At 68.5% G+C, this 54,937-nt stretch carries 60 protein-coding genes (1 of these 60 cut by a window edge); 21 read left to right on the top strand and 39 right to left on the bottom strand.

Translation table 11 applies throughout. The features are described 5' to 3' along the window. The 11 genes from ACWGE0_RS13735 to ACWGE0_RS13685 form a co-directional block, all read right to left on the bottom strand. Window positions 1-376 carry the 5' end (the start) of an aldehyde dehydrogenase family protein gene (locus tag ACWGE0_RS13735; RefSeq protein ID WP_452261239.1) on the bottom strand. 1,052 nt of this gene lie to the left of the window's left edge, so 376 of the gene's 1,428 nt are visible here — the first part of the coding sequence; its start codon is at window positions 374-376; its stop codon lies beyond the left edge, outside the window. A 6-nt stretch (window positions 377-382) separates the two neighbouring features. Then, window positions 383-1,339 (bottom strand): deoxyribose-phosphate aldolase, encoded by a 957-nt coding sequence (gene deoC / locus ACWGE0_RS13730; RefSeq protein WP_452261238.1) that lies wholly within the window; start codon window positions 1,337-1,339, stop codon window positions 383-385. Between the two features lie 10 nt (window positions 1,340-1,349). Continuing rightward, entirely contained in the window at window positions 1,350-3,512 is a 2,163-nt protein-coding gene (locus tag ACWGE0_RS13725) for a bifunctional polysaccharide deacetylase/glycosyltransferase family 2 protein (RefSeq protein WP_452261237.1), read from the bottom strand. Next, window positions 3,509-3,847 carry a hypothetical protein gene (locus tag ACWGE0_RS13720; protein ID WP_452261236.1) on the bottom strand — a complete coding sequence of 113 codons (339 nt, stop codon included), beginning with the start codon at window positions 3,845-3,847 and terminating at the stop codon, window positions 3,509-3,511. The genes ACWGE0_RS13725 and ACWGE0_RS13720 overlap by 4 nt, the downstream gene beginning before the upstream one ends. A gap of 127 nt (window positions 3,848-3,974) precedes the next feature. Further along, complete coding sequence (locus tag ACWGE0_RS13715) at window positions 3,975-4,241, bottom strand: hypothetical protein (RefSeq protein WP_452261235.1); 267 nt, start codon at window positions 4,239-4,241, stop codon at window positions 3,975-3,977. A 141-nt stretch (window positions 4,242-4,382) separates the two neighbouring features. Continuing rightward, window positions 4,383-5,027 carry a DUF1707 SHOCT-like domain-containing protein gene (locus ACWGE0_RS13710; protein ID WP_452261234.1) on the bottom strand — a complete coding sequence of 215 codons (645 nt, stop codon included), beginning with the start codon at window positions 5,025-5,027 and terminating at the stop codon, window positions 4,383-4,385. A gap of 19 nt (window positions 5,028-5,046) precedes the next feature. Further along, entirely contained in the window at window positions 5,047-5,244 is a 198-nt protein-coding gene (locus tag ACWGE0_RS13705; RefSeq protein WP_452261233.1) for a hypothetical protein, read from the bottom strand. A gap of 100 nt (window positions 5,245-5,344) precedes the next feature. Then, window positions 5,345-6,109, bottom strand: coding sequence for a hypothetical protein (locus ACWGE0_RS13700; RefSeq protein ID WP_452261232.1), 765 nt, complete (start codon window positions 6,107-6,109; stop codon window positions 5,345-5,347). Continuing rightward, entirely contained in the window at window positions 6,109-6,615 is a 507-nt protein-coding gene (locus ACWGE0_RS13695) for a SigE family RNA polymerase sigma factor (RefSeq protein ID WP_452261231.1), read from the bottom strand. Before ACWGE0_RS13695 ends, ACWGE0_RS13700 begins: the two co-directional genes overlap by 1 nt. A gap of 47 nt (window positions 6,616-6,662) precedes the next feature. After that, window positions 6,663-7,655 carry a Gfo/Idh/MocA family protein gene (locus ACWGE0_RS13690; RefSeq protein ID WP_452261230.1) on the bottom strand — a complete coding sequence of 331 codons (993 nt, stop codon included), beginning with the start codon at window positions 7,653-7,655 and terminating at the stop codon, window positions 6,663-6,665. 32 nt (window positions 7,656-7,687) lie between these two features. Next, the gene (locus ACWGE0_RS13685; RefSeq protein WP_452261229.1) at window positions 7,688-8,299 is read right to left on the bottom strand and encodes a maleylpyruvate isomerase N-terminal domain-containing protein; all 612 of its coding nucleotides are present in this window, start codon (window positions 8,297-8,299) and stop codon (window positions 7,688-7,690) included. Between the two features lie 33 nt (window positions 8,300-8,332). On the opposite strand from ACWGE0_RS13685, the gene upp reads away from it, so the two are divergent. Next, window positions 8,333-8,956, top strand: coding sequence for a uracil phosphoribosyltransferase (gene upp / locus ACWGE0_RS13680; RefSeq protein ID WP_452261228.1), 624 nt, complete (start codon window positions 8,333-8,335; stop codon window positions 8,954-8,956). A 97-nt stretch (window positions 8,957-9,053) separates the two neighbouring features. After that, window positions 9,054-10,352, top strand: a complete 1,299-nt coding sequence (locus tag ACWGE0_RS13675; RefSeq protein WP_452261227.1) for a glycoside hydrolase family 18 protein — start codon at window positions 9,054-9,056, stop codon at window positions 10,350-10,352. An 85-nt stretch (window positions 10,353-10,437) separates the two neighbouring features. Here the strand turns inward: ACWGE0_RS13675 and ACWGE0_RS13670 are convergent, their stop codons facing one another. Further along, entirely contained in the window at window positions 10,438-11,061 is a 624-nt protein-coding gene (locus tag ACWGE0_RS13670; RefSeq protein WP_452261226.1) for a TetR/AcrR family transcriptional regulator, read from the bottom strand. Window positions 11,062-11,117: 56 nt separating this feature from the next. On the opposite strand from ACWGE0_RS13670, the gene ACWGE0_RS13665 reads away from it, so the two are divergent. The 4 genes from ACWGE0_RS13665 to ACWGE0_RS13650 are packed head-to-tail and all read left to right on the top strand — an operon-like array spanning window position 11,118 to window position 13,120. Then, a complete protein-coding gene (locus ACWGE0_RS13665) occupies window positions 11,118-11,324 on the top strand; it encodes a CopG family transcriptional regulator (RefSeq protein ID WP_452261225.1) in 207 nt (68 codons plus the stop codon). A 32-nt stretch (window positions 11,325-11,356) separates the two neighbouring features. Beyond that, on the top strand, window positions 11,357-11,743 hold the full coding sequence (locus tag ACWGE0_RS13660; protein WP_045315410.1) for a type II toxin-antitoxin system death-on-curing family toxin: 387 nt from the start codon (window positions 11,357-11,359) through the stop codon (window positions 11,741-11,743). Window positions 11,744-11,777: 34 nt separating this feature from the next. Next, a complete protein-coding gene (locus ACWGE0_RS13655; protein WP_319967563.1) occupies window positions 11,778-12,155 on the top strand; it encodes a MerR family transcriptional regulator in 378 nt (125 codons plus the stop codon). Window positions 12,156-12,202: 47 nt separating this feature from the next. Continuing rightward, window positions 12,203-13,120, top strand: coding sequence for an aldo/keto reductase (locus ACWGE0_RS13650; RefSeq protein WP_452261395.1), 918 nt, complete (start codon window positions 12,203-12,205; stop codon window positions 13,118-13,120). An 84-nt stretch (window positions 13,121-13,204) separates the two neighbouring features. Here ACWGE0_RS13650 and ACWGE0_RS13645 read toward each other — a convergent pair whose 3' ends face one another. The 3 genes from ACWGE0_RS13645 to ACWGE0_RS13635 all read right to left on the bottom strand — a co-directional run bounded on the left by ACWGE0_RS13645 (window position 13,205) and on the right by ACWGE0_RS13635 (window position 15,031). Beyond that, on the bottom strand, window positions 13,205-14,047 hold the full coding sequence (locus tag ACWGE0_RS13645) for a trypsin-like serine peptidase (protein WP_452261224.1): 843 nt from the start codon (window positions 14,045-14,047) through the stop codon (window positions 13,205-13,207). 64 nt (window positions 14,048-14,111) lie between these two features. Continuing rightward, a complete protein-coding gene (locus tag ACWGE0_RS13640) occupies window positions 14,112-14,564 on the bottom strand; it encodes a flavodoxin family protein (protein ID WP_452261223.1) in 453 nt (150 codons plus the stop codon). Then, on the bottom strand, window positions 14,564-15,031 hold the full coding sequence (locus ACWGE0_RS13635; protein WP_452261222.1) for a hypothetical protein: 468 nt from the start codon (window positions 15,029-15,031) through the stop codon (window positions 14,564-14,566). Before ACWGE0_RS13635 ends, ACWGE0_RS13640 begins: the two co-directional genes overlap by 1 nt. Before the next feature lie 110 nt (window positions 15,032-15,141). Between ACWGE0_RS13635 and ACWGE0_RS13630 the strand changes: the two genes are divergently transcribed. Further along, the gene (locus ACWGE0_RS13630; protein WP_452261221.1) at window positions 15,142-15,477 is read left to right on the top strand and encodes a hypothetical protein; all 336 of its coding nucleotides are present in this window, start codon (window positions 15,142-15,144) and stop codon (window positions 15,475-15,477) included. A gap of 1 nt (window position 15,478) precedes the next feature. Here the strand turns inward: ACWGE0_RS13630 and ACWGE0_RS13625 are convergent, their stop codons facing one another. The 3 genes from ACWGE0_RS13625 to ACWGE0_RS13615 all read right to left on the bottom strand — a co-directional run bounded on the left by ACWGE0_RS13625 (window position 15,479) and on the right by ACWGE0_RS13615 (window position 19,607). Continuing rightward, complete coding sequence (locus tag ACWGE0_RS13625) at window positions 15,479-17,080, bottom strand: phospho-sugar mutase (RefSeq protein ID WP_452261220.1); 1,602 nt, start codon at window positions 17,078-17,080, stop codon at window positions 15,479-15,481. Continuing rightward, on the bottom strand, window positions 17,077-17,868 hold the full coding sequence (locus tag ACWGE0_RS13620; RefSeq protein ID WP_452261219.1) for a purine-nucleoside phosphorylase: 792 nt from the start codon (window positions 17,866-17,868) through the stop codon (window positions 17,077-17,079). Before ACWGE0_RS13620 ends, ACWGE0_RS13625 begins: the two co-directional genes overlap by 4 nt. Before the next feature lie 173 nt (window positions 17,869-18,041). Next, entirely contained in the window at window positions 18,042-19,607 is a 1,566-nt protein-coding gene (locus tag ACWGE0_RS13615; RefSeq protein WP_452261218.1) for a serine/threonine-protein kinase, read from the bottom strand. Between the two features lie 162 nt (window positions 19,608-19,769). On the opposite strand from ACWGE0_RS13615, the gene ACWGE0_RS13610 reads away from it, so the two are divergent. The 6 genes from ACWGE0_RS13610 (at window position 19,770) to ACWGE0_RS13585 (ending at window position 27,768) form a co-directional block, all read left to right on the top strand. Then, window positions 19,770-21,482 (top strand): methylmalonyl-CoA mutase family protein, encoded by a 1,713-nt coding sequence (locus ACWGE0_RS13610; RefSeq protein ID WP_452261217.1) that lies wholly within the window; start codon window positions 19,770-19,772, stop codon window positions 21,480-21,482. Then, a complete protein-coding gene (gene scpA / locus ACWGE0_RS13605; RefSeq protein WP_452261216.1) occupies window positions 21,479-23,614 on the top strand; it encodes a methylmalonyl-CoA mutase in 2,136 nt (711 codons plus the stop codon). The genes ACWGE0_RS13610 and scpA overlap by 4 nt, the downstream gene beginning before the upstream one ends. Window positions 23,615-23,725: 111 nt before the next feature. Beyond that, the gene (gene meaB / locus ACWGE0_RS13600; RefSeq protein ID WP_452261215.1) at window positions 23,726-24,766 is read left to right on the top strand and encodes a methylmalonyl Co-A mutase-associated GTPase MeaB; all 1,041 of its coding nucleotides are present in this window, start codon (window positions 23,726-23,728) and stop codon (window positions 24,764-24,766) included. A 56-nt stretch (window positions 24,767-24,822) separates the two neighbouring features. Then, window positions 24,823-25,116, top strand: a complete 294-nt coding sequence (locus tag ACWGE0_RS13595; protein ID WP_452261214.1) for a hypothetical protein — start codon at window positions 24,823-24,825, stop codon at window positions 25,114-25,116. Window positions 25,117-25,321: 205 nt separating this feature from the next. Then, window positions 25,322-26,494, top strand: coding sequence for a M20 family metallopeptidase (locus tag ACWGE0_RS13590; protein WP_452261213.1), 1,173 nt, complete (start codon window positions 25,322-25,324; stop codon window positions 26,492-26,494). Continuing rightward, entirely contained in the window at window positions 26,491-27,768 is a 1,278-nt protein-coding gene (locus ACWGE0_RS13585) for a M20 family metallopeptidase (protein ID WP_452261212.1), read from the top strand. The genes ACWGE0_RS13590 and ACWGE0_RS13585 overlap by 4 nt, the downstream gene beginning before the upstream one ends. A gap of 21 nt (window positions 27,769-27,789) precedes the next feature. Here ACWGE0_RS13585 and ACWGE0_RS13580 read toward each other — a convergent pair whose 3' ends face one another. Together ACWGE0_RS13580 and ACWGE0_RS13575 are read right to left on the bottom strand one after the other, a co-directional pair. Then, window positions 27,790-29,226: an alkaline phosphatase D family protein gene (locus tag ACWGE0_RS13580; RefSeq protein WP_452261211.1), complete on the bottom strand. Its 1,437-nt coding sequence runs from the start codon at window positions 29,224-29,226 to the stop codon at window positions 27,790-27,792. Between the two features lie 29 nt (window positions 29,227-29,255). After that, window positions 29,256-30,965: a glycerol-3-phosphate dehydrogenase/oxidase gene (locus tag ACWGE0_RS13575; protein ID WP_452261394.1), complete on the bottom strand. Its 1,710-nt coding sequence runs from the start codon at window positions 30,963-30,965 to the stop codon at window positions 29,256-29,258. Between the two features lie 284 nt (window positions 30,966-31,249). On the opposite strand from ACWGE0_RS13575, the gene ACWGE0_RS13570 reads away from it, so the two are divergent. Both ACWGE0_RS13570 and glpK read left to right on the top strand, forming a co-directional pair. Beyond that, on the top strand, window positions 31,250-31,993 hold the full coding sequence (locus tag ACWGE0_RS13570) for an MIP/aquaporin family protein (RefSeq protein WP_319967577.1): 744 nt from the start codon (window positions 31,250-31,252) through the stop codon (window positions 31,991-31,993). A 14-nt stretch (window positions 31,994-32,007) separates the two neighbouring features. After that, window positions 32,008-33,516, top strand: coding sequence for a glycerol kinase GlpK (gene glpK / locus ACWGE0_RS13565; RefSeq protein ID WP_452261210.1), 1,509 nt, complete (start codon window positions 32,008-32,010; stop codon window positions 33,514-33,516). A 34-nt stretch (window positions 33,517-33,550) separates the two neighbouring features. Here glpK and ACWGE0_RS13560 read toward each other — a convergent pair whose 3' ends face one another. The 6 genes from ACWGE0_RS13560 to ACWGE0_RS13535 form a co-directional block, all read right to left on the bottom strand. Then, window positions 33,551-34,087 carry a sortase domain-containing protein gene (locus ACWGE0_RS13560; protein WP_452261209.1) on the bottom strand — a complete coding sequence of 179 codons (537 nt, stop codon included), beginning with the start codon at window positions 34,085-34,087 and terminating at the stop codon, window positions 33,551-33,553. A 73-nt stretch (window positions 34,088-34,160) separates the two neighbouring features. Continuing rightward, complete coding sequence (locus ACWGE0_RS13555; RefSeq protein ID WP_452261208.1) at window positions 34,161-34,859, bottom strand: hypothetical protein; 699 nt, start codon at window positions 34,857-34,859, stop codon at window positions 34,161-34,163. 49 nt (window positions 34,860-34,908) lie between these two features. After that, complete coding sequence (locus ACWGE0_RS13550; protein ID WP_452261207.1) at window positions 34,909-35,601, bottom strand: hypothetical protein; 693 nt, start codon at window positions 35,599-35,601, stop codon at window positions 34,909-34,911. Window positions 35,602-35,636: 35 nt separating this feature from the next. After that, window positions 35,637-36,215, bottom strand: coding sequence for a class F sortase (locus tag ACWGE0_RS13545; protein ID WP_452261206.1), 579 nt, complete (start codon window positions 36,213-36,215; stop codon window positions 35,637-35,639). After that, the gene (locus ACWGE0_RS13540; RefSeq protein ID WP_452261205.1) at window positions 36,212-36,562 is read right to left on the bottom strand and encodes a hypothetical protein; all 351 of its coding nucleotides are present in this window, start codon (window positions 36,560-36,562) and stop codon (window positions 36,212-36,214) included. Before ACWGE0_RS13540 ends, ACWGE0_RS13545 begins: the two co-directional genes overlap by 4 nt. 80 nt (window positions 36,563-36,642) lie before the next feature. After that, on the bottom strand, window positions 36,643-38,046 hold the full coding sequence (locus ACWGE0_RS13535) for an NAD(P)H-quinone dehydrogenase (protein WP_452261204.1): 1,404 nt from the start codon (window positions 38,044-38,046) through the stop codon (window positions 36,643-36,645). Between the two features lie 109 nt (window positions 38,047-38,155). On the opposite strand from ACWGE0_RS13535, the gene ACWGE0_RS13530 reads away from it, so the two are divergent. After that, entirely contained in the window at window positions 38,156-38,605 is a 450-nt protein-coding gene (locus tag ACWGE0_RS13530; protein WP_319967584.1) for a gamma-glutamylcyclotransferase family protein, read from the top strand. Window positions 38,606-38,986: 381 nt separating this feature from the next. On the opposite strand, the gene ACWGE0_RS13525 is transcribed toward ACWGE0_RS13530, so the two are convergent. The 8 genes from ACWGE0_RS13525 to ACWGE0_RS13490 all read right to left on the bottom strand — a co-directional run bounded on the left by ACWGE0_RS13525 (window position 38,987) and on the right by ACWGE0_RS13490 (window position 45,733). Then, window positions 38,987-39,796 carry an ESX secretion-associated protein EspG gene (locus ACWGE0_RS13525; protein WP_452261203.1) on the bottom strand — a complete coding sequence of 270 codons (810 nt, stop codon included), beginning with the start codon at window positions 39,794-39,796 and terminating at the stop codon, window positions 38,987-38,989. Further along, window positions 39,796-41,004 (bottom strand): PPE domain-containing protein, encoded by a 1,209-nt coding sequence (locus ACWGE0_RS13520; protein WP_452261202.1) that lies wholly within the window; start codon window positions 41,002-41,004, stop codon window positions 39,796-39,798. Before ACWGE0_RS13520 ends, ACWGE0_RS13525 begins: the two co-directional genes overlap by 1 nt. Window positions 41,005-41,006: 2 nt before the next feature. Next, window positions 41,007-41,372, bottom strand: a complete 366-nt coding sequence (locus ACWGE0_RS13515; protein WP_452261201.1) for a transcriptional regulator — start codon at window positions 41,370-41,372, stop codon at window positions 41,007-41,009. A 97-nt stretch (window positions 41,373-41,469) separates the two neighbouring features. Continuing rightward, on the bottom strand, window positions 41,470-42,051 hold the full coding sequence (locus ACWGE0_RS13510; protein ID WP_452261200.1) for a DUF3558 domain-containing protein: 582 nt from the start codon (window positions 42,049-42,051) through the stop codon (window positions 41,470-41,472). 6 nt (window positions 42,052-42,057) lie between these two features. After that, window positions 42,058-42,624 (bottom strand): GNAT family N-acetyltransferase, encoded by a 567-nt coding sequence (locus tag ACWGE0_RS13505; RefSeq protein ID WP_452261199.1) that lies wholly within the window; start codon window positions 42,622-42,624, stop codon window positions 42,058-42,060. Window positions 42,625-42,634: 10 nt separating this feature from the next. Continuing rightward, window positions 42,635-43,432, bottom strand: a complete 798-nt coding sequence (locus tag ACWGE0_RS13500; protein WP_452261198.1) for an HAD-IA family hydrolase — start codon at window positions 43,430-43,432, stop codon at window positions 42,635-42,637. Beyond that, window positions 43,411-43,797, bottom strand: a complete 387-nt coding sequence (locus ACWGE0_RS13495; RefSeq protein ID WP_452261197.1) for a DUF1707 SHOCT-like domain-containing protein — start codon at window positions 43,795-43,797, stop codon at window positions 43,411-43,413. Before ACWGE0_RS13495 ends, ACWGE0_RS13500 begins: the two co-directional genes overlap by 22 nt. Before the next feature lie 166 nt (window positions 43,798-43,963). Further along, on the bottom strand, window positions 43,964-45,733 hold the full coding sequence (locus ACWGE0_RS13490; protein ID WP_452261196.1) for an acetyl/propionyl/methylcrotonyl-CoA carboxylase subunit alpha: 1,770 nt from the start codon (window positions 45,731-45,733) through the stop codon (window positions 43,964-43,966). 133 nt (window positions 45,734-45,866) lie between these two features. Here ACWGE0_RS13490 and ACWGE0_RS13485 point away from each other — a divergent pair, with 133 nt between their 5' ends. Further along, a complete protein-coding gene (locus tag ACWGE0_RS13485; protein WP_452261195.1) occupies window positions 45,867-46,523 on the top strand; it encodes a hypothetical protein in 657 nt (218 codons plus the stop codon). Here the strand turns inward: ACWGE0_RS13485 and ACWGE0_RS13480 are convergent. The 3 genes from ACWGE0_RS13480 to ACWGE0_RS13470 form a co-directional block, all read right to left on the bottom strand. Further along, complete coding sequence (locus ACWGE0_RS13480) at window positions 46,520-47,806, bottom strand: dicarboxylate/amino acid:cation symporter (protein WP_452261194.1); 1,287 nt, start codon at window positions 47,804-47,806, stop codon at window positions 46,520-46,522. The two genes, ACWGE0_RS13485 and ACWGE0_RS13480, sit on opposite strands and share 4 nt — an antisense overlap. Before the next feature lie 180 nt (window positions 47,807-47,986). After that, entirely contained in the window at window positions 47,987-48,586 is a 600-nt protein-coding gene (locus ACWGE0_RS13475) for a Maf family protein (protein ID WP_452261193.1), read from the bottom strand. Further along, window positions 48,546-49,955 carry an MFS transporter gene (locus ACWGE0_RS13470; RefSeq protein ID WP_452261192.1) on the bottom strand — a complete coding sequence of 470 codons (1,410 nt, stop codon included), beginning with the start codon at window positions 49,953-49,955 and terminating at the stop codon, window positions 48,546-48,548. Before ACWGE0_RS13470 ends, ACWGE0_RS13475 begins: the two co-directional genes overlap by 41 nt. Window positions 49,956-50,032: 77 nt before the next feature. Here ACWGE0_RS13470 and ACWGE0_RS13465 point away from each other — a divergent pair, with 77 nt between their 5' ends. Beyond that, a complete protein-coding gene (locus ACWGE0_RS13465) occupies window positions 50,033-50,422 on the top strand; it encodes a hypothetical protein (protein ID WP_452261191.1) in 390 nt (129 codons plus the stop codon). Here ACWGE0_RS13465 and ACWGE0_RS13460 read toward each other — a convergent pair. Both ACWGE0_RS13460 and ACWGE0_RS13455 read right to left on the bottom strand, forming a co-directional pair. After that, window positions 50,419-50,652, bottom strand: a complete 234-nt coding sequence (locus ACWGE0_RS13460; protein ID WP_452261190.1) for an acyl-CoA carboxylase subunit epsilon — start codon at window positions 50,650-50,652, stop codon at window positions 50,419-50,421. The genes ACWGE0_RS13465 and ACWGE0_RS13460 overlap by 4 nt on opposite strands. Continuing rightward, the gene (locus tag ACWGE0_RS13455; RefSeq protein ID WP_452261189.1) at window positions 50,649-52,295 is read right to left on the bottom strand and encodes an acyl-CoA carboxylase subunit beta; all 1,647 of its coding nucleotides are present in this window, start codon (window positions 52,293-52,295) and stop codon (window positions 50,649-50,651) included. The genes ACWGE0_RS13460 and ACWGE0_RS13455 overlap by 4 nt, the downstream gene beginning before the upstream one ends. Before the next feature lie 117 nt (window positions 52,296-52,412). Here ACWGE0_RS13455 and ACWGE0_RS13450 point away from each other — a divergent pair, with 117 nt between their 5' ends. Genes ACWGE0_RS13450 through ACWGE0_RS13440 form a run of 3 tightly spaced genes read left to right on the top strand, consistent with a single transcriptional unit; the run spans window position 52,413 to window position 54,685 of the window. After that, a complete protein-coding gene (locus ACWGE0_RS13450) occupies window positions 52,413-53,231 on the top strand; it encodes a biotin--[acetyl-CoA-carboxylase] ligase (protein WP_452261188.1) in 819 nt (272 codons plus the stop codon). 13 nt (window positions 53,232-53,244) lie between these two features. Then, window positions 53,245-53,769, top strand: a complete 525-nt coding sequence (locus ACWGE0_RS13445) for a PH domain-containing protein (RefSeq protein ID WP_452261187.1) — start codon at window positions 53,245-53,247, stop codon at window positions 53,767-53,769. Continuing rightward, window positions 53,756-54,685 carry a hydroxymethylglutaryl-CoA lyase gene (locus tag ACWGE0_RS13440; RefSeq protein WP_452261186.1) on the top strand — a complete coding sequence of 310 codons (930 nt, stop codon included), beginning with the start codon at window positions 53,756-53,758 and terminating at the stop codon, window positions 54,683-54,685. The genes ACWGE0_RS13445 and ACWGE0_RS13440 overlap by 14 nt, the downstream gene beginning before the upstream one ends. Window positions 54,686-54,937 lie beyond the last annotated feature (252 nt).

The following is a 54,937-nucleotide window of genomic DNA, read 5'->3' as shown; positions in this document are numbered from 1 at the left end:
AGTGCGCCGCGGCCGTCGGCACGTCGACGTCGCGCGACTCCTTGATCGGCTTGCCGTTGTCGAGCGACTCCAGCACCGCGAGCTCACGCCCGCGCTCCTGGATCTGCCGCGCGATCCGGTAGATGTACTTGGCCCGCTCGCTGCCGGGCATCTTCGACCAGACGCGGTCGTAGGCCTTGCGGGCAGCCTTGACCGCGGTGTCCACATCGGACTGCGACGCGGTCGAGACCTCCGCCAGCACCTCCTCGGTGGCCGGGTTGATGGTCTTGAGCGGTTCTCCGGTGCCCTCGACGAACTTGCCGTCGACGAACATCCGGTAGTTCGGCTTGAGGTTCGCGATGTCCCGCGACTCGGGCGCGGGGGCGTATTCCCACATGTCTTCTCAGTCCACCGTCACGTAGTCCGGGCCGCTGTAGTGGCCGTCCAACTGGGTCCGCCGCTGCATGAGCAGGTCGTTCAGCAACGTCGACGCGCCGAACCGGAAGAGGTGCGGGTCGAGCCATTCCGGCCCGGCCACCTCGTGCACGGCCACCAGGTACTTGATCGCGTCCTTGGTGGCGCGGATGCCACCAGCGGGCTTGACCCCGCGCAGCTCACCGGTCTGGTTCTTCCAGTCCCGCACCGCCTGCAACATCACGTGCGTGACCGGCAACGTCGCGGCGGGCTGCACCTTGCCGGTCGAGGTCTTGATGAAGTCGCCACCGGCCAGCAGTGCGAGCCACGACGCGCGGCGCACGTTGTCGTACGTCACGAGCTCGCCGGTCTCGAGGATCACCTTGAGGTGCGTGTCCCCGCAGGCTTCCTTGATCTTGACGATCTCCTCGAACACCTGCCCGTACCGCCCGCTGAGGAACGCGCCGCGGTCGATCACCATGTCGACCTCGGTCGCACCCTGCTCGATGGCGAACCGCGTGTCCGCGATCTTGATGTCCATCGTGCTGCGGCCACTGGGAAACGCGGTCGCGACGCTGGCGACGTTGATCCCGGTGCCCTCGAGCTCGTCGGCCGCGGTCTTGACCATGTCCGGGTAGACGCAGACCGCCGCGACCTTCGGCACCTCTGGCCGATCGGGGTCGGGCCGGCGCGCCTTGGCGGCCAGGCTGCGCACCTTGCCGGGGGTGTCGGCGCCCTCCAGCGTGGTCAGGTCGACCATGCTGATCGCCAGGTCGATGGCGTGCAGCTTGGAGGCCTTCTTGATGCTCCGCGTGCCGAGGCCCGCGGCTCGTTGCTCGACGCCGACCTGGTCGACGCCGGGGAGCCCGTGCAGGAAACGCCGCAGCGACGATTCGTCGCGCGTGGCGTCAGCCAGGGCCGACGGCAGTGTCGTTGGAGCAGCCATGCTTGCGAGTCTAAGCGGAATGGGACGCCCGTCCTAAGTGAGGCGATTTGTGCAGGTCAGCCCTGCTGAGCGGCACGGTCCGCTCGTCGATCTCCGGTGCGTCCTGCGCGGCGCTGCCCGTGCGCTTGAGCTTCTGCCACGGCAGCACGGCACCGGCCAGCGCCGTGATCACGGACTGGATGACGACCAGGTACATGAGCTGCCGGTAGACGACCGGTTGCAACGCGACCGCCCACAGCGGCCGCAACCGCTCGCCGTCGAGGCGGAACGCGATCACCGCCGGGATCAGCTGCAGCACGAGGAAGCCGAGCCACGCGAGCGCGCCGGCCACCGGATCGGTCCACAGGCTCAGCACCGCGAACACGTCGATCGCGGGGGCGAGCATCGGCAACGCCACCTGGTAGAGGAAGAGGTACGGCAGCGCGCGGCGGCCGAGCTTGCCGCCCAGGCCGCGGTCGAAGATCGCGCCGCGATGCTTCCACATCGCCTGCAACGTCCCGTAGCACCAGCGATAACGCTGCCGCCACAGCTGGCCGAGGCTCGCCGGCGCCTCCGTCCACGCCCGCGCGGACTCTTCGTAGACCGCCGACCACCCGGCCCGTTCCAGAGCCATCGTCAGGTCGGTGTCCTCGGCCAGCGTGTCCTCCGGGACGCCACCGACCTCGCGCAACGCCTCCACCCGGAAGCCACCGACCGCTCCCGGCACCGTCGGCATGCACTCCATGACGTCGTACATCCGCCGGTCGAGGTTGAAGCCGATCACGTACTCGATGTGCTGCCAGCGGCCGAGAAGCCCGGACCTGTTGCCCACCTTGGCGTTGCCCGACACCGCTCCCACCGCCGGGTCGGCGAAGGGCTGCACGAGGTTCGCCACGGTCTGCGGTTCGAGCACGGTGTCGCCGTCGACCATCACGACCAGCTCGGTCCGGGTGTGCCGCAGTCCGGTGTTCAGCGCCGCCGCCTTGCCCGCGTTCCGCTGGCGGACCAGGGAGACGTTGGGCAGGCGCAGGCTCTTGACCACCTCGGACGTGCGGTCGGTCGAGCCGTCGTCGATCACGATCACGTGCACGGGGTTGGTGCTCGAGAGGATCGTGCGGACGGTCGCCTCGATGCCTGCTTCCTCGTTGTACGCGGGCACGAGCACCGTCACCATCTGCGGGCGCAACTTGGGTGCGTGCTTGCCGGGCTTGCGCCGTGCGTGGATCGCCGTCGTCACCAGCAACACCGCGGCGCGGGCCAGCGCGAGGACGCTGGAGATCACGACGAGCCACGTCAGCAGCTCGGTGACGAACCGCGAGAACCGCACGGCCAGTGACACTGCAGTGCCCTCGGCACGCTGTGCGGTCGTCGCGGGCGCGGTGGCCTGTTGCACGCCGAACGCCTCACCGGCGGTCTGGAACGCGAAACCGCGCTCCTTCAGGCTCGGGATCAACTTCTCCAGCGCCGCAACGGTTTGCGACCGGTCGCCACCGCCGTCGTGCATCAGCACCACGGCGCCCTTGGTGTCCTTCGGCGTGGCGTTGGCGACGACGGCCTCGGTGCCGGGCCTGCGCCAGTCCTCGCTGTCGAGATCGGAGAGCAGCACGAGGTTGCCCGCCGCGGTGATCCGCTCGATGCCGACCAGGTCCTCGTCGTCGACGGCGTCCGGCCGGTTCGAGTACGGCGGCCGCACGAGCCGGCTGGACTTCCCGGTGCCGCTCGCCACGACCAGCCCCGTCTGCCCGAGCTCGATCCTGGCACGGGTCTCACCGACTTTGCCCAGGTCGACGTGGGTGAAGGTGTGCAGCCCCACCTCGTGCCCCTCGGCGTCGACGCGTTCCAGCACGTCCTGGTGCTGCGCCGCGTTCGCGCCGGTGACGAAGAAGGTGGCCCTGACCTCGTTGCGCCGCAGCACGTCGAGGATCTTCGGCGTCCACTCGGGGTCCGGTCCGTCGTCGAACGTCAGCACCACCGTGCGGTCCGGCGTCGTGCGCGAGCTGAGCCCCGGCCCGGTGTCGCCGACCAGCGGCCCGCCCTGGTGCAGGCTCTCCGGCACGGTGTTCGCGGGCCCTGCGGTGGGCGCGGCGCCCTGGCCGACACGTCCGACCACGAAGGTGTCCAGCAGCAACGCGCACAGCAGCACCACCATGCCCAATCCCAGCAACACCCAGTGGGCGCGGGGCTGCGGTCTCACGGCTTGCCCTGACCGGGCGCGCTCGGCCGGTTCGACGCCCCCGGCGGATCGGTGCGCTTGTTGCCGTTCTCGGGTGTCGTGGTCGTCGTGGTGACGCTCGCCACCGGAGGCGTCGTGGTGGTCGACGGTGGCGTGGTGGTGGTTTCGTTGCGTGGCAACGATGTTGCTTCGGGTGACGAAGCCGGGATGGTCGTCGTCGTGACGATCGTGGGTACGGCTACCTCGGGGATCGGCAACAGCGACGTCGGGCTCACCGGTCCACCGGCGAGTGCGACGACGAGAAGTACCAGGTAGGCCAGCACAGCGGCGGCGGCTGTGCCCATGGCGATGCGCATCACCTTGCGGCGGCGGCCACTCGGATCAACGAACACGGGTCTGTCAGAGGGAGTCGTCATGGCCTTCGCGGGGGGAGGGCGTGCGGACGCCGGAGGTTAACCGGCTACGCCGTCCAGCGGAAGTCCTTCACCAGCCCAGCTTCGCGAGCCCGTCCAGGACGCACTCGTCGAGGCTCGGGTATCCCTCCTGCTTGTGCCCGGCGGCGAACAGCACCCACCGCGACCCGAGGCTGTACTGGACGATCAACAACTCGCCTGTTTCGCCGACCGCTTCGAACAGCTCCGCGTACGCGTCGGCGTCGCTGACCGGTTCGTCGAGCCACGACCAGTCGCCCGACAGCTCTGCCAACGCCTTCCGCGCTGACCAGGCCTTGGTCGAGGGTGGCGAAGTCACCGCCGGACATCCAGTACTCGCCGACGTGGGGAGGCTTGTTGAGGCGGACGGTCCATTTGTTGCGGGGCCGCGGGCCGTCCATCTTGATCATCGAGACGACGCCGGCCTGTCCCGCCCGTTCGACGAAGTCCGCCAGCAGCATCAGTCGAGGAGCTCGCGCAGGATGCTGGACTTCTTCCGCTTCGGCCCCTTGACCTCCACGCCGCCCATGAGCGCGAGCCCGGTGATCCGCACCGTCGGCGCGCCAGGGATGTGCCGGCGCCCCGGCGCGTGGTCCTCGAAGGCGCCCATGAAGCCGAACCCGTCGACGTGGATGTTGATGTCGTCGGGCACCCGGATCTCGACGCCGCCCCAGAACGCGAAGCAGCTGATGGTGACCTCGGCCTCGGCGAACCGGGCGTGGGTCAGGTCGATCTCGATGCCGCCCATGACCGCCACGGCGTTGTGTACGCGCGGGACGACCCACTGCCCCTTGCGGTTGACGCCGGACCAAAAGGCGACGGATGTCGCGCTGCCGGGCTGGCCGCCGATGCGGTCGCTCACCACCGGCTGGTACTGCGGGCCGACCGCGGGCTGCGGCAGGCCGCTCAGCACCAGGTCGGCGGTGATGGGGATGAGCTCGCCGTAGGTCTTCGCCGCGTAGACGGCCACCAGCCGCTCATCCAGCTCGTGGATGTCCAGGCGGCCCTCGGCGGTCGCCTTGTGCAGCACTTGCGCGATCCGTTCCCGGTCTGCGTCCGAGGCGCGCATGTGGTTCTGGTCAGCGGGTACCAGCTCGTCGCTCACCCGATCGAGTCTAGAACTCCTACTTGCGGTTCGGGGCGTACTTCACCGTGATCGCAAAGGCCATCACCAGGAGCGCGGCGAGGCCGGCGGCGAGCGTCGGGCTGTGGCCCCAGAGCACGGGGAGCACGCCGATCAACACCGCCAGCGACGCCGACACACCCAGGATGACCAGCGGGGATTCACACAACTGCTGGACGGGCTTCTGTTCGATCGTCACCGTTCGCACCTCCGCGTCTCAACTGGCTACGAGACACTTCGGAGTCGTTTTGCCGGTTCTTTACTCCCGGATCGGGTTGTGCGGGCACCGAATCGGGTGGTCATCGGAACGGATTCGTCACCGGAGGGTCAGCCGGCCGCACCGACTTCTCCAGTGCTTCCAGCTCCGCCTGCGGCGCGTCGCCCACGGCGTAGCCGACCCCGGCGCGCAGGGCGAGGCGCACGCCGTTGGTGAACACCAGCTCGACGTCGTCGATAGTTTCGCGGACACCGTCCAACGTCCACGAGGTCTGCACGGTGAACGGGACGAGCATGGTGATGTATTCGTCGAACCGCACGCTCCGCGCCACCTGGAGCGCCCTGTCCCTGTTGTCGGGGAAACCTCCGACGGTCACGGTCGCCCACGCTCCCGGCGCCCACTCGAAGACCAGGAACGATCCCGTCCACAGCGCGCGCTTGCCGTTGACGTCCGGCATCCTCTCGCCCTGCGGCCCGCGGATGATCCCGGCCGCGTGCACGGTGACGCCGCCGGTCTGGTCGCCGTTCTTCTCCGGCCGCAGCACGATCATCTGGCGATCGCGCCCGGTGATGTACATGTCCGGCTTGAGCCCGGCCGCCGCCTCCATGCTGATCGTGCGCACCAACGGGTCGAACGACCCGGCGGCCACGTGCGGTTGTTCGGAAGGCCGGATCAGCAACGGCAGCACGCCCGCGATGATCAGCACGAACACCCCGGCCGCCGCCACCCGCAACGCCTTGGTGCGCTTGCCCGACCGGATCGCCCGCTGGACGCAGACACCCTCGGAAGCGGGAACGTCCATGGTGCGCAACGGTCCGAGCAGCCGTGCACCGTCCTCTTCGGACATCACTGAGTCACTCCCAACTGGGTGCGCAGGGCCGAGAGTCCGGCCGAAGTCTGGCTTTTCACGGTGCCTTCCGAGCACTGCAGAGCGCGTGCCACCTCGGCCACCGGCAGGTCGAACAGGAACCGCAGCACGAGAACCGCGCGCTGCCCCGGTGGCACGCGCATCAGGGCGACCCGGACTTCTTCGCGGGTCTCGAAGCTGTTCTCGAAGTCCGGGTTCGCGACCGCGGGAAACTCGTCCACGCGGTCGAACAGGCGCACGCGGCTCCACGGCCGCCTGCGTTCGTTGAGGAACGTGCGGACGAGGATCGCCCGCACGTACGCGTCGAGGTTGTCGGCGGCCCTGGCCTTGCGCCAGCTCGTGTACAGCCGCGTGATCGCGACCTGCACGACGTCATCGGCGCTGTGCACGTCACCGCAGAGCAGATACGCGGTGCGCCGCAACCAGGGCAGCGCCGCCGTGACGTACTCGGTGTACTCGTTGTCAGCCAACCCTCCCCCTTCCATCCGCACTCAAGACACGGCGCAGGGGGAGTGTGGTTGGGTGACCTGGGTCACCCGGTCGGCTGGCGCAGCGGCAGTCCGGCGGTCCGGTAGATCGAGTCGATCACCGTCATGTTCTTCACCGCGTCGTCCGCGGTCGTCGGGAACGGCTTGCCGTGCAGCACCGCGTCGGTGAACGCGTCCAGCTGGTAGGCGTAGGTGGCGCGCCGCCCGAACTTCTCGGACGAGCTGTGGTTCTTGAGCTTCAACGACAACTTGTGGAACGTCTGCGGGCCGAGCGGGTTGAACACGCTCAGCGTGCCGTTCTCGCCGATGGCCTTCATCGACAACTTGAACACCGTCGACGACCACAGCGACGCGTGCACGGAACCCGTGTGACCGGAGGGGAAACGCAGCGAGGCGCGCATCGCCCGGTCGATGGAGGGCCCGCGCAGCAACGCCCGTGCCGACCGCACCTCGGGTTCCTCGTTGCCCAGCAGGCGCGCCATGTGCACGGCGTAGCAGCCGGCGTCCATCATCGCGCCGCCCGCGAGCGAGTAGTCGTAGCGGATGTTCGAGAACACCGGCAACGGGAAGCAGACCGAGGCCTCGACGTGCCGCAACGGGCCGAGCACGCCGGACTGGATGATCTCGGCGACGCGCATCGCCAGCGGGTGGTAGCGGTAGTGGAAGGCCTCCATCACCACGAGCCCGGACGCTTCGGCGGCCTTGGCCACCACGGCGGCTTCGGCGGCGTTGGCGGTGAACGGCTTCTCGCACAGCACGTGCTTGCCCGCCTCGAGCGCCGCCAGCGTCCACTTGCCGTGCAGGCCGTTCGGCAGTGGGTTGTAGACGGCGTCCACCGCCGAGTCCGCGAGCAGGTCCTCGTAAGAACTGTGCACACGCGCGATGCCGTGCTTGTCCGCGAAAGCCTTGGCTCGCTCGGCGGACCGCGCGGCGACCGCCACGACCTCGGCGACGGTGGAGGAGCGGGCCGGCCGGATGACAGCGGGCGGCGCGATCATGGCCGCGCCGAGCACTCCGATGCGCACGTGGTCTGTCACGGGGCCGACCCTACACCTTCAGTAAACGGCGTTCACTCCGTCAGATCCGTTTCGCGCGTGGGGAAGAACGAGATCTTCTCGATCGGCGCCGGGTCGGACCAGTTCCACGACTCCATCTGGCGGCGTGACCTTCTGCCGAAGAACGCGCGCCACAGTTCGTAGCCGTCGACCTCCAGCGTGATCGGGCCGTCGCCGAGGGCGCCGAACTCGGTCTTCACCGTCACCTCGGTCAGCACGCGCGGGGCCATCCACACCAGGGTCGGCTGCCACACGGCGTCCGGCAGGCGTTCGCGGCCGAGCGCGGCGCGCAGGTCGGCCTCGTGCGTGATCGCGTCCAGCGCGAGCTGGAACGGGAGGCGCTCCATCCTGTCGATCTGCTCGGCGAAGACGTTCCACTGCTCCAGCAGGTCGTCCACTGGGACGCCTTCGCGTTCGGCGACGTGGCGCGCGGTCCACTCGTCCGACGGCGCGCCCTCCATGCGGCCGCTCACGAGATCTGACGCTTCGCCGGACAGGTGCGCGATCACCTGGTGCACGGTCCACTCAGGACAGGCGGGCACGGTGCGGGCGAGCTCGTCGGCGGTCAGGCCCATCGTCAGCCCGACGATGCGCTGACGTGCCTCGCGGTAGATCTCTTCGAACACCCCTAGCTCCTCCCAGCGGTTACGGTGTCGAGCATGGACGTCCTCGTCGTCGATCATCCACTCGCCAAGGCGAGACTCACAACAATGCGTGACGCGCGCACGGACAACGCCGCTTTCCGCGCGGCGTTGCAGGAACTCACCGTCATGCTGGTCTACGAAGCGATGCGCGAGGCGCCGCTGAAGGAAGACCGCACGCACACGCCGGTTGCTCGTACCACCGGCTACAAGCTCGCAAACCCGCCGCTGCTGGTGCCGGTGCTGCGGGCCGGGCTGGGCATGGCGGACCAGGCGCACAAGCTGATCCCGGACGCGCAGATGGGGTTCGTCGGGCTCGCCCGCGACGAGGAGACGCTGCAGCCGACGCCGTACATGGAGTCGCTGCCGGAGAACCTCGCCGGACGTCCGGTGCTCGTGCTCGACCCGATGCTCGCGACGGGCGGCTCGATGGCGTACACGATCCGCCTGCTGACCCAGCGCGGCGCGACCGACGTGACGGCCGTGTGCGTGCTCGCCGCACCCGAGGGAATCAACCATCTCGAGGACTCGAAGCTGCCAGTTCGTCTCATTACGGCCTCGGTGGACGAGAGGTTGAACGATTCCGGCTTCATCGTGCCTGGTCTGGGCGATGCCGGTGACCGTCTGTACGGGGCGGTTTAGGACATACCTCCGATCGGACGTAGCAGTGGTCTAGACCTCAGGCCTATCGTGCTCTGGACCACACATCGCCGCTGCCGCGATCCGAATTAGGAGACTCATGTCCAGACGGAGATGGGGTGTCGCCGCTCTTGCGGTTGGCGCCCTGTCAGCGTCGCTGGCCGTTGCGCCCGCGAACGCCGATGTCGAGACCAATGGGCACCACGGTTACTCGAAGACCCGCACCGTTGGGTACTTCATCCAGTGGGGCGTGTACGACCGGAACTTCCGCGTCAAGAACCTCGTGGACAGCGGGGCCGCCGCGCGGCTCACGCACCTGAACTACGCCTTCGGTTTCCTCGACGAGACCGGCAAGTGCGTCAGCGCCGACCCGTGGGCCGACTGGCAGATGCCGCACACCGCGGAGCAGTCCGTGAGCGGCAAGGCCGACGAGGCCGGCCAGGCCCTGATGGGCAACCTGAACCAGCTCAAGCAGCTCAAGGCCAAGTACCCCAAGCTGAGGATCAACATCTCGCTGGGCGGCTGGACGGGCTCGCGCTACTTCTCCAACGCCGCGCTGACGCCAGAGTCGCGCGCCGCGCACGTCAAGTCGTGCACCGACATGTGGATCAAGGGCGACCTGCCCGGTCTGCCGGCGGGTGCCGCCAAGGGCGTCTTCGACGGCATCGACCTCGACTGGGAATGGCCCGCCAGCAACGGCAACATGCTGCCGCCCAACGTCGTGCGCCCCGAGGACAAGCAGAACTTCACCAAGCTGCTCGCCGAGTACCGCAAGCAGATGGGCTGGAACCGCGACCTGACCGCGTTCCTGCCGGCCGACCCGGTGCAGATCGATCGCGGCTTCGAGGTCTCGAAGGTGTTCTGCTACCTCACCTTCGGCACGCTGCAGGGCTACGACTACCACGGCGCGTGGGACGCCCCGGCGAACCAGCAGTCCGCGCTGCGGGTGCCCAAGGGTGACCCGTCGGAGTTCGAGTTCAGCTCCGAGGTGACGGTCAACGCCTGGCTGCGGCGCGGTGCGCCGCGTTCGAAGGCGGTGCTCGGCGTTCCGTTCTACGGCCGCGGCTGGGACGGCGTCGCCCCCGGCACGCGCAACGGCCTGTTCGGCACCGGTGTGCCGGCGCCGGCCAAGTACGAGGCGGGCTACGAGGACTTCCACCGCATCACGGCGAAGCTCTCCGAACCCGGCAACACCTACAAGATCTACCGCGACGAGCGCGCCGGCTTCGCGTGGATCTACGACGGCAAGACGTGGTGGACCTACGACGACGCGACGGAGATGAAGCGCAAGGCTCGCTTCATCAACGACCGCAAACTCGGTGGAGCGATGATCTGGTCGCTCGACGGTGACACCGCGGACGGTCAGCTGATCAAGGCGCTCGACGGCGCCCTGAAATAGCCGCCCAGAAATAGCCGCACTGAAGTACTGAAAGTAGTGCCCTGCAGTTAGGCCGCACCAGAACGGACTGTCCGGATCGGACAGTTCAGCGGGTCCGGGGAGGTTTCGCGGCGGCCGCCTCCCCGGATTCCGCAAGCCACCCCCTGCCGTGCGCGCGCAACGCGAGCTCGTAGGTGGCGGCGGGATCGATGCCCGGTGGCAGATTTCCGTTGAGCTCCAGGCTCACCAGGCCGTGCGCGATGCCCCACATCGACATCGCGATCTGCTCCGGGTCCTCGTCGAGGAAGACCTTCCGCTCGACCGCCCGCCGCACCGTGTTGATCACCGGTGCGAACGTCCGTCCGGCCGCGCGGCTCATCGCCTTCGTCGGTTCGACGACCTTCGAGTAGAGCACCGAGTAGAACTGCGGGTCCGCGAGCGCGCTGCGCCGGTACGCCAGCCCGATCTGGACCAGGTCCTCCGCGGGGTTCTCGGTGACCGGCACGGACGCCAGGTGCGTGCCGAACCGGAGGAACGCCTCGTCGTAGAGCGCGTCGAGCAACGCCGGTTTTCCGCCGAAGAGGGAATAGACCGCCGTGGTCGACGTGTTGACGTCGGTGGCGATCTTCCTCAGGCTCACCGCGGCCGGTCCCTCGGTGCTGAGCAACTCGCCCGCCCGCTCGAGCAGACGTCGTCGCAGAGCGTCGTCGTGGGTCTTGGGCCGCGGCATCACGCAATCCTAACGGCCGCTGGTCTGAGTGGTATCAGATTGGTACCGTCCCCTGCATGGCGATGACCTTGCGGTTGACCGAGGAGGAGAACCTGCGGCTCGCCCAACTGGCGCAGGCCGAGGGTCGCTCCAAGCAGGACGTCGTGCGGCTGGCGATCGCGGACCGTTACCAGCGCATGCAGCAGGAGGAAAAGCTCGGCGAGGTGCTCGGGCGAGTCCTGCCCAAGTACCGAGGTCTTTTGGATAGGCTCGGTTCTTCCTGAAACTGTCAGACCTCTGTGATCAACTGGGTGCCGTGATCTCCTACCTCGACGCCGGGGACCTCTTAGTGCTGGCCACGGCCGTGACCGGCGGCGACCTCGTCGTCAGGGACATCGGCCTGCTGGACACGGCGGCCTACCGTCCCCGCGCCACCGTGCTCGGCGTGGAGGCCTACGACACGCTGTGGCTGAAGTCCTCCGCTTTACTTGACTCGATCGTGCGAACTCGCCCTCTGGTCGAGGGAAACTGGCGGCTCGGCTGGGTGTCTGCCGTCACGATGTGCGACATCAACGGCTACTGGATCGACGCCGACGAGGACGACGCGCTGGACCTCGTGCGCGCACTGGGCCGCGACAAGATCGACGTCCCGGAAATGGCCGGCCATCTCGAAGCGTGGGGACTCCCGAAGGATTCCGCTTGACCTAGAGCGCGCTCTAGGTCATAGCGTCGAAGGCGTGAGTTACTCGATAGCCCAAGCCGCGCAGCGCAGTGGGTTGTCCATCGACACCTTGCGCTACTACGAACGAATCGGGCTCGTCGACCCGCCCGCGCGTGACTCGGGTGGTCGCCGCAGCTACTCGGAGGAGGACCTCGGCTGGCTGGCCTTCGTGACGCGCCTGCGCACGACCGGCATGCCGATTCGCATGATGCGCGAGTTCGCGCAGCTCAGGCACCATGGCGACCTGACGGCAGGCCGCCGCAAGCAGATCCTCGTCGAGCACCGCAACGACGTCCGCGCCCGCATCGCGGAGCTGCAGACCTCACTGGAAGTGCTGGACTACAAGATCGACCACTACGCGGTGGTCGAGCGGGACTTGGAGGCGACGGCGTGAGCCGTTTGTTGGGATCGTTGGAGGTCGGGCCGCAGGGGCTCGGCTGCATGGGGATGTCGGAGTTCTACGGCGCCGGCGACGAGTCGGAGTCGATCGCGGTGATCCACCGGGCCCTGGAGCTCGGCGTGACGCTGCTCGACACCGCCGACATGTACGGGCCGCACGTCAACGAGGAGCTGGTGGGCCGCGCGATCGCGGACCGTCGTTCCTCCGTCGTGCTGGCCACGAAGTTCGGCATCGTGCGCGACGGCGACCGCCGCGGCGTGAGAGGCGACCGCGACTACGTCCGGGCGTCCGTCGAAGGGTCGTTGAAGCGGCTCGGGACCGACGTCATCGACCTGTACTACCTGCACCGGGTGCCGGCGGACACGCCCATCGAGGAGACCGTCGGGGCGATGGCCGAGCTGGTCACCGAGGGCAAGGTGCGGTTCCTCGGCCTGTCGGAGGCAGGCGCGTCGACGCTGCGCCGGGCCCACGCGGTGCACCCGATCACGGCGCTGCAGAGCGAGTGGTCGCTGTGGTCGCGGGACATCGAGGCCGAAATCGTGCCAACGGCGCGTGAGCTGGGCATCGGCCTGGTGCCGTACTCGCCGCTCGGCCGTGGCGTGCTGACCGGCCGTTTCACGTCGGCCAGCGACTTCGGCGCCGGCGACTTCCGGGGCGTCGCACAGCCGCGGTTCTCCGGCTCGAACCTCGACGTGAACCTCAAGATGGTCGAGGAGCTGCGCGCTCTGGCCGCCGACCGCGGCGTGACCGCGGGCCAGCTGGCGTTGGCGTGGGTGCAGCATCGCGGCAACGACGTGGTGCCGATCCCGGGAACCAAGCGGATCAAGTACCTGGAGGAGAACGTCGCGGCGGCCGCTCTGGAGCTGTCCGCCGACGATCTCGCCGCGATCGAGGCCGCCGTGCCCGCCTCGGCAGTGGCCGGTGACCGCTACCCGGACATGAGCTCGATCGGCCGTTAGAACATACGTTCGAAGATATCCCCAGGGTTGTCCACAGGTTGGGGACAAGAAGCTGTGGACAACCCTGGGTTCATGTGGACAACCTCAGGTTCCGGTGTGGTCCTTGAAGCCGTTCCAGATGGAGAGCACGTCGTCGTCGAAGCGCGGCGTGCTGACGTGCGGGAGCACCCCACTGCCCTTGCTGATCACGCCGTTCACGTACCCGCGCCGGCCGTCGTACTCGGCGAACCAGGGCGATCCGCTGTCACCCTCGTGGGGCGGAGCGGGACAGCCGATCATCCACAGGTGGTCCTCCAGTGGAAAGCCCATCGACTGGATCGTCGTGCCGCTGCATTGGCTGAGCACGTTGTTCTCGTAGGACACGATCGTGCGGTCGACCATGTAACCCGCGTTGACGATGAGCCCGTTCATGCCGACGAGCTCGCCTACTGCGTCACCGGTGTCGTTCGGCCTGAGCGCGACGAACGCGACGTCGAAGTTGTAGTCGCTCTTGGTCACCCACCTGTCGAAGGTGACCGCCGCCTTGGCCTGGAACCTCCCGTGCGGCGCGGGCCGCCCGGCCTGGAAACCCGGCGTGAAGTAGATGGGCTGCTGCCAGGTGCCGCCGTTGCCGTCGTGCACACAATGAGCGGCCGTGACGATCAGGACTTTGTGCGTGCTCGAAATGGTGCTGGCCGTGCACTGTCCCGTCCGCGACTCCAGAATGCCGACCGTCGGCGACACCACAGCGTTCGCACTCGGCGCGGCAACCCCGGTCGACCCCTGTGTGAGCAGGGACTTCGCCAGTGCGATGTCGGCGGAACTGATCAGCTCACCGCCCTCGCCGAACTCGGCCAGGACAGCTTTCACGCTTTCCGGTGCCTCGGCCTGAGCCGGTGGCGCCGACACGAGCGTGAGCACCGCCAGAATTGCGCAGATTCGTTTCATTCGGACCCCCTCCGGCAGTCAGAATGACGCGGAAGGAGAACCGCGGGAATACTCTGTTCCGTTTTCAGCCTGACAACTGGGCCGCGACGGTGGCTCCGAGCTCCCAGCACGCCTCCAGGTCGGCCTTCGACGGCTCACCCGTGACCACCACGTGCTGGGCGGCCTTCTCCCAGCCCAACCCGGTCGTGGCTGTCTCCACGCTGCGCACCGCACCCGTCGTGTCGTTGTTGCCGTGCACGTAGAGCCCGAACGGCCGGCCGCGCGTTGAATCGAGACACGGGTAGTAGACGGTGTCGAAGAAGTGCTTCAACGCACCGCTCATGTAGCCGAGGTTCGCGGGCGTGCCCAGCAGGTAGCCGTCGGCCTCCAGGACATCCACAGCGGTTGTGGACAACGCGGCTCGGCGCACGACTTCGACGCCCTCGATCTCGGGCGTGGACGCGCCAGCGACCGCAGCCTCGAACATCGCCTGCACGGCGGGGGACGGCGTGTGGTGGACGATCAGCAGGCGCGCCATCAGTAGTCGATCTCGTAGTCGTAGGGGTTCGGCGGCGTGTCGTCCACCTGCATCGCCTTGAGGTCCTCCGAGGTCACCTTCTCGACGGTAGGCCCCATGAGGCCGATCAGCTCTTCGACGATCTCGAAGTGCACCTCCCGGGACCGCACGTTGAGCTCACCGATCTGATTCACCCGGTCCAGGACCCCGGTGCCTTCCAGCTTGCGGATGAGCAAGCCGGCCTCGCCGAACGTGCTCATCGGACCCCTGACAGCCGCGTTCGACTCAAGCGTGGCGCGCAGCATCATGAACAGCGCCATGTCGGCCTTGAGGTCGATGCCGAACGCTTTCAACAGCCCGTCACGCAGGCGTACCTGATGCGCTTTCATGTCGTCGCTGAAGCCGCCGCGGAACATGTCGAGTCCGTGCTTGCTGTCCGGATGTGCGTCGAGCACGGCCTGTGCCAGGTCATGGCGGGTGTATTCCACGCGTGGGAACCTAGTTCAACGAAGTGGTGTGCTCGCAACGTCATCAGAGCGAGCGACCATGGAACCCCGAAGGCGGAAAGGCGTCCTAAAGGGTGTACACAGGAGGGACCATGAAGACCACTGCCCTTATGCACACCAGTCCTCGTCAGCGTCGCATCACCTGGGGTTTCGGCCTTGCGATCGGTATCGGGATGATCGGCATCGGGCCACTCTTCGCGTCGTTGTGGCCGGGGTTCGACCACAGCCCGTGGGACGTCAACACGATGTTGCTCGGACTCGGCGTGGGGCTTTGCGCGATCGCGTACATCTTCGGGCGGATCGCTGTCGCGGCAGTGACCGAGGGGCGCCGCGGTGCGATCGCCCCGCCGACCAGAAGGGCCTACTGGGTGGCCGGCGGGGGCTTCGCTCTTGCCGTGCTGTGCCTGATGATCGCGCTCGCCGGCTGAGCTAACTCACGAGAGCCGTTACCCGTTCCCGCAACTCGGCCAGCCGAGCCTTACCAGCCGCACGGGCGGACTCCAGTCCGTCCGTGACCGGCTCGACGATCTCGAGGTACGCCTTGAGCTTCGGCTCGGTGCCGGACGGTCGCACGACCACGCGCACGCCGTCTGCCGTCCAGCGCAGGACGTCCGCGCTGGGCAACAGGTCTTCCGACGCGAAGTCGGAAGGCGGTTCCGCGCGCAGCCGTGCCATCGTCGCGTCGATCAGGCTCAGATCGGTGTACCGCAAGGAGACCTGGTCGGTCAGGTACAGGCCGTGGTCCAACGCGAGCTGGTCCAGCGCGTCGAGCAACGTCCGTCCGGACGCCTTCAAACCGGCCGCCAGATCTGCGGCCACGACGGCAGCCGAGACGCCGTCCTTGTCCGCGACGAAAGCGGGGTCGACGCAGTTGCCGAGTGCTTCCTCGTAGGCGAACACCAGGCCTTCGCCCGCCCGCGCCAGCCACTTGAAGCCGGTCAGCGTCTCCGCGTACCGGGCACCGTGCGCCGCCGCGATCGACTTCAGCAGCGACGAGGACACGATCGTCGTTGCCACCAAAGGATCCGCGGACTCGGTGGTGGACAGCACGAGCGAGCCGAGCAGCACGCCCGTCTCGTCGCCGCGCAGCATCCGCCACGTGTCGCCGTCGCGCACGCCCAGAGCACACCGGTCGGCGTCCGGGTCCAGCGCGATGGCCAGGTCCGCGTTCACCGACGCCGCAAGGGAAAGCAGCTCGTCGGACGCGCCCGGCTCCTCGGGGTTCGGGAACACCACGGTCGGGAAGTCCGGGTCCGGCACCGCCTGCGACCGCACCACGTGCACGTCGGTGAAACCCGCGCGCCGCAACGCTTCCGTGGCGAACGCGCCGCCGACACCGTGCATCGGCGTCAACGCGATCTTCAGCGTGCGCGCCTGGCCGGACGGCAGCGCGGCCACCCGGTCCAGGTACGCGTCGATCTCGGCCTCGGACACCGTCGAGTACGACGGCGAACGCGGCACGGAAACCGCGGCCGGAACAGCTTCGATCGCCTTCTCGATCTCCCCGTCGGACGGCGGCACGATCTGCGCACCGCCGGACAGGTAGAGCTTGTAACCGTTGTCGGCAGGCGGGTTGTGCGACGCGGTGATCTGGATCCCCGCCACCGCGTTGTGGTTGCGCACCAGGAACGCGAGCACCGGCGTCGGCAACGGGTCCGGCAGCACCCGGACGTCGAAGCCCGCGGCCGCCATCACCTCGGCGGCGGCCGTGGCGAACTCCTCCGACCCGTGCCGGGCGTCGCGACCGACGAACACCAGGCCAGGGGATCCGAGCCAGGACGCCAGCCCGGCGGTCGTGCGGACCACGGTGGCCACGTTCATGCCGTTCGTGCCCGCCCGCACCGGCCCGCGCAGCCCGGCGGTGCCGAACGTCAGCGGCCCGGCCATCCGGTCCTGCAACTCGGCCAGCGCGGCGGAATCACCGCCCATGGCCCGAGCCAGCACCCCCTGCAGCTCCTCGCGGGTGGCCGCGGTGGGGTCGTCGGCGATCCACCGGAACGTCGCGTCACGCAGGGCCGGCGTCAGGCTCATGCCCGGTCCACCAGCTCGCGCAGCAGCGTGCCCATGCGCTGAGCGGCGGCGGCACCGGCCTCCAGCACCTCCTGGTGGTTCAGCGGCTCGCCGGTGATGCCCGCAGCGAGGTTCGTGACCAGCGACAGACCGAACACCTCGACACCCTCGGCGCGCGCGGCGATGGCCTCGTGCACGGTCGACATGCCGACCAGGTCCGCGCCCATCGTGCGCAGCATCCGGATCTCGGCGGGCGTCTCGAAGTGCGGGCCGGGCAGACCGGCGTACACGCCCTCTTCGAGCGAGGAGTCGATCTCCTGCGCCACCTTGCGCAGACGCGGCGAGTACAGGTCCGTGAGGTCCACGAACCGGGCGCCGACCAGCGGCGACAGCGAGGTCAGGTTGAGGTGGTCGGAGATCAGCACGGGCTGCCCGACGGACATGCCCTGCCGCAGACCACCGGCGGCGTTCGTCAGCACGATCGACGACACACCAGCAGCAGCGGCGGTGCGCACGCCGTGCACGACCTTCTGGACGCCCTTGCCCTCGTAGCCGTGCGTGCGGCCGAGGACGACGAGCACCTTCTTGCCGCCCACCTCAACGGAACGGATGGTGCCGCCGTGGCCGAGCGCGGTCGGCGCTTCGAAGCCGGTCAGGTCACCAACGGGAATCTCGCTGACCGGCTCGCCGATCACGTCGGCGGCGGGCCGCCAGCCGGAGCCGAGCACGATCGCGATGTCGTGCTTCGCCACGCCGGTGCGGCTCTGGATCTCTTCCGCGGCCTTGCCGGCCAGCTCTTCTGGAGTCACCGCGAGAGCGTAAGCCGTGTCCTGTGGGTCTGTTCGATGAGAGTCGTGTTCGAGTGGGTTCCTGGCGGTGCCGCCGCGTCTTCCTCATACCGGGTTGTATTTGGGAGACGCGGCGGTGCCGTCAGGGACCCTCTCGGGCGCGGCTATCGCGGACGTGACCCGCAGGACACGGCTTACACCGGTGCGAAGGTGGAGGCGATCGCGTCGAACAGGCGGACGCGCGCTTCATCTTCCTGTTCGGTCGGCACGATGACCTCGACCACCCACAGGTCGTTGCCGTACGGGAGCACGCGAGAGAAGTGCGACCTCCTCAGCGCGTTGGGTTCGTCACCCTCCACGGTCCGATAGATGAACTGGATGCCGTCCTCGACGCGCGGCCCGGCGAGGTTCGGCGTCGGCACCTTCTCGCCGCCGAAGAACCGGCCAGGCCACCGCGCCTGCACGCTCGATGTGTACGTGTTGACCGTGCGCTTCGGGTAGTAGTCGGGGAACCACCGCACCGTGACCTCGTACGCGCCGGTGCCCGACACGAAGTGCACCACCGAGGACAGCGGCACCAGCTTGTCGGCCGCGCGCTGTTCGCTGTAGGTCGACCAGCTCGCCTCGACGTTCAGCGTGAACCGCCCGCCCTGGTCGCCGTTCGCCGTGACGGCCAGCGCCGTCCGCGGCTCCAGCGTCGCGGAGGTGGGCAGGGTCGGCAGCGTCTGCAACGTCTGCTGGGTCGGCGGCAGCAGTGACGCGCCCGCGGCCAGGCGGGTCAGCGCGAAGCCGCCGCCGGAGCCCGCCACGAACAGCAGCACGGCCACGAACAGCATGAACGTCGTGGCCAGCCGTCCCCGCGGCCGCTGCGGCGCCATCGGCTTGGTGATCATGAACGGCAACGGCCCGGGGTCGTCGGCCAGCGGCGCGTCCGGCTCGATCTTCGGCTTCGGCCGCACGACGATCGGCAGCTGCACCGACTCGCGGACCTCGAACGCGTCGGTGCCGGGCTCCGGCAGCAGCGAGTAGACCTGCCTGCGCACGTCGACCAGCGACAGCCGCTCGGCTGGTTCCTTCTGCATCAACCCGCTGATCACCGGCGCGAGCCGCCCTGCACCCGCCGGCACCGGCACGTCCCCGTTGATGACCGCGTTGATCGTCTGCATGACGTTCTTGCCGACGTACGGCGGCTCGCCTGCCATCGCGGCCCACACCGTCGCGCCGAGCGACCACCGGTCAGCGGCCGCCGACACGTCACCGCCCTGCGCGACCTCGGGCGCGATGTAGGCGGGCGTGCCCAGCGTGATGCCGCGGGCGGTCATGGTGGCCTCGGCGACGTTGCGCGCGATGCCGAAGTCGGTGAGCTTCACCCGGCCGTCGTCCGCGATCAGCACGTTGCCCGGCTTCACGTCCCGATGCGTGATGCCGACCCGGTGCGCCGACGCCAGCGCCGCCGCGACCGCGTCCAGCACCGCCGCGCCCTGCTTCTCGGTGAGGCAGCCCTGTTCCTGCAGCAACTCGCTCAGGCTGCGCGACGGCACGAGCTCCATCACCACGTACGGGTCGCCGTCGTGTTGCACGACGTCGTAGAGCGTGACCAGGTTCGGGTGAGACAGCGCGGCGACGGCACGCGCCTCGCGCATGGTCCGTTCGCGCAGCTCATCGGCCGCGACGTCGGTCATGCCCGGCGGTCGCAGGATCTCCTTGACCGCGACCTGCCTGCGCAGCACCTCGTCGTGAGCAGCCCAGACGGTGCCCATGGACCCTCGCCCCAGCAGATGCAGCAGGCGGTACCGAGCCGCGATCAAGCGCTCCTGGTCACCGTTTTCCACTAGTTCATTCTTCCTGACAGACTGGCTGCATCGTTAACGGCGGTGAACCTCACATAGCCGTGTCGGTACTGGTCGGTAACACTGCAACGCATGATGGAGTTGGCCTTGCCCGCCGAATTCCGCCCGAACGAGTTCCCCTCGGCGTCGAGGGAACAGTGGCGTGAGCTGGTCGACGCCGTCCTCCGCAAGACCGGCGCGAGCTACGAATCGCTGGTCACGAAGACTTACGACGGCATCGAACTGCAGCCGCTCTACACCCTCGACGACGCGCTGCCGGCCTATGCTCTCGCCCCGGCGAAGCAGGGCTGGGACGTGCGCCAGCGCCACGCCGTTCCCGATCCGGTCGCCCTGATGAACGACCTGGAGGGCGGTGTCACCTCGTTGTGGCTCGCTCTTCCGGCTGATTCTCTGGAACGCGTCCTCGACGGCGTCTACCTCGACCTCGCGCCGATCACGCTCGACGGCGACGTGGACGCGGCGCGCGCGATGCTGCGGATCTACGACCAGGCGCCGCTGCTGCCAGAAGAGGTGCGCGGCAACCTCGCGCTCACGCCGTTCGGTTCGTCTCTCGAGGTCATCAAGGACGCGCGCAGGCAGTTCCCGTCGTTGCGGACCGTGGTGGTGGACGCGCTGCCGTTCCACGACGCGGGCGGCTCGGACTCGGAAGAGCTGGGCGCCTCTCTCGCGCTGGCCGTTTCGTACCTGCGTGCTTTGACGGACGCGGGGCTGGGCGTCGAGGAGGCTTTCGCGCAGCTGGAGTTCCGCTTCGCCGCGACCGCCGACCAGTTCATGACCATCGCCAAACTGCGCGCCGCCCGCCGCCTGTGGGCGCGCGTGGCCGAGGTGTCCGGCGTCGACGTGCCGCAGGTGCAGCACGCGGTGACGTCGTCGGCGATGATGACCCGCCGCGACCCGTGGGTGAACATGCTGCGCACCACGATCGCGACCCTGGCCGCCGGCCTCGGTGGCGCCGACTCGGTGACGGTGCAGCCGTTCGACGCGGCCATCGGCCTGCCGGACGAGTTCGCCCGCCGGGTGGCCCGCAACACGCAGAACCTGCTGCTGGAGGAGTCGCACCTCGGCGAGGTGATCGACCCGGCGTCCGGCTCCTGGTACGTGGAGCAGCTGACCGAGTCGCTGGCCGCTCACGCCTGGTCGTGGTTCCAGGAGATCGAACGGGCGGGCGGCTTCGCAGCGTCGCGCGGGTTGATCGCGGATCGCCTGGCGGAGACGTGGGCGAAGCGGTCGGCGCGGCTGGCGGATCGCAGCGACCCGATCACGGGTGTCAGCGAGTTCCCGAACCTGACCGAGAAGCCGGTCGTCCGCGAACCCGCCCCCGAGCTGCCGACCGATGGTTTGCCGCGGGTCCGTTATGCACAGGCCTTCGAAGAGCTGCGCGACCTCGCCGACGCCCAGCCCGAACGCCCGCAGGTCTTCCTCGCCACCCTCGGCCCGGTGTCCGCGCACACCGCCCGTGCCACCTTCGCCGCGAACCTGTTCAACGCCGGTGGGTTCGCCACCCCCAACGCGGGCCCGACCAAGACCGCCGACGACGTGGCCGCGAAGTTCGCGGAGTCCGGCGCGAAGATCGCGGTCGTCTGCGGCAGCGACACCAGCTACGCCGACCTGGCCGTCGAAACCGTCGAAGCGCTGCGCAAAGCCGGCGCGGAACGGGTACTCCTGGCCGGCAAGAAGAGCGACGCCGAGGTCGACGGGTTCGTGTTCATGGGCTGCCCGGCGCTCGAGATCCTGAACAACACCTTCGAATTCCTTGCCATCGAAGAAATGGGAGTGAGCCGATGATCCCCAACTTCGCGGACATCGACCTCGGCCCGCTCCCGTCGGCCAAGTACGAGACCGACCTCCCGCCGTGGGAGACGCCGGAGGGCATCGCGGTCAAGCCGGTCTACGGTCCGTCCGATGTGGACGGTCTGGACTTCCTCCAGACCTACCCCGGCGTCGCGCCGTTCCTCCGCGGCCCGTACCCGACGATGTACGTCAACCAGCCGTGGACCGTCCGCCAGTACGCGGGCTTCTCGACGGCCGAGGAGTCGAACGCCTTCTACCGCCGCAACCTCGCGGCCGGCCAAAAAGGCCTCTCCGTGGCTTTCGACCTGGCGACGCACCGCGGTTACGACTCGGACCACCCGCGCGTCGCCGGTGACGTCGGCATGGCCGGGGTGGCGATCGACTCCATCTACGACATGCGCACGCTGTTCGACGGCATCCCGCTGGACAAGATGTCGGTGTCGATGACGATGAACGGCGCGGTGCTGCCGATTCTCGCGCTGTTCGTCGTGGCGGCGGAGGAGCAGGGGGTGAAGCCGGAGCAGCTCATGGGGACGATCCAGAACGACATCCTCAAGGAGTTCATGGTCCGCAACACCTACATCTACCCGCCCGCGAAGTCGATGCGGATCATCTCCGACATCTTCAGCTACACCAGCCGGCACATGCCGAAGTACAACTCGATCTCGATCTCCGGCTACCACATGCAGGAGGCGGGAGCGACCGCCGACCTGGAGCTGGCCTACACGCTGGCGGACGGCGTCGAGTACATCCGCGCCGGCAAGGAAGCCGGGCTGGACGTCGACGCGTTCGCGCCGCGGCTCAGCTTCTTCTGGGCGATCGGCATGAACTTCTTCATGGAGATCGCCAAGATGCGGGCCGCGCGGCTGCTCTGGGCGAAGCTGGTCAACGGGTTCGAGCCGAAGAGCCAGAAGTCGCTGAGCCTGCGCACGCACTGTCAGACGAGCGGGTGGTCGTTGACCGCGCAGGACGTGTTCAACAACGTCGCGCGCACGTGCGTCGAGGCGATGGCGGCGACGCAAGGGCACACGCAGTCGTTGCACACCAACGCACTCGACGAGGCGCTGGCCCTGCCCACCGACTTCTCCGCGCGCATCGCCCGTAACACGCAGCTGCTGCTCCAGCAGGAGTCCGGCACGACGCGTGTGATCGACCCGTGGGGTGGCAGTGCGTACGTCGAACGGCTGACGAACGAGCTCGCCGCGAAGGCGTGGCAGCACATCACCGAGGTCGAGAAGGCTGGCGGCATGGCCCGCGCGATCGACGAGGGCATTCCCAAGCTGCGCATCGAGGAGGCCGCCGCCCGCACGCAGGCGCGCATCGACTCCGGGCGGCAGCCCGTCATCGGCGTCAACAAGTACCTGGTGGCCAACGACGAGCAGATCGACGTGCTCAAGGTCGACAACGCCGGCGTGCGCGTCCAGCAGCTGGAAAAGCTGAGGCGCCTGAAGGAAGAACGCGACCAGTCCGCTGTGGACAGTGCGCTCGACGCCCTCACGAACGCGGCGAACGGCGGCGGTAACCTGCTGGAGCTGGCGATCAACGCCGCCAGGGCCAAGGCCACGGTCGGCGAGATCTCCGAGTCGCTCGGCAAGGTGTGGGGGCGGCACAGCGCGCAGATCCGCACCATTTCCGGGGTCTACCGGCAGGAGGTCGGTTCAGTGTCCAACGTGGACGCCTGCCGCGAGGTCGTCGAGGCGTTCGCGGAGGAAGAAGGCCGCCGGCCGCGCATCCTGGTCGCCAAGATGGGGCAGGACGGGCACGACCGCGGCCAGAAGGTGATCGCGACGGCGTTCGCGGACCTCGGCTTCGACGTCGACGTCGGCCCGCTGTTCCAGACGCCGGACGAGGTCGCGCGCCAGGCCACCGAGGCCGACGTGCACATCGTCGGCGTGTCGTCGCTGGCAGCAGGGCACCTCACGCTGGTGCCGGCGCTGAAGGAAGAGCTGACCAAGCTCGGCCGCGAGGACATCATGATCGTCGTCGGTGGCGTGATCCCGCCGCAGGACTTCGACGAGCTGTACGCGGCGGGCGCGGCGGCGATCTTCCCGCCCGGCACGGTGATCGCGGACGCGGCCAAGGATTTGCTGGTGAAACTCGCAGATCAGCTCGGGCACCATGGGTAGTGCGATGACCACCCACCTTCACCGGGTTCTTTCGGTGCTCAGCAGGGTCCCTCGCGGTGTCTCCCCCGCGCCCCCATATGCCCGATATGAGGGCGCGGGGGAGACACCGCGATGAACCCGTCTGACCATCGAAACAACGCGCCGAAGGTGGGCGGTCACCGCACTCGGGTGATCGATGTCGCCGAGTACACCAAGGGCGTCCTCGACGGCAATCGCGGCGTGCTGGCCAGGGCCATCACGCTGGTCGAGTCGACGCGCGCCGACCACCGGGCCAAGGCCCAGGAGCTGCTGATCGAGCTGTTGCCCAAGTCGGGCAACGCGATCAGGGTCGGCATCACCGGTGTTCCCGGCGTGGGCAAGTCGACCTTCATCGACGCGCTCGGCACCACGCTGACCGAGCAGGGGCACCGGGTCGCGGTGCTCGCCGTCGACCCCTCGTCGACCCGCACCGGCGGCAGCATTCTGGGCGACAAGACGCGCATGCAGCGGCTGTCGGTGAACGAGAAGGCGTTCATCCGGCCCTCGCCGACGTCCGGCACGCTCGGCGGCGTCGCGCAGGCCACCCGCGAGACGATCGTGCTGGTCGAGGCCGCCGGGTTCGACGTGGTGCTGGTCGAGACCGTGGGTGTCGGGCAGTCGGAGGTGGCCGTCGCGAACATGACGGACTGCTCGCTGTTCCTGACCCTGGCGCGCACCGGCGACCAGCTGCAGGGCATCAAGAAGGGCATCCTGGAGCTCGCGGACGTCGTCGCGGTCAACAAGGCCGACGGCGAGCACGAACTGGACGCCCGCAAGGCCGCGCGCGAACTGGCCGGCGCGCTCAAGCTGCTGCGCCCGCCGGACGCGTTGTGGCACCCGCCGGTGCTCACGTGTTCCGGCCTCACCGGTGCCGGTCTCGACGAGTTGTGGTCCCGAGTGCTGGAACACCGGGCCACCTTGAAGGACGCTGGTGAACTGGACGAACGCCGCCGCCGCCAGCAAGTCGAATGGACCTGGATGATGGTCCACGACGAACTGTGGCGACAGGTGCGGGAGAGCCCGGCGGTGCGCACACTCGCCCCCTCATTGGAGGAGAAGGTCCGGTCGGGAGAGCTCACCGCCACGCTTGCGGCAGAGCAGATTCTCAAGGCGTTCCAATCGGACTCACGGTAGGCGCTTAACTAGTTTGGGTGACCTTCGATCGTGGTATTCGAGGTACAGTTCAGGCCATGTCGAGGTTGCTGCTGGCCTGCGTGTTCGCGCTGATGAGCGTTGTCGGGATCGCCGGTGGGGCGTCCGCGCAAGAGGCGCCGAACGCGCCCGTGGCGGCTGTGCAGCAGACGACAGTGAATCCGGGACCGAGCGTGAACGCGCCGCAGGAACCGTCGCCTGAGATCAGGCAGGAAACCAAGCGCAAGCTGTGGATCGGCGCTATCGCCGTGGGACTGTTCGCGCTGGTCTATTACCGCAACAAGCGCCGGTGGGCGGCGTGGCGCAAGGCGCGGGCGGCCAAGAAGGGCTAGTCCGCCGGTCGTTCGAGCTGAGACGTTCCGTCCCGGATGGTGGGACGGAATAGTCAAAATTAAGCGTGCTTGCCGACCATTTGCGTCATCGTTGATCGGTCAGACCGAAACTCGCTCGCCGCTCGGCGCAGCGCTGCGACCGGCCAGCCGGTTGATCATCATCAGCGTGCTGCGTCCCACAGGTGGTGATGCAGGATGGTGGCAAATGGGTACCGATTTGAAGATCAGCACACGCTCGACCGTCGAGCGGTACTCCGACGCGCTGCTGGACCTGTCGCACTCGATCCACGCCGAGCCTGAGCTGGCCTTCGAGGAGCACCGCAGCGTCGAGAAGATCACCTCCCTGCTCGCCCGCGAGGGTTTCAAGCTCGACCGAGGTGTCGCGGATCTCGACACCGCGTTCGTCGCGACGTTCGGCGACGGCGAGCTGGTGCTGGGGCTTTGTGCCGAATATGACGCTTTGCCCGAAGTCGGGCACGCGTGTGGGCACAACGTCATCGCCGCCGCTTCCGTCGGCACGGCGCTCGCGCTGCGTGACATCGCCGACCGACTGGGCATCACCATCAAGGTGATCGGCACTCCGGCCGAAGAAGTCGGCGGCGGCAAGGTGCTCATGCTGGAACGCGGCGTGTTCGACGACGTCGCGTTCTCGATGATGGTGCACCCCGCGCCGTACGAGTCGTGCGCCGCGAAATCGCTGGCCATCACCGATCTCCAGGTGCACTACAAGGGCAAGCCGTCACACGCGGCCGCCGCTCCTCACCTGGGCGTCAACGCCGCGGACGCGGTGACCGTCGCGCAGATCTCGATCAGTTTGCTGCGGCAGCACTTCGAGCCGGGCCAGATGGTGAGCGGCATCGTCACCAACGGCGGCACCGTGCCGAACGTAATACCCGCCCGCGCATCAGCGATGTTCGATGTGAGGGCGGAAAATCTGGAATCGTTGCAGCGCCTGGAGAACCGGATCCGGGACTGCTTCTCCGCCGGCGCGCTCGCGACCGGCTGCACCCATGAGGTCGAGCAGGTCTCACCGATCTACGCCGAGTTGACTCCCGACCCGTGGCTCGCGGACGCCTACCGGCGTGCGGCCACTGAGCTGGGACGACGACCGCTCTCGCCCGAGCAGGAACAGCGAGAGAAGATCGGGAGCACCGACATGGGCAACGTCACCAGAGTGTTGCCCGCCATCCACCCGACCATTGCCATCGACTGCGGAGACGCGGTGAATCACCAACAAGAGTTCGCGACCGCCTGTGCCTCGGCGTCGGCGGACCGTGGGGTGCTCGAAGGAGCACTTGCCATGGCCTGGACGACGATCGCGACAGCCACCGATTCCCAGCAGCGCGCACGGCTGCTGGCCCGCGGAGGTGCGGCATGACGGTTCTGGACTCCCGTCCCTCGGGAACCTCAACTGTGAAGACGTCCACCGAGATGCTTGTCGACCCCACCGGGGTGAGCATGTCTCCTGTGGATGATCTCGGAGAGGGCCGCGGCCCCGCGTGGCTCGACGACTGGCTGAAGGCGAACGCCGCGGACGTAGTCGCGTGGCGGCGCCACATCCACGCCAACCCCGAGTTGTCCCGCCGTGAGTACAACACCACCGAGCTCGTGGCCAAGCTGCTGCGCGAGGTCGGCCTCAAGCCGCGCATCCTTCCCGGCGGCACCGGCCTGATCTGCGACATCGGCCGCGGCCCCCGCTGTGTGGCACTCCGCGCGGACATGGACGCACTCCCGTTGCCGGAGAACACCGGTCTGCCGTTCGCCTCCACTGTGGACGGTGTGTCGCACGCGTGCGGTCACGACGCCCACACCACGGTCCTGCTCGGCACGGCGCTGGCGCTCGCCTCCGCCACCGAACTGCCCGGCCGCGTCCGGCTGGTGTTCCAGCCGGCCGAGGAGGTCATGCCGGGTGGCGCGCTGGACGTGCTGGCCGCGGGTGGTCTCGACGGCGTGGAGCGGATCTTCGGTCTGCACTGCGACCCGCGGCTGCAGGTCGGCCGGATCGGCACGCGCATCGGCGCCATCACGTCGGCCTCCGACCTGCTGGAACTGCGGCTGTCCTCGCCGGGCGGCCACACCTCGCGCCCGCACCTGACCGCGGACCTGGTCCACGCGCTCGGCACGGTCATCACCGGCCTGCCGACGATGCTGTCCCGCCGCGTCGATCCCCGCTCCGGCACCGTCCTGGTGTGGGGCGCGGTGCACGCGGGTGAGGCGCCGAACGCGGTGCCGCAGGACGGCATGGTGCGCGGCACGCTGCGCACCGGCGACCGCGACATCTGGGCCGAGCTGGAGCCGTTGGTCAAGGACCTGGTCACGGGTCTGCTGGCCCCGACCGGCGTCGGCTTCGACCTGCACCACCGCCGCGGCGTGCCGCCGGTGGTGAACGAGCGCGAGTCCACCCAGATCCTGCGCGCCGGCATCGAGGCCGCCCTGGGCGACGACGCGCTGGCCGGCACCGAGCAGTCGTCCGGTGGCGAGGACTTCGGCTGGTACCTGGAGCACGTGCCCGGCTCGTTCGCGCGCCTCGGCGTGTGGAACGGCCAGGAGAAGCAGCGCGACCTGCACCAGCCGACGTTCGACCTGGACGAGCGCGCGCTCCTCGTGGGTGTGCGGGTCATGGTCCACACGGCTCTGGCCGCCCTCGCCTGAGAGCGGCCAGAACCAGCGGTTCTAGAACAGAACCCGTTCAGTTTGTGCAGTGTTGTGGCGCGTGCGGAACGAATGCGCACGCGCCACAGCGCTGTCCGGGTTCTTCCGGTCCGCCGTGTAGTACCAGTCGTAGCGGACCTCGTCCTCGGTGACCTTGAGCGTCGCGACGCCGTGCGAGTCCAGCTCCACGAACTCGACGTGCGGGTTCAGCAGCTGGATCTGCGCTTCGAGCAGGACTGATCCGGTGCGCGGCGGCACCTTCAGCAGCTCGTCGAAGTTGTCGGACGTCAGCGACGTGACGATGTACTCGGTGGCGACGGAACGGCCCTCGAACGGCACGTCGCACGCCCACGAGCTGTGGATGTCACCGGTGAGGAACACCGTGTTCTTGCGGTCGCCGAGCGCTCGCAGCACCAGCTCCCGATCCGCGGGAAAGCCGTCCCACTGGTCGGGGTTCGACGGCGGGAAGCCCGGCAGCGGCGGGATCTTGAACGGGCTGATCATCACCGAGTTGCCGACGAGTTGCCAGCGCGCGTTGTCGGTGGTGAGCCTGTTGATCAGCCAGTTCCGCTGGGAGGCTCCGAGGATCGTGCTGTCGGTGCGGTACGAGCGCAGGTCGAGCATGGTCAACGACGCCAGCTCGCCGAAGCGGAAGCTCCGGTCCAGCTTGCCCTCGCGGATCGGCATCCACTCGAAGTAGGCCTGCGTGGCGGCGGCCATCCGCACGCCCCACGGTCCCTCGGTCGCCGGATCGTGCAGCGGCGAGCCGGTGCTGGACGAGTTGTCGGCGCTCTCGTGATCGTCCCAGGTCGCGATCATCGGGTGGGCCTGGTGGATCGCTTGCACGTGCCGGTCGGTCTTGTACTGCGCGTGCCGGCGGCGGTAGTCGTCGAGCGTCACGCACTCGTGCGGCGGATCCGTCGGACGGAGCTGCGGCGTGACCGCGTAGACGCCCTCGTAGATGTAGTCACCCAGGTGGATCACCGCGTCGAGGTCCTGCTGTGCCAGGAAACCGTAGCCGGCGAAGTGGCCCATGTCCCAGTTCGCGCACGACACGACGCCGAAGTTCAGCTCGGACTCGCAGCCGGCGGTCTTGGTCCTGCCGACCGGCGACACGGCACCGCCGACGCGGAACCGGTACCAGTAGCGGGTGTTCGGGCGCAGGCCGTGGACCTCGACCTTCACCGTGTGGTCCCGCGCGGGCCCGGTTCGGGTGACGCCGCGCTTCACGACGCGGTGGAAGTCCTCGTCGCGAGCGATCTCCCACCTGATCGGCTCGGACGTGATCACCCGCGTCCACAGCAGCACGCCGTCCGGCAACGGATCACCGGACGCGACGCCGTGCTGGAACGCCACTTCGGTGGCGGACGCGGAGACAGCGGTGGTGGTGGACGCGGTTGCGGCGGCACCGGCCACCGCACCCGCCTTCAGGAACGTTCTTCTGTCGACCCCAGTCATGTCTTCCAGCATGCCCGGGGTGGGCGGAATCAGCTCACGGGTTCGATCAACTGCGACCGGGCTTCCGGTGCGGAGGCACGAACAGCGTCCGCCGCCTGGTCGTCCGGTTTGGTCTGGGACGCCCGCTCGGCCTCGACGCGGGCGTTGTAGACCTCGATCTCGCGCTTGATCGCGTCCTCGTCCCAGCCGAGCACCGGGGCGACGAGCCGGGCCACCGCCTCCGCCGAGTCGACGCCGCGGTGGGCGTACTCGATGGAGATGCGCAGGCGCCGCGTCAGCACGTCCTCCAGGTGCATCGCGCCCTCGTGCGAGGCCGCGTACACCGCCTCGACCTGCAGGTAGTCGGGGGAGGCCGGGATCGGTTTGAGCAGCTCGGGGTTGTCCGAGGCCAGCGCCAGCAGTTCGTGCACCAGTGAGCCGTAGCGGTCGAGCAGGTGCCGGACGCGGTACGGGTGCAGGCCGTGCTTGGCGGCCAGCTGGTCGGCCTGGTTGATCAACGCGTGGTAGCCGTCGGCGCCGACCAGCGGCACCTTGTCCGTGATGGACGGCTGGATCCTGCCCGGCAGGTCCACGTGCGCCGCGTCGATCGCGTCCGCGCCCATCACCCGGTACGTCGTGTACTTGCCGCCCGCGATCGCGACCAGGCCGGGAGCGACCCGTGCCACCGCGTGTTCGCGCGAAAGCTTGGACGTCGAATCGGATTCGCCCGCCAGCAACGGACGCAGGCCCGCGTAGACGCCCTCGATGTCGTCGTGCGTCAACGGAGTCGCGAGCACGGAGTTGACGTGCTCGAGGATGTAGTCGATGTCGTGCTTGGTCGCCGCGGGATGCGCCAGGTCGAGGTTCCAGTCGGTGTCCGTGGTGCCGACGATCCAGTGGTTGCGCCACGGGATCACGAACAGCACGGACTTCTCGGTGCGCAGGATCATGCCCGCCTCGGCCACGATCCGGTCGCGCGGCACCACGATGTGGACGCCCTTCGACGCCCGCACCCGGAACCGCCCACGCGAACCGGACAGCCGCTGCAGCTCGTCCGTCCACACGCCCGTCGCGTTGATCACCGCGTGCGCCCGCACGTCGGTCTCGCGCCCGTCCTCGACGTCCCGCACGCGCACACCGGACACCCGGTCCGCCTCGCGCAGGAACCCGACCACCTGGGTCGACGTGCGCACGACGGCGCCGTAGTGCGCGGCGGTGCGGCCGACCATCATCGTGTGCCGCGCGTCGTCGGCTTGGGCGTCGTAGTAACGGATTCCGCCGATCAACGCATCGCGCTTCAGCGCAGGGACCAGCCGGAGTGCACCCGCTCGGGTGAGATGTTTCTGCCCCGGCACAGACCGGGCGCCGCCCATCGTGTCGTAGAGGAACAGCCCGGCCGCCGAATACGGGCGCTCCCACAGGCGGTTGCTCAACGGGTAGAGGAACGCGACCGGCTTCACCAGGTGAGGCGCGATCCGCGTCAGCATCAGCTCGCGCTCGCGCAGTGCCTCGCGGACCAGACCGAACTCCAGCTGCTCCAGGTAGCGCAGACCGCCGTGGAAGAGCTTGGAGGACCGGCTGGACGTGCCGGACGCCAGGTCACGGGCCTCGACGAGCGCAACCCGCAACCCGCGCGTCGCCGCGTCGAGCGCCGCGCCGACACCGACCACACCACCGCCGATCACGACGACGTCGAACGTCTCCGCTTCCAACCGCCGCCACGACTCCTCACGCTCGGCCGGGCCGAGCCTGCCGGTGATCGGCGGGGCGGTGTGGACTTGCGGTGCTGCACCTGCGTTTTTGCGCGTGGCCACGGCAGACGCCTCCCTGTGACGACTCGCGGATCACGTTACCTTCAGCGGCCTCCGCTCGCCCACGGGCGAGCGGTCCAGAACCTTATGGCCTGAAAACGGCCCGACCGCAGGTACTTGGCGTAGACAACTGATCAGCACGGTAATAGCGTCCGAGCACGTTGCAGGCGGGCGGCGCGGCCCTGACCTCGGGTTTGCGCGTCCTCCTTGGCCGCAAACGAAGGAGGTCGACGATGAGTGCAGGCTCGATCTTCGTCTGGGAGATGCTGGGGACGGCGATCCTCATTCTCCTGGGCACCGGTGTTGTCGCGAACCAGGTGCTCAAAGACACTCTCGGCAACAGCACGGGGTTCCTGTTCGTCAACGTCGGCTGGGCGTTCGCCGTCTTCACCGGCGCGAGCATCGCCAACCCCAGCGGCGCTCACCTCAACCCCGCCGTCACGCTGGGACTCGCGATCGCCGACAAGACACCGTGGGGCGACGTTCCGTTCTACGTCCTCGGTCAGATGGTCGGCGCGATCATCGGCGCGATGCTTTGCTGGGCGACGTACAAGAAGCAGTTCGACACGCACGACGAGCCGCAGAACACGCTCGGGATCTTCTCCACCGGGCCGACGGTTCCGGACCGGGTGTGGAACCTCGTGTCCGAGATCATCGGCACGTTCGTGCTGGTCGCGTGGATCTTGCTGTCGCCTGCCGCGAAGATGGGTGACGGTGGCGTGCCGCAGTTCGGCAACTCCGCGCTGGGGTACGCGGGTGTCGCGTTCGTCGTCCTGGTGATCGGTACCTCGCTCGGTGGCCCCACCGGCTACGCCATCAACCCGGCGCGTGACCTCGGTCCGCGCATCGCCTACGCGTTCATGATGCCGATCCACAACAAGGGCAACGCCAACTGGGGTTACTCCTGGGTGCCCGTGGTCGGTCCGCTGGTGGGTGCCGCACTCGCCGCGTTGCTCTTCCTGGTTCTCCCGGTCTGAAAGGACTTTCCGCAATGACCCAGTACGTGGCCGCGATCGACCAGGGCACCACGTCGACCCGGTGCATGATCTTCGACCACTCCGGCCGGGTGGTCTCGGTCGACCAGAAGGAACACGAGCAGATCTTCCCCAAGGCCGGATGGGTCGAGCACAACCCGTTGGAGGTTTGGCAGAACACCCGCCAGGTCGCCGCCGGGGCGCTCGCGAAGGCCGATCTGTCCACTTCGGACATCGCTGCCGTCGGCATCACCAACCAGCGCGAGACCGCGGTGGTGTGGGACAAGAACACCGGCGAGCCCGTCTACAACGCCATCGTGTGGCAGGACACCCGCACCGACAAGATCGTGCAGGAGCTGGGTGCGCTCGGCGGCGGGCAGGAGCGCTACCGGGCCAAGGTCGGCCTGCCGCTCGCGACCTACTTCTCCGGGCCCAAGGTCCGCTGGATCCTCGACAACGTCGAAGGCGCGCGGGAGAAGGCCGAGGCCGGTGACCTGCTGTTCGGCAACATGGACACGTGGGTGCTGTGGAACATGACGGGCGGCACCGACGGCGGAGTGCACGTCACCGACCCGACGAACGCGTCGCGCACCATGCTGATGGACCTCGACACGCTGCAGTGGGACTCCGGCATCGCTGCGGACATGGGCATTCCGATGTCGATGCTGCCGGAGATCCGGTCCTCGTCCGAGGTCTACGGCCAGGTGCGCGAGCGCGGCGCGCTGGCGGGGGTGGCGATCGCCGGCATCCTCGGCGACCAGCAGGCGGCGACGTTCGGCCAGGCCTGCCTCTCGCCAGGTGAAGCCAAGAACACCTACGGCACCGGCAACTTCATGCTGCTCAACACCGGTACCGAGAAGGTGATGAGCGAGAACGGTCTGCTCACCACCGTCTGCTACAAGATCGGTGACGCCGCGCCCGTCTACGCGCTGGAAGGCTCGATCGCGGTCACCGGTTCGCTGGTGCAGTGGCTGCGCGACAACCTCGGCATGATCGGGACCGCGGCCGAGATCGAGGAGCACGCGCGGTCCGTGGAGGACAACGGTGGCGCGTACTTCGTGCCCGCGTTCTCCGGCCTGTTCGCGCCGTACTGGCGTTCCGACGCCCGTGGCGCGATCGTCGGCCTGACCCGGTTCGTCAACAAGGGCCACCTCGCGCGGGCCGTGCTGGAGGCAACGGCCTTCCAGACGCGGGAGGTGCTCGACGCGATGAACGCGGACTCTGGCGTCGACCTGACGGCGTTGAAGGTCGACGGCGGCATGGTCGTGAACGAGCTGCTGATGCAGTTCCAGGCGGACATCCTCGGCGTGCCGGTGATCAGGCCGGTCGTCGCGGAGACCACCGCGCTGGGCGCTGCCTACGCGGCGGGTCTCGCGGTCGGGTTCTGGAAGACCGAGGACGAGATCCGCGAGAACTGGGCTCAGGACAAGCAGTGGGAGCCGCAGATGGACGACGCTCGCCGCACGTCCGAGTACGCGAACTGGAAGAAGGCCGTCACGAAGACGTTCGACTGGGTCGAGGATTGAGTTCGCTGAGCTGGTGAGTTGCTGAGCCGCTGAGTTACTGGGCGGGGGCTGCGTGCACGATCACGTTGTCGCGGGTGCCGCACGTGATCAGCCGCAGCCCCTGCTCGTCCGCGTCCTTCGCCACAGCTTCGGCGAAGTAGTCGTCGCGGATGATCCTCTCGGTGCGCGTCACGGTGAAGCGGGCGACCGAACCGTCCTTCTTGGACACTTCGAGCAGGTCGCCGTTCTGCAGGTCGTTCAGCCGGAAGAACACGCCCCTGGCCTTGTTGCTCTCAATTCGCCCGACGACGATCCACTGCTGCGGATGCGTTTGGTGCCAACCGGCCTGCATGCCCTCGTTGGCGGGCGGCATCTGGACGACGCCCTGCGGGTCGAGGCCGAGCTGGACCAGCGACGACCGGACGCCAATGCGTTCGATCCGCAGCTCCATCGGGTCTGACTTGCCGAGCGGTGACACCACCGGCGGCGGAGCGCTGTCGCTCGTCGCCGCCGATGGCTTCGGTGCCGGCGCCTGCGAGCAGGCGGTGGCCAGCGCCACACACAGCACCGCGATCAAGACACGAGTCCCCACGGATCCATTGACGCACATCCGGTGGGTTAGTTGCTCGTCCAATCAAGAAGGCGCCGAAATGTGATCAGCGCGATCATGCGGTGCCACCGCCACCGGTCTGCGGGGCGCCCTTCGGCTTCACGATCGGAGCCTTCGGCTTGGGCTTCTCCGTGACGGTGGTGGACGGCTGCGTCGGTGCGGGCGACTTCGGCAGGACCGTGAGCTGGCGGAACGTGTGGGTGCCGAAGCAGAGCATCGCCACCTGGTACGTCCCCGGCGTGTCGACGGCCTTCGCCGTGCCGCTCCACGTGCCGTCCGCCTGCTGCTTCAGCTCGATGCGGGACACGAAGCCCGGAGAGTTCGCCGCGTCGCCGCAGCCCGACTTCGCGGTCTTCATGACGGTGACGTCACCGCCCGCCTCGACCTGGTCCTTGTCCAGGAAGAAGGTGAGCTCGTCCGTCTGCACGACCTTGAACGGCCGGACGACCTTCTCCCCGCCGCAGGTCATCTCGGCGGTGTAGCTGCCGGGAACCCAGCTGGCCTGGGCGGTGGCGCGCATGATGTTCGGCGGGTCGAGCTTGAACTCGGTCGAGGTTCCGTTGATGAAGGCGTTCGAGGTCGTCTTGCCCTCGCACTTGTCGGCCGCGTCGTAGGCGATCTTGATGGTCTCGGCCATCCCGTACACCGCCTTGTCGAGCTCGAAGCCCGCGTTCGTCTCGGCGCTCGCGAACGGTGCGAACGCGAGGGTGGCGGCGATCGCGGCCAGTCCGGAGATGGTTCTGGTGTTCTTCATTTCTGTTTCCCCCAGGGATTTTCTGATGTGAACGAGAGTGAGTGGACGATCAGGCGGTGCCGCCACCGCCGGTCTGCGGGGCGCCCTTCGGCTTGACGATCGGAGCCTTGGCCTTGGGCTTCTCCGTGGTGGAGGTAGGCGGCTGCGTCGTCGGCGTCTTGGGAACGATCGTGAAGTCCTTGAACCTGTGGGCGCCGGAGCAGAGCATCGCCACCTGGTAGGTGCCAGGCGTGTCGATGGCCTTGGCCGTGCCGCTCCACGTGCCGTCCGCCTGCTTCTTCAGCTCGATGCGCGAGACGAAGCCGGGAGAGTTCGCGGCGTCGCCGCAGTCCGAGTCCTGCTTCTTCGTGACGGTGACCTCACCGCCCGCCTCGACCTGGCTCTTGTCGAGAGAGAAGGTGTCGCGCGGGGCGAGGACCTTGAACGCCCTGGTGACCTTTTCGCCCTTGCAGGTCATCTCGGCGGTGTAGGAGCCGGGAACGAAACTGGCGGAGGCCTCGGCGACCATCGTGTTCGGCCCGCCGACCAGGAAGTCGGACGAGTACAGGTTGATGAAGCCCTTCGAGGTCGCCTTGCCCTCGCACTTGGCGGTGACGTCGTAGGAGAGGGTGACGTTGTCGCCCGGCACGTACTCGGCCTTGTCGAGCGAGAAGCCGTCGAGCGACTGGGCGTTGGCGAACGGCGCGAACGCGAGTGCGGTGGCGACGGCGGACAGCCCGATGACAGCCTTGGTGACCTTCATTGTTCTTTCTCCCCAACGGTTTTTCTGGTGATTGCTCAGATGAGCGTGGCGTAGACGATGACGTTGTCCCGATAGCTGCGTGCTGCCTGGTCGTAACTGCCCCCGCAGGTGATCAGGCGCAGCTCGGGTACGTCGGTGTCGCCGTAGACGGCCTCCGTGGGGAAGCTGTCCTTGGCGATCTGTTCCTTCTTGTGCACGCGGAACTTCGCCGTGGTGCCGTCCTTTCTGGACACCACGATCTCGTCTCCCGCGACGAGTTCCTTGAGCCGGAAGAAGATTCCCGGCTGCTTGTTGCCGTCGACATGACCGAGGACGACGGCCGGTCCCGCTTCGCCCGGCGTTCTCGCGTTCCGGTACCAGCCGGCCTGCATCGGCTGTTCGACCGGCGGTACCTCGACGGTCTCGTCGGCGTTGAGTCCCAGTGGCACCAACGACGACACCGCGTCGATCTTCGGGATGCGGATCTCGGTCGGTTCCGACGGCGGCAGCCCGCGAGTGTCCGGAGTGGACGGTGTCGAAGTCGTTGGTGCGGGCGGAAGTTCGGATGCTTGAGGGGAAGCGCAACCGGTCAGTACCAGGACCGACAGCAGCGCTCCGGCGAGGAGGCGCTTCATTGTGCCGCACCGGCGGTGAAGGTGCGGGTGACGTTCTTGCCCTCGCAGGTCGTGCTGGCGGCGTAGGAACCGGGCGTGCCGATCACCTCGCCGAAACCGATCCACGATCCGTCGGCGTTCTGGTGGGTGAACTCGATCGGTGCGACGAAACCCTTCGACACCACCGGATCGGTGCACTTCGATAGGCCCGACCTGAGGACCACGACCATGCCGCCGGGTGTGGTGGTCCTTTGTGGAATGACGAACAGATCGGCGCCGGCGAACTCGGTTTCGGTCTGCGCGCTCGACGACTGTGCAAAAGCGAACGCAACCCCCAGAGCGACCACAGCCGCGAAAATGCGCTTCATTTTGTTTCTCCCCCAGCTTGTACTTGCACACCGAAGACGCCCTTGCGGGCGCCTCGGTTGCCAGGGGAGTGCGGTGTTACCTAGTCGAGATCGTCGTGCCGCATGAGCTGGCGGCCGGCCTCGGTGATGGAGCCCGAGAGCGACGGGTAGACCGAGAACGTCGTGGCGAGGTGCTCGACGGTCAGCTGGTTCTGCACGGCCAGCGCGATCGGCAGGATGAGCTCGCTCGCGTTCGGCGCCACGACCACGCCGCCGATGACGACACCGGTGGCAGGGCGGCAGAACAGCTTCACGAAGCCGCGGCGCAGACCTTCCATCTTGGAGCGGGGGTTCGTGGCGAGCGGCAGCATGATCGTGCGCGCGGGCACCTCACCCGAGTCGATCGCCTGCTGGCTGATGCCGACGCTGGCGATCTCGGGGTTGGTGAAGACGTTCGCGGCGACGGTCTTGAGCTTGATGGGGCTGACGCCCTCGCCCAGCGCGTGCCACATCGCGATGCGGCCCTGCATGGCGGCCACGGACGCGAGCAGCAGCACACCGGTGCAGTCGCCGGCCGCGTAGACGCCGCTGACGTTGGTCCGGCTGACCCGGTCGACCGGGATGTACCCGCCGCGGCCGAGCTCGATGCCGATCTTCTCGAGACCGATGTCGGTCGAGTTCGGCACGGAGCCGACGGTCATCAGGGCGTGCGATGCCTCGATCGTGCGACCGTCTTCCAGGTGGATCAGGACACCGTCGCCGGTGTTCTCGACCCGGTCCGCGCGGGCGTGCTTGACGACTGCCGTGCCGCGCTCGGCGAACACGTCCTCCAGCACCACGGCCGCGTCGGCGTCCTCGTGGGGGAGCACCCGGTCCCGGCTGGAGACCATCGTCACCTTCACACCCATCTCGGTGTAGGCGCTGGCGAACTCGACGCCGGTCACACCGGAGCCGATGACCGCGAGGTGCTCGGGCAGTTCCGGCAGGTCGTAGATCTGCCGCCAGGTGAGGATCCGCTTGCCGTCCGGCTCGGCGCCGTTGAGCACGCGCGGCGTGGCACCGGTTGCGATGAGCACCACATCGGCGCTGAGGATCTCTTCCTCACCGCTCGCGCTGATCGCGACGACCCGGTGCTGGGCGAGCCCGCGCGAGTCGTCCGCGAACTTCGCGCGCCCGTTGATCAGCCGCACGCCCTCGCGCTGCAGCCGCGCCCGCACGTCCGCGGACTGCGCCAGGGCGAGGCCCTTGACCCGTCCGTGAACGACCGGCAGGTCGACCGCGGCCTGGTCGTTGTTGGTCTGAATGCCCAGCTCACCGGCGTTGCGGAAGGCGCTGCGAGCGCCCGCCGAAGCGATGAAGGTCTTGGACGGCACGCAGTCGTACAACACGCACGCGCCACCGGCGCCGTCGTTCTCGACCACGGTCACGTCGGCGCCGTGTTGCGCCGCGACCAGGGCTGCCTCGTAACCTGCGGGGCCGCCGCCCATGATGACGATGCGGGTCACGATCAGTTCCCTTCTGCGCGCTTGCTGGCCGGCTCAACCGTACGTGTTGGCCGAATCGCCCGTGTCGTCAGTACCGAAAGCTGATCGTTGGGTCGCTACGCTGTCGGACGTGCCGCTCTATGCCGCGTACGGGTCGAACATGGATCCGAACCAGATGATGGAGCGAGCCCCGTACTCCCCGCTCGCGGGGACCGGTTGGCTCGTCGGTTGGCGTCTGACGTTCGGTGGCGAGGACCTCGGCTGGGAGGGCGCTCTCGCGACGATCGTCGAGGAGCCTGACCAGCAGACGTTCTGCGTCCTCTACGACGTCTCGCCTCGCGATGAGTCGCGCCTGGACCGCTGGGAGGGCGCGCTCGGCCTCTACAAGAAGATCAGGCTGCGCGTGCAGACCCTCGAGGGGTCCGTGGTGGCCTGGCTCTACGTGCTCGACGCCTACGAGGGCGGGCTGCCGTCCGCCCGCTACATCGGGGTGGTCGCCGACGCGGCGGAGGCTGCCGGGGCGCCGGACGACTACGTGAACGACCTGAGGACCCGCCCCTGCTCCGGCATCGGGCCCTGATCCTGGCTGGTCAGGTGGGGTGAGCGGCCCGGCAACGGGCCGCAGCCGACACGCGTCCGCCGGGCCCGGGGTTGGCCGCTGGGCTGTGCGGGTCGGCTCGCGTGCGCATGGTCACGTTCCACGGGGTGGTCGCATGCCGTGCGCATCTCACCTTGCACGGGTGGTTGCGCGGGCATTGACGAGGCGTGGGGTGCATCGCCGCTGCGCGACGATTACGGGCTCACCCAGCATGGCGATTCCGGCAGAGCACCCATCGCCGCATCCTCGTGTGCCGGCTCGCTTCGCATCGCCCGTTGACCGGGTGGCCGAGGTCTCGACACGCCAGCATCCGCATCGCGATGACGGGTGCGCCGCGCACCCGCAGCCCCGGCCCTTGACCCGCTACGAGCCCGCGGCCTCCGCCAGCAGCTCCACCAGGTGGTGGTGCAGCCGCCGGTAGTCGACCGGGGTGATCGTCGACCAGGGCGGTTGCCCGTCCGTGGCCCGGCGCATCTGCAGGTAGCGGCCCTTCGGGGTGTCGTAGAACGCCACGACGCGGTCCGGGCGCACCCGCTTGCCCCACTTGTCGCGGGCGGCCGCGCCGAACTGGCCTCGATTCGAGGCGTCGCGGACCATCTCGGCCAGCGTGTGGGCGTCCTGGGTGCGCACGCCGCGGCTCAGCAGCGCCGACTCCAGGTCCTCCGGCGAGGCCGCTGAGGCGGCTGCCGCGTCCAGGTCGGCCGAGGGCAGGGTGATCGAGTGGCCCTCGCCCGCGGCTGCCGTGGGCAGGGCGGTGAGGGCCTCGCGGGGCAGGCCGTCGGCTTCTGCCGGGCGCAGGACCAGCTGGCCGGTGTCCAGCACGGCCAGCACGCCTGCCTGGCCCTTGCCGGCGGCCAGGAGGCGGACGCTGCGTTCGCCGAGCCACATGCGGGCGTCGATTTCCTGCTGCGGCCGGTTCAGGACGTGCAGCAGGTCTTCGAGGGTCGGGTCCAGGGAACGCGGGCCGCCCAGGCCGCGGGCTCCCAGCTGGCGCCACACCTGGTCCTCGATGCCCCTGCGCTCCTCGCGGGTCTTGCCGGGCGAGGGGACCTTCAGGACGAGCGGCATCGTCTCCAGGCCCAGGTGTTCCCAGAGGACGTCGAACTCCAGCGTGGAGATGACCACCGGGTCGCGCGTGTCGCTCGTCCCGGCGTCCAAGCCGAACAGAGTCATCAGTCGGTCGTGCTCTCCCCGATTACCGGCATCGTGTAGCTGCCGACGCCGTAGATGTCGTCCCGTTCACGGAGGTAGTCGGCAGCCTTGTGCTCGAGGTCCTCTTCGTCCTCGCCCTTGCGGGGGCCCATGCCGCCGAACGGGTCGAACGACTGCGGCATCGGCACGACCCTGCGGTGCACCTGGTCGTTGTTGGACGCGCCGACCGTGCCCATCGGGCCCATGGCGGACCCGGAGGCGTTGGCGACACCGGCTGCGTGCCCGTGGTTCATGACCGAGCCCATCGCGGCCCCGGACGCGGCGGTCGCGCCCTCCTCCATCTGCTTCGGTTCCGAACCGGAGCCCGAACCAGAACGGCCGGAGCGCTGACCCGGCAGGGCGACACCCGCGGTGCCCGTGCCGCCCGTGCCGCCGGGACCGGACGTGCCGGCCGACGACACCGAGGTCGTCGTGCCCTTCGAGGAAGAAGTCGAGGCGGCGGGTGCCGACACGCCCGAGGTGCGCGTCGGAGAACCCGAGGTGGTCGTGCTGCGCGGCGGCGGGGTGGTGGTCCCGCGAGTGCCCGAACCGGTGCGGCCGGTGCGCGTGACGCCACCGGTCGAGCCGAGCGGGCCGCCGACCCAGCCCCCGGCCGTGCCGACCTGCGTACCGCCACCGTGCACCACGGAGGAACCGCTGATCTGCAGCTGCGGCGGCTGGCTGAACTGGCCCAGCGTCGAGGTGTTCGACGTCGTGGACGACGCGTAGGTGGACATGACCTCACGGGCGCGGCGCTCGGCGGCGTCCTGGGCCGCCTCCTGCTTCTCGTGGTCGGTCTGGCCTCCGAAGAGGTGCGTGAGGCCCGTGACCAGGGCACCCGGCTGCTCCGCGGTCACGTTGACCGGGGCCGGCATGTCCGCGCGGACCTTCGAGACGTAGCCCGCCTGCAGCTCGGCCGAGTAGCGCATCACGTCCGAGCCGGTGCGGGCGCTGTCGGCCCACGCGGCGATCGGGTTCAGGCCGGCCTGCGCGATCTCGGAGGCCTTGCCCGTCCACTTCGCGCCGGACGAGGCGATGCCGGAGTGCAGGTCGTCGTTGATCTCGGTCAGCGCGGCCGACACGCCCTGCCAGCGCTCCATCGACGCGAACGACGCGGAGGGGCCCGGACCTGCGTGGATGCGCTCGTAGAGTTCCTTGTGGCTGTAACCCTGCCAGCGGTGGTCTGCCATGGTCAGCACCCGCTCTTGTTCATCATGCCCGTGTTGTCACCCTCGACCACCTTGTACTGGCGCTCGATCTGGTTGAGGTTGTCCATCGCGGTCTTGAGCTGCTTCTGGTAGTTCAGCAGCGCCTGCAGCCCCGAGTCGCCGTCGCTGATCGACCGGTCGTTGAACTTCTCGGCGGCTTCCTGGCTGACCGGGTCGCCCGCCCACGGCCGCACGCGGAACTCCGTGATCGCCATCTCGATCTGCTTGTCGAGCTTGGTGAGCGCGGCGGAGAACGTGTTGCGCAACGCGGGAATCGCCTCTGGTTCCACACTGAGCTCGTGGCTGACGGGTGGCGAGGAGTCTGCCCCGCTGCGTCCCCCTGGCGGCATGGTGAAACCTCCGGCGGTTGTGCGTACAAGCGCTTCGTCACTCTAACCACCGAAGGTAACGCTGGGGAGTGCGATCAGTGACATCCGCCCGTGTGGGTCAGCGCTTCTGGAGCAAACTGGCCATCGCCGCCTCTGCCACCCGCTGGGCGCCGAGGCAAAGATGATCTTGTTGCACCGCAGTGGAATTCCCGCCGTCGCGGAACATGACGTCGAGGAACTGACCCTCGGCCACGTCGATCTCCACGTTGCAGACGTCGTGCACGTCGGGTGTGCGGACGGTAATCGCCGCGAACCCCTCGATCGAGCTCACGCTGTACTCCACCTGGGCGTTGTCGGAGAGCCACACGTCGGCCCCCGAGACCAGCACCAGCGCGAGGCGGGCGACGTTGCCGCTGGTCGTGCTGCGGATCGTGCACGCCTTGGCGCCGCCGAAGCTCGACTCCACGTACGCGCTGGGCGGGTTGTCCAGGCTCAACGACGTGAGCTGGTCGGGGCTGAGCACCGCGCACGGGTCGACGGCGTCGAGCGGCACGTCGCGCGGCCGTTGCGGGAAGTCCATCCGCGAGACGGACGTCGTAGGCGGCGGGGGCGGCGGTGGGGTGGTCAGCGAGCTCTGCTCAGGCGCGGCCGTGCATCCGGCCAGCGCCACCACGACGACGAGGAGCGCGGGGATCCGCATGGCCGGTCACCGTAGCTGCTCTGGGACGGGGTCTGCAGCCAGGCGAGACCACAACAACACGTCTTCTCGCTGACCATCGACGATCGCCTCCTCGCGAAGACGACCCTCCAGGGTGAACCCGCACTTCTCCGCGACCCGCTGCGCCGCCTGGTCCGACACGGCGTGCCGGTAGCTGATCCGGTGGATCTCCATCGCTCCGTACGCCCAGCTCAGCACGGAGTTCAGCGCGGCGGGCAGCACCCCTTTGCCGCGGTGCTTCGGCTGGGTCCAGCACATCACCTCGGCGAGCCCGAAGCCGAGATCGACGTCCCGGATGACGACACCAGCCAGCACCTCGGCCGTGGTCGCCTCGCACACCGCCCACGACCAGCGGGAGTCGTGCTTCCAGCCGTCGTCCAGGTACTGGATGAAGATCTCTGCGGCCGGAGCCCCGTCGATCCTCGCCCGCGGCAGGTAGCGACGGGTGTCCTCGTCCGCGAACGCCTCGACGATCGCCTGGACGTCGCTGATGCGGTCGTCGTGGCGGAAGGCGCGCAGGTAGTACTCGCCCGCGTTGATCTCGACTGGCTCCACGGCCGGAAGGCTAACTCTCGCTCGTGAACCCGTCGTGCTGTGCCGCCAGATCATCGAGCCCAGCCCGGTGCGCGGACGCCGGCGTGCCGTCCGGCGCGGTGGTGACTTCGATCACCCAGTCCACGTCCTCGGCGTCGTCCTCGCCCGCCAGCATGTCCCGGTGCACCGCGCACGGCCCCCAGCCGTCCGCCAGCAGCTCGGCCGCCAGCTGCTCGGCCTCGTCGCGGTCCGGAAGGATCAGCAACACCGTCGCCGGGATCAGCCCGCGCACCGCCAGCGCGGTCCTGAGCGCTGCCGTGTCCGGCACGTGCACGCCGTCCAGCCCCGCCTCAGCCGCAGCGGCCGCGTTCTCCGCCGAGTCGTCGCAGAACACCGCGGTCGAGTAACCGAGCTCGTCCAGCACCCGCCGGTAGATCGCGAGGTCGGGCTTCGCGACACCGAGCCGCGCCGAGTTGAAGATCGCGTCGAACTCGACGTCCAGGCCGAGCAGGGCCAGGTCCGCTTCCAGTCGCGTGGTCGCGTTGGACAGCAACGCCACGAAGCACTGTCGTCGCGCCGTCCGCACCAACGCCAACGCCTCGGTGATCACCTCACCCGTGACCGCCCACGCCTCGACCGCCGAGCGCGGCACCACCTTCGCGATCTCGTCGTGCCACTGCGCGTCGGTGATCTGCCCGGTGACGGCCCGGCGTAGGAGCGTCGGCTCGAAGGCGACTTTCGCGATCTCCGGTGGCGTCGGCGGGTACGCCCGCAGCACGCCGTCGAGATCGAGCAACAACAACGGTTTCAGCGTCGGCGTCCGTTCCACTGCCCCCACAGCAACGCCACGGCGGGGATGGCCAGGAAGATCAACGGATTCCGCAGCGCCACGAAGAACACGATCACCACGATCACCCCGACCGCGGGAATGACCATGCCCTCCCACGTGCGCGCGGGCGCCTTGGACGGCTCCGGGAACATCGCCATCGGCGCGGCGAACTGCGGCCGCGGATCCGGCAGGTCGAAGAACAACGCCATCAACTCACCGCGCGTCTTCGCGGTGGTGATCTTCGCGGACCGCGCGCCGTACTCCTCGAGATCGATGCGCCCGGCGCTCATGTGCTCGCCGAGCACCTGCAACGCCTGATGCCGCTCGGTGTCACCGATGCGGATGTCCCGTGAAGGGTCGCTCACCCTGCAATCGTAGGTGAGCGACCCGCCGGGTCAGTCCGTCAGCGCCCAGATCACAGCCAACAGCCTCGATCGGCCGTCACTGTCAGACCCCGCGAGTACGTTGGGTCGCGGGGGATCCACCAGCCAGGGGGACCTCTGCGTGAGCCTGCGCGCGCAGTCCTTCAGCTCAGTCCTTCAGCTCACAGATCACGGTGCCCTGCGTGATCGGGTCACCAGGAGCAGCGGCCAGCCCCGTCACGGTGCCCGCCTTGTGCGCCGTCACCGGGTTCTCCATCTTCATCGCCTCGAGCACCACGATCAGCTCGCCCGCCTCGACGGTCTGCCCGTCCTCGACGGCCACCTTCACGATCGTGCCCTGCATCGGCGCCGCCACCGCGTCACCCGAGACCGCGGCCGAGCTGCCACCCGCGCGCTTCGACTTGGCCTTCTTGGCGCCACCCGCAGCCGCCGGCCGCGAACCAACCGCGAGATCCCCAGGCAGCGACACCTCGAGCCGGCGCCCGCCGACCTCGACCACCACGGTCTGCCGCGGCGCCTCCTCGTCAGCCTCCGAGCCACCACCCGCGAACGGCGCGATCTGGTTGTCGAACTCGGTCTCGATCCACCGCGTGTGCACAGTGAATCCTTCGGGCTTCTCGGCGGTGAACGCCGCGTCCCGCACGATCACGCGGTGGAACGGCAGCACGGTCGCCATGCCCTCCACGACCATCTCGTCCAGCGCGCGGCGGGCGCGGGCCAGTGCCTCGTCGCGGTTCTCGCCGGTCACGATCAGCTTGGCCAGCAACGAGTCGAACTGCCCGCCGATCACCGAACCGCTCTCGACACCGGCGTCCACGCGCACGCCGGGACCGGACGGCGCCACGAAAGAAGTCACCGTGCCCGGCGCGGGCAGGAAGCCGCGGCCCGCGTCCTCGCCGTTGATGCGGAACTCGATGGAGTGCGCGCGCGGCGTGGGATCCTCGGTGAACCGCAGCTTCTCGCCGGCGGCGATGCGGAACTGCTCGCGCACCAGGTCGAGGCCCGTCGTCTCCTCCGACACCGGGTGTTCGACCTGCAGGCGCGTGTTGACCTCGAGGAACGAGATCGACCCGTCGAGGCCGACGAGGTACTCGACGGTGCCGGCGCCGTGGTAGCCGGCTTCCAGGCAGATCGCGCGAGCCGAGGAGTGGATCGTGGCGCGCTGTTCGTCGGTGAGGAACGGCGCGGGCGCCTCCTCGACCAGCTTCTGGTGCCGGCGCTGCAACGAGCAGTCGCGGGTGCCGACGACGATCACGTTGCCGTGGGTGTCGGCGAGGACCTGCGCCTCGACGTGGCGCGGCTTGTCCAGATAGCGCTCGACGAAGCACTCGCCGCGGCCGAACGCCGTGACGGCCTCGCGGACCGCGGAGTCGAACAGTTCGGGAATCTCTTCCATCGTGCGCGCGACCTTCAGGCCACGGCCGCCACCGCCGAACGCCGCCTTGATCGCGACCGGCAGGCCGTGCTCCGAGGCGAACGCGATGATCTCGTCCGGTCCGTTGACCGGGTCCTTCGTGCCGGGCACCAGCGGTGCGCCCGCACGCATCGCGATGTGCCGCGCGGTCACCTTGTCGCCGAGGTCGCGAATGGCCTGGGGGGTCGGGCCGATCCAGATCAGGCCCGCGTCGATCACGGCCTGCGCGAACTCCGCGTTCTCGGAGAGGAAGCCGTAACCGGGGTGCACGGAGTCGGCACCGGACTGCGCGGCGGCGGCCAGCACCTTCTCGAACGACAGGTAGCTCTCGCCGGGCGTGTTGCCGCCGAGCGCGAACGCCTCGTCGGCGAGCCGGACGAACGGCGCGTCCCGGTCGGGATCGGCGTAGACGGCGACGCTCGTCAGACCGGCGTCACGGCAGGCGCGGATGACCCGGACGGCGATCTCACCGCGGTTCGCGATGAGGACCTTGCGCAGCGACACGGCGTCGTACCTCCTGCTGGACCGGTAATTACGGCTCTGGCTGGTGCCGCAGTCTACGGAAATCAGTGAACTCCGAGAGGGAGAGACGGCTCACTTCACATCCATCCTGGGCCCATCGGCCACAATCTGCGATGTGGGTGGAACCAGGTCCGTGCAGGTGATCGCCGTCGTAGCCGCCGTGGTCGTCGTCGCGGGGGTGGTGTTCGCCTATTTCCAGCGTCCGAACAACACCGATTCAGGTCAATCCGGCACCGACGGAGGAATGCGCTGCGGTACGACCGTTTGCCAGGTCATCATCGGCAAGTCGGTCGGCAAGGACCTGGTGGAACTGCTCGGCGGCACCGGCGGCGGGCGGATCAGGGTGACCGGCGCGTCCGGACCGTTCATCTTCGAGATGACCATCGCCGAGTCCGGCGCGGTGGTCGACGACAAGTCCCTGCGCTGTGTGGAGGCGGAGGTCAGCGTGTGCCTGGTGCACGGGGTGCAGGGCGGCAAGGCCCTCGGCGAGGTGCTGGTGCGCAAGGACGGAACGTGGTCGCGCGTGCAGACCGCCTACCAGTCCAGCGCTGGATATCTCGGGCTGCACGACGTCAACGAGGACGGCACGGCGGACGTCGTCGCCGCCCAGTTCGCCTGCGACGGCCAGTGCAGGGACACGTTCGTGCAGGTGTTCTCCGTGCTGGGACCGAACCTCGGCTGTACGACGGCGGCACCGGCGCGGGAGCAGCTCGCTGGCTGGCCTGCACCGGTGCCGAAGATGTCGCAGCTCCGTCCCTGCGCGGACAGTTAGGCGTTGACGAGGTCCTTCTCGGCCGGGGCGGCGGGCTCCTCGATCAGGTTCTCGCTGCGCGCCACCAGCACCGGCACGGTGATCTGCCCTGCCACGTTGGTCGCGGTGCGGATCATGTCGAGGATCGGGTCGATCGCGTAGACCACGGCCACACCGGTCGCGATCACCTGCGGCGGCAGGCCGACGACGCTCAACGTCAGCGTGAGCATCGTGTACCAGCCGGTCGTTCCGGCGGTGGCCAAAGCGCCGAACACCGCGACCAGCACGATGCCGACGTACTGCCACACCGAGAGCTGGATGCCGAACAGGTTCGCGATGAAGATCGTCGCGACGGCCGGGTAGACCGCGGCGCAACCGTCCATCTTGGTCGTGGTGCCCAGCGGCACGGCGAAGTTCGCGTACTCGTTCGGGACGCCGAGGTCCGTGGCCGCCTTGCGGGACAACGGAAGCGTGGCGCCGGAGGACCGCGACACGAACGCGAACTGGATCGCCGTGCCCGCCTTGCGGAAGAACTCGACCGGCGAGGTCTTGCCGACGAACTTCAGCAGGATCGGGTAGACGACGAACAGCACCAGCAGCGTGCCGATGTACACGGCCAGGATCAACGAGAACAGCGGCTTCACGAACGAGTTGCCGTACGAGGCGACCGCGTTGCCGATGAGACCGAAGATGCCGATCGGTGCCAGCAGGATGATCCAGCCGACGACCTTCTGGACGATCTCGAAGAACGACTTCACCAGGTTCGTGAACGGCGCGGCCTTCTCACCGAGCGCGTAGGCGGCGAAGCCGACCAGCACCGCGATGAACACGACCTGCAGCACGTCGCCCTCGGTGAACGAGCTGAAGATGTTGGTGGGCACCAGGTTGTCGAGCAACGCCTGCCACGAGCCGGACGCGCGCTTGGCCAGCTTGTCGACCGCGCCGGCGGCGGGTTCGATCTGCAGGCCCGCGCCGGGCTTGATGATCGAGGCGACCGCGATGCCGATCAGCACCGCGATGAACGACGTGATGGCGAACCACAGGAACGTCTTGCCGCCGAGCCGCGCGGCGGTGCGGCCGCCGCCGAGGTTCCGCAGCGACGCGATGCCGACGACGATCGCGGTGAACACCAGCGGGATCACGGTCAGCTGCAGCAGCGCCGTGAAGGTGGAACCGATCTTGGCGAGCACGGGCGCGAGCCACGTGCCCTTGCCGAGCCAGCCGGCCAGCGCGCCGAGAACGAGCGCGGCGAGCACTGTCAGGCCGAAGACTTTGGGCTTGCGGTAGGTCTGAACGAGCGACACTGGAACATCTCCTGTGCAGGGATGAGCGAAAGGGGGCCGGGAGCGGTTAGCTCCGACAGCCCGTGCTCGTCCTGCGTGCCAGGTCGATGTGCCTGCGACGCGTCAAGTACTCGTTCACCGCTAGCCCCCAACGCCGGCGTTGAGGGCAGTCTTCCCTGATCGGGTGAACTGTGACCAGGACTACCAGAGTGTGGACACGGAAACACCCACCTGGCTGAGCAGCCTTCGGGTGAGCGGCAGGCTGATGCCGATGACGGACGTGTGGCAGCCGTCGATGCTGTCGATGAACCAGCCGCCGCGCCCGTCGATCGTGAAGCCGCCCGCGACGTGCAACGGCTCGCCGGTCGCGATGTACGCCTCCAGCTCCTCGTCCGACGGCGTGCCGAACCGCACGGTCGTCGACTCGGCGGCCGAGGCGCGGTCGACCACCACGCCTCCGGAGACCTTCAGCACGGTGTGGCCGGTGATCAGCACGCCGCTCTTGCCCGAGACCCGGCGCCACCGTTCGCGTGCCACTTCGGCCGTGCCGGGCTTGCCCACGAGCTCGCCCTCGAACAGCAGCATCGAGTCGCAGCCGACCACGACGCACTCGTCGTCGAGCTCGATCGCCTCCGCCTTCGCCGCGGACAGCGCGACGACGGTGTCCTCCGGCGTCGGGTTGTCGAGCGACTCCACGAGCGCGTCCTCGTCGACACCGGAGACCCGGACCACGGGCTCGATGCCCGCGGACCGCAGGACGCTAAGACGGGCGGGTGACTGGGAGGCCAGGATCAGTCGCACGCGCGGAGTCTTTCACGGGGTCGGGAACTCCCTGCCGAAAGGCGAACGCGACGACGAGCCCGACCGCGAGCGCGGCCAGCAGCAGGTAGAACGCCGCCCGCACGGCGCTGGTGAAGTCACCTGTCGCCGACAGCACGATCTGCAGCACGGCACCGGTCGCCGCGCTGCCCAGCACGTTCCCGAACTGCCGCGAGGTGTTGTAGATCCCGGATCCGGCGCCCAGCAGCGACCGGTCGAGCGTCCGCGTGGAGATGTTCGTCAGCGGCGAGTACACCAGTCCCATGCCGGTGCCGGCGGCGATCATCGACGGCAGCAGCACCCACTGCGACCCGTCGGTCAGCAGGAACGTCATCGCGCCGATGGCCAGCGCGAGCAGCACGAACCCGGTGATCGGCAGGTACTTGGCGCCTGCCCGGTTCGACAGCCGCCCCGCGAAGATCGCGACCACCCCGGACATCAGCGACGCCGGTGCCGTGACCAGGCCCGCCATCAGCGGCGACAGCTTCGGCACGGTCTGCAGGAACAGCGTCAGCGGCACGAACAGGCCGGTCACGGTGATCCCGATCATGATGTTCGCGACGTTGCCGAGCGAGAAGTTGCGGTTGCGGAAGATCCGCAGCGGCAGCAGCGGTTCGGGGTTGCGCGCCGACGCCTGCCACAGCACGAACGCCGCGAGCAGGAGCACGCCGGCCGCGATGATCTCGGTGATCGTGAGCGGTCCCGCGACCTGGCCCCAGCCGTAGTGCTCGCCGTTCTGGATGCCGAACACCAGCAGCCCGAGCCCCAGGCAGCACAGCACGACACCGAGCACGTCGAACCTCGGCGCGCGGCCGGGCTGGTAGTCCGGCACCCACATGATCAGCAGCACCAGCGCGAGCACGCCGATCGGCAGGTTCACGAAGAAGATCCACTGCCAGCCCAGGTGCGTGACCAGCACCCCGCCGAGCAACGGGCCGGAGATCGTGGCGAGCCCGGCGACCGAGCCCCACATGCCGAGCGCGGCGCCTCGCTTGGCCGCCGGGAACAGGTGCGTGATGAACGCCATCGTCTGCGGTGTCATGGCCGCGGCGCCGAGCCCCTGGAAGACGCGGGCCGTGATGAGCGCTTCCGCGCTGGTGGCGAGACCGCAGGCCAGCGACGCCAGCACGAACAGCACGAGCCCGATGCCGTACAGCCGCTTCGGCCCGAACCGGTCGCCGAGCCGTCCGGTCAGCAGCAACGGCACGGCGAAGGCCAGCAGGTAGGCGCTGGCGACCCAGATGACGTCGTTCAGGGTCGCGTTCAGGCCCGTCATCATCGAGGGCATCGCGACGTTCACGATGGTCGTATCCAGCAGCGTCATGAAGAAGCCGATGCACAGCGCGTACACGGTCCGCCAGTTCTCGCGGTCCGTTCGAGTAGTACTACTGATGCGCGATCACCTCTTCCATCGGCACCCTCGACCAAGTGAAGCGCTGGGTGCTTGTCCTCACCGAACGCGGTTCCGATCGCGAAGGCAAGCGCAGACGGATCGCGGCCCTGCTCGTCGTGCTCGGCGGCCTCATTGGATCGTGGGCCGTTGGAAGCGTGCTCGCGAGCGACCCCATTGGCTATGGAGTCCCGGTGTGGCCGTTCGCCGACACGGCGGACCGCGCGGAGAACGCGCTGCTCAGCCAGGTCGTGTCCGCCGTGCGCGACAAACAGCCGGTCGACCAGGACAACGTGCGGGTGCTGAAGAAGACCGATGCGTACGGCAGCGAGTTCTGGACTTTGAAGCTCGAGGTCGACGGCGAGGTCCGCTGTCGCGAAGTCGCCGTCGGCCTGAACGTCACCAGTCGCCGGGTCGACTGCTCCTAGCCGGGGAAGCCGGACGCACGCCAGGCGCCCGGTCCGTGCTGCAACGGCCGCCGAACCCGGCGTGCCGGGTTCGCCCACTCCGAACGCTGCTTCGGCTTGTCCTCGATCGGCGCGGCTGAAGCGAGCCCGGCGATGACTGCCGTCAAAGCAGCCAGCTGGTAGTCGTCCGGCGTGCCCTTGACGACCTTGAGCAGCGGCTTTTCCTGGGCCTTCTCGTCCGGCGCGCTCACAGCGGGATGTTCCCGTGCTTCTTGGGCGGCAGCGTCTCCCGCTTGTCCCGCAGCATCGACAGCGCCCGCGCCACGTAACCGCGGGTGTACGACGGCGGGATCACCGAGTCGACGTACCCGCGCTCGGCGGCCTGGTACGGGTTGCACAGCGTGTCCTCGTACTCCTGCTGGAGCTGTGCGCGGAGGGCGTCGACGTCCTCGCCGTTGGCAGCGGCCGCCGCGAGAGTCTTGCGGTGCACGATGTTCGCGGCGCCCGAGGCGCCCATCACGGCGATCTGCGCGGTCGGCCACGCGAGGTTGATGTCCGCGCCGAGGTGCTTGGAGCCCATGACGTCGTACGCGCCGCCGTACGCCTTGCGCGTGATGACGGTGACCAGCGGGACGGTGGCCTCGGCGTAGGCGTAGATCAGCTTGGCGCCGCGGCGGATGATGCCGTTCCACTCCTGGTCGGTGCCGGGCAGGAAGCCGGGCACGTCGACGAACGTCAGCACCGGGATGTTGAACGCGTCGCAGGTGCGCACGAACCGCGCGGCCTTCTCGGAGGCGTCGATGTCGAGGCAGCCGGCGAACTGCGTGGGCTGGTTCGCGACGACACCGACGCTCTGGCCGTCCACGCGGCCGAAGCCGACCAGGATGTTCGGCGCGAAGAGCGGCTGGACTTCCAGGAAGTCACCGTCGTCGAGCACGCGGTTGATGACCTCGTGCATGTCGTACGGCTGGTTCGCGGAGTCCGGGATCAGCGTGTCGAGCTCGCGGTCCTCGTCCGTGATGGAGTCGGTGAGCGAACCCTCGGCCAGCGTGCCCTCGAACGCGGGCGTGTCCGAGAGGTTGTTCGACGGCAGGTACGACAGCAGTTCCTTGACGTACGCGATCGCGTCTTCCTCGTCGTTGCCGAGGTAGTGCGCGTTGCCGGACTTCGTGTTGTGCGTGCGACCGCCGCCCAGCTCCTCCATCGTCACGTCCTCGCCGGTGACCGTCTTGATGACGTCGGGGCCGGTGATGAACATGTGCGAGGTCTGGTCGACCATCACCACGAAGTCGGTGAGCGCGGGGGAGTAGACGTGCCCGCCGGCGTTGGAGCCCATGATCAGCGAGATCTGCGGGATCACGCCGGACGCGCGGACGTTGCGGGTGAAGATCTCGCCGTAGAGGCCGAGCGAGACGACACCCTCCTGGATGCGCGCGCCGCCGCCCTCGTTGATGCCGACGATCGGGCGGCCGGTCTTGATCGCCAGATCCATGATCTTGACGATCTTCTCGCCGTACACCTCGCCGAGCGAGCCGCCGAAGACCGTGACGTCCTGGGAGAACACGCACACCGGGCGGCCGTCGACGGTGCCGTAGCCCGTCACCACGCCGTCGCCGTACGGGCGGTTCTTCTCCTGGCCGAAGTTCGTGGAGCGGTGCCGGGCGAGTTCGTCCAGCTCGACGAACGATCCGGGATCGAGCAGGAGGTCGATGCGTTCGCGGGCTGTCTTCTTGCCCTTCGCGTGCTGCTTTTCGACCGCGCGTGCCGAGCCGGCGTGAACCGCCTCGTCGTTGCGCCGGTAGAGGTCAACGAGCTTGCCCGCGGTGGTGTGGACGTCCGGGACGCCTGAAGCGTCGGTGGGGACGTGCCCGATCGGCTCGGTCGCACTGCTCATGGGCCCGCAGCCTAACGAGAGCATTGCTGAACTGCCCCGTGCAGTTGTCCAGGTCACGGCAATCTGTTGGTCATCTCTGATCGCACGTACCCTCTCTCGTTCCAATAGCCTGGCGCGATGGACACCGCACTCGACGCCGAGGCGCTGCGCGCACGGCTGGTAGCACCCAACGGCCCGTACGCCGCTCTCGACGTCGTGGAGAGCACTCAGTCCACGAACGCGGATCTCGCCACGGCCGCTGCGGCCGGCGCGGCGGATCGCACCGTGCTGATCGCGCTGGAGCAGACCGCCGGGCAGGGCCGGCGCGGCCGCACCTGGTCGTCGCCGCAGGGCGGGCTCTACGTCAGCGTGCTGTTCCGGCCGACCGACGTGCCGCCGCGGCAGTTGCCGTGGCTCAACCTGATCGCCGGTCTCGCGTTGGTGCGCGTCGCCCAGTCGGTCGGCGTCGAGGCCTCGCTGAAGTGGCCGAACGACCTGCTGCTCGGCCCGAAGGCGGAGAAGGGCGCGGGCATTCTGTCCGAGATCACCGCCGGCGTCGCGCAGGCCGTCGTCGTCGGCATCGGACTGAACGTGGCGAAGCTGCCGGACGACGTGCAGCCCGCGCCGGGCGGCCTCGCGCCGACGTCGCTGGAGGACGTGGGCGCCGCCGAACTGGATCGTGGCGAGCTGGCGTTCCGGCTGCTCGTCGAACTGGCCCAGCTGGAAGGCGTGTGGCGCAAGAACGGCGGCGACGCGGTCGAGTCCGGCGTGCTGGAGGAGTACCAGGAGCACTCGGCAACGGTTGGTGTCCGCGTGCGTGTGGAACTGGCCGGCGGCGTGCAGCTAACGGGTGTGGCACAGCGCATCGAGCCCGACGGCACGCTGGTCGTGCGGGGCACCGATGGGGTGGACCACGGCGTGTCCGCAGGTGACGTGGTGCATTTGCGTCCGGCGTGATTAGGGTTGGCTCATGGCCTATCCCGACGACCTGCTGAGCTCAGGCGAGCACGTCGTGATCCACAAGCACCCCCACTGGAAGATGCTGATCTTCCCGGTGTTCTGGCTGCTGGTGGTGGTGGCGATCGGCACCTACCTGGCCGGTCTGGTCGTGGACCAGTCGTGGGCCACCATCGCGTGGGTGGCGCTGGCCGTGGTCGGCGTCGTGCTGATCATGTGGCTGACCATCACCCCGGTGGTGCGCTGGCGGACGACGCACTTCATCGTCACGTCGGACCGCGTGATGGCGCGCGAGGGCGTGTTCAAACGCACCGGCCTGGACATCCCGCTGTCACGTGTCAACAGCGTCCGGTTCGAGCACAGCCTGCTCGACCGGGTGCTGGGCTGCGGCACGCTGATCATCGAGTCGGCGTCGGACGAGCCGTTGGAGTTCGACGACATCCCGGCCGTGGAGCAGGTGCACTCCCTGTTGTACCGCGAGGTCAACGACAACCCCGATGACGACTTCCACCCGAGGACTGTTGATGGGCGCGCGTGAGGTTGGTCTGCCTGATGTTGTCGGCTCTGGATCGCTGCCCTCGCGGGTGACGATCTGGGAGGTCGGGGCTCGGGACGGGCTGCAGAACGAGTCGGTGGTGGTGCCGGTCTCGGTGAAGCTGGAGTTCCTGGCTCGCCTGGCTGATGCCGGACTGTCCGTTTTGGAGGCCACCTCGTTCGTGCATCCCAAGTGGGTGCCGCAACTGGCTGATGCTGCTGAGTTGCTGGCTGGGCTGGATCAGCGGCCTGGGGTGGTCTATCCGGTTCTGGTGCCCAACGAGCGCGGGCTGGACCGGGCGTTGGAGGCCGGGGTTTCGCACATCGCGATCTTCGCGTCGGCCACGGAGACGTTTGCTGCTCGGAACCTGAACCGGACGTTGGACTCGCAGTTCGAGATGTTCGAGCCGACGGTGTCGCGGGCGCTGGCTGCTGGGCTGAATGTGCGCGGGTACGTGTCGATGTGTTTCGGGGATCCCTGGGAGGGGGCGGTTTCCCGGGCGCAGGTGGTGGCTGTGGGGGAGCGGCTGCTGGAGATGGGCTGCTCGCAGGTGTCGCTCGGGGACACGATCGGTGTTGCCACGCCTGGGCAGGTGGAGTCCCTTTTGGAGGGGTTCCGGGATGTTTCCGCGTTGGCGGTGCACTTTCACGACACGTATGGGCAGGCGTTGGCCAACACGTTGGCGGCTTTGCGTTGCGGGGTCACGACTGTGGACTCTTCGGCTGGGGGGCTTGGGGGGTGCCCGTATGCGGAGTCGGCTACGGGGAACCTGGCTACTGAGGATCTTGTGTGGATGTTGGACGGGTTGGGGATCGAGACCGGGGTTGATCTGGATCGGCTGGTCGAGTGCTCGGTGTGGATGGCTGAGCAGTTGGGGCGGCCCAGTCCTTCTCGGGTGGTTCGGGCGTTGACCAAGTAGTCGCGGTGGTCCGGTTGGGTGCGTTGGTTCCGGTTTAGGGATTTCGGGGCTCCGCCCCGGACCCCGCCAATCTGATCAAGGACCTTGTCCTCCGCCGTGCGCGGGTTGATGGCACGCCTGTTGCGTTGGGCGGAGTTGCGTTGCGTAGGTGGTGCGGTTCGGGTGGGTGGTCCCGTCACAAGCCGTACCAGAGCGCGCCCCAAAAGACGAGAGTTTGGATAACAACACCAAACACGAATACGATGAAGCCCA

The sequence above is a fragment of the Lentzea sp. NPDC054927 genome (assembly GCF_053610285.1).
Note: the sequence above shows the minus strand (reverse complement) of the source record. Positions and strands in the feature narration are given on the sequence as shown.

Excerpts from the sequence above, each read along its gene's own strand:
- deoC (WP_452261238.1), bottom strand. The coding sequence starts at position 1,339 with ATGGCTGCTCCAACGACACTGCCGTCGGCCCTGGCTGACGCCACGCGC.
- ACWGE0_RS13720 (WP_452261236.1), bottom strand. The coding sequence starts at position 3,847 with ATGCGCATCGCCATGGGCACAGCCGCCGCCGCTGTGCTGGCCTACCTG.
- ACWGE0_RS13700 (WP_452261232.1), bottom strand. The coding sequence starts at position 6,109 with ATGTCCGAAGAGGACGGTGCACGGCTGCTCGGACCGTTGCGCACCATG.
- ACWGE0_RS13695 (WP_452261231.1), bottom strand. The coding sequence starts at position 6,615 with ATGGAAGGGGGAGGGTTGGCTGACAACGAGTACACCGAGTACGTCACG.
- upp (WP_452261228.1), top strand. The coding sequence starts at position 8,333 with ATGGACGTCCTCGTCGTCGATCATCCACTCGCCAAGGCGAGACTCACA.
- ACWGE0_RS13675 (WP_452261227.1), top strand. The coding sequence starts at position 9,054 with ATGTCCAGACGGAGATGGGGTGTCGCCGCTCTTGCGGTTGGCGCCCTG.
- ACWGE0_RS13670 (WP_452261226.1), bottom strand. The coding sequence starts at position 11,061 with ATGCCGCGGCCCAAGACCCACGACGACGCTCTGCGACGACGTCTGCTC.
- ACWGE0_RS13665 (WP_452261225.1), top strand. The coding sequence starts at position 11,118 with ATGGCGATGACCTTGCGGTTGACCGAGGAGGAGAACCTGCGGCTCGCC.
- ACWGE0_RS13650 (WP_452261395.1), top strand. The coding sequence starts at position 12,203 with ATGGGGATGTCGGAGTTCTACGGCGCCGGCGACGAGTCGGAGTCGATC.
- ACWGE0_RS13645 (WP_452261224.1), bottom strand. The coding sequence starts at position 14,047 with ATGAAACGAATCTGCGCAATTCTGGCGGTGCTCACGCTCGTGTCGGCG.
- ACWGE0_RS13640 (WP_452261223.1), bottom strand. The coding sequence starts at position 14,564 with ATGGCGCGCCTGCTGATCGTCCACCACACGCCGTCCCCCGCCGTGCAG.
- ACWGE0_RS13630 (WP_452261221.1), top strand. The coding sequence starts at position 15,142 with ATGAAGACCACTGCCCTTATGCACACCAGTCCTCGTCAGCGTCGCATC.
- ACWGE0_RS13625 (WP_452261220.1), bottom strand. The coding sequence starts at position 17,080 with ATGAGCCTGACGCCGGCCCTGCGTGACGCGACGTTCCGGTGGATCGCC.
- ACWGE0_RS13615 (WP_452261218.1), bottom strand. The coding sequence starts at position 19,607 with ATGGGCACCGTCTGGGCTGCTCACGACGAGGTGCTGCGCAGGCAGGTC.
- ACWGE0_RS13610 (WP_452261217.1), top strand. The coding sequence starts at position 19,770 with ATGATGGAGTTGGCCTTGCCCGCCGAATTCCGCCCGAACGAGTTCCCC.
- scpA (WP_452261216.1), top strand. The coding sequence starts at position 21,479 with ATGATCCCCAACTTCGCGGACATCGACCTCGGCCCGCTCCCGTCGGCC.
- meaB (WP_452261215.1), top strand. The coding sequence starts at position 23,726 with ATGAACCCGTCTGACCATCGAAACAACGCGCCGAAGGTGGGCGGTCAC.
- ACWGE0_RS13595 (WP_452261214.1), top strand. The coding sequence starts at position 24,823 with ATGTCGAGGTTGCTGCTGGCCTGCGTGTTCGCGCTGATGAGCGTTGTC.
- ACWGE0_RS13590 (WP_452261213.1), top strand. The coding sequence starts at position 25,322 with ATGGGTACCGATTTGAAGATCAGCACACGCTCGACCGTCGAGCGGTAC.
- ACWGE0_RS13585 (WP_452261212.1), top strand. The coding sequence starts at position 26,491 with ATGACGGTTCTGGACTCCCGTCCCTCGGGAACCTCAACTGTGAAGACG.
- ACWGE0_RS13580 (WP_452261211.1), bottom strand. The coding sequence starts at position 29,226 with ATGACTGGGGTCGACAGAAGAACGTTCCTGAAGGCGGGTGCGGTGGCC.
- ACWGE0_RS13570 (WP_319967577.1), top strand. The coding sequence starts at position 31,250 with ATGAGTGCAGGCTCGATCTTCGTCTGGGAGATGCTGGGGACGGCGATC.
- glpK (WP_452261210.1), top strand. The coding sequence starts at position 32,008 with ATGACCCAGTACGTGGCCGCGATCGACCAGGGCACCACGTCGACCCGG.
- ACWGE0_RS13555 (WP_452261208.1), bottom strand. The coding sequence starts at position 34,859 with ATGAAGAACACCAGAACCATCTCCGGACTGGCCGCGATCGCCGCCACC.
- ACWGE0_RS13550 (WP_452261207.1), bottom strand. The coding sequence starts at position 35,601 with ATGAAGGTCACCAAGGCTGTCATCGGGCTGTCCGCCGTCGCCACCGCA.
- ACWGE0_RS13545 (WP_452261206.1), bottom strand. The coding sequence starts at position 36,215 with ATGAAGCGCCTCCTCGCCGGAGCGCTGCTGTCGGTCCTGGTACTGACC.
- ACWGE0_RS13540 (WP_452261205.1), bottom strand. The coding sequence starts at position 36,562 with ATGAAGCGCATTTTCGCGGCTGTGGTCGCTCTGGGGGTTGCGTTCGCT.
- ACWGE0_RS13525 (WP_452261203.1), bottom strand. The coding sequence starts at position 39,796 with ATGACTCTGTTCGGCTTGGACGCCGGGACGAGCGACACGCGCGACCCG.
- ACWGE0_RS13520 (WP_452261202.1), bottom strand. The coding sequence starts at position 41,004 with ATGGCAGACCACCGCTGGCAGGGTTACAGCCACAAGGAACTCTACGAG.
- ACWGE0_RS13515 (WP_452261201.1), bottom strand. The coding sequence starts at position 41,372 with ATGCCGCCAGGGGGACGCAGCGGGGCAGACTCCTCGCCACCCGTCAGC.
- ACWGE0_RS13510 (WP_452261200.1), bottom strand. The coding sequence starts at position 42,051 with ATGCGGATCCCCGCGCTCCTCGTCGTCGTGGTGGCGCTGGCCGGATGC.
- ACWGE0_RS13455 (WP_452261189.1), bottom strand. The coding sequence starts at position 52,295 with ATGAGCAGTGCGACCGAGCCGATCGGGCACGTCCCCACCGACGCTTCA.
- ACWGE0_RS13450 (WP_452261188.1), top strand. The coding sequence starts at position 52,413 with ATGGACACCGCACTCGACGCCGAGGCGCTGCGCGCACGGCTGGTAGCA.
- ACWGE0_RS13445 (WP_452261187.1), top strand. The coding sequence starts at position 53,245 with ATGGCCTATCCCGACGACCTGCTGAGCTCAGGCGAGCACGTCGTGATC.
- ACWGE0_RS13440 (WP_452261186.1), top strand. The coding sequence starts at position 53,756 with ATGGGCGCGCGTGAGGTTGGTCTGCCTGATGTTGTCGGCTCTGGATCG.